Annotated in this window: 59 protein-coding genes and 4 tRNA genes (2 of these 63 only partly in view); 40 read left to right on the top strand and 23 right to left on the bottom strand. The window is 60.1% G+C overall.

All coding sequences use genetic code 11. The annotated features are described in order from the left end of the window. From mltG to CK486_RS04000, 9 genes are all read left to right on the top strand, one after another. Positions 1–572 carry the 3' portion of an endolytic transglycosylase MltG gene (mltG, locus tag CK486_RS03960; protein ID WP_095938964.1) on the top strand. The gene continues 478 nt to the left of window position 1, outside the view, so only the last 572 of its 1,050 coding nucleotides appear in the window; its start codon lies beyond the left edge, outside the window; the stop codon is at positions 570–572. Then, on the top strand, positions 569–1,201 hold the full coding sequence (gene tmk, locus CK486_RS03965; RefSeq protein WP_095938965.1) for a dTMP kinase: 633 nt from the start codon (positions 569–571) through the stop codon (positions 1,199–1,201). Before mltG ends, tmk begins: the two co-directional genes overlap by 4 nt. After that, positions 1,194–2,180 (top strand): DNA polymerase III subunit delta', encoded by a 987-nt coding sequence (locus CK486_RS03970; protein ID WP_095938966.1) that lies wholly within the window; start codon positions 1,194–1,196, stop codon positions 2,178–2,180. The genes tmk and CK486_RS03970 overlap by 8 nt, the downstream gene beginning before the upstream one ends. Positions 2,181–2,214: 34 nt before the next feature. After that, positions 2,215–2,571 (top strand): PilZ domain-containing protein, encoded by a 357-nt coding sequence (locus CK486_RS03975; protein ID WP_095938967.1) that lies wholly within the window; start codon positions 2,215–2,217, stop codon positions 2,569–2,571. 46 nt (positions 2,572–2,617) lie between these two features. Continuing rightward, complete coding sequence (locus CK486_RS03980) at positions 2,618–3,397, top strand: TatD family hydrolase (RefSeq protein ID WP_095938968.1); 780 nt, start codon at positions 2,618–2,620, stop codon at positions 3,395–3,397. A 380-nt stretch (positions 3,398–3,777) separates the two neighbouring features. After that, positions 3,778–4,416, top strand: coding sequence for a TetR/AcrR family transcriptional regulator (locus tag CK486_RS03985; RefSeq protein ID WP_095938969.1), 639 nt, complete (start codon positions 3,778–3,780; stop codon positions 4,414–4,416). A 144-nt stretch (positions 4,417–4,560) separates the two neighbouring features. After that, the gene (locus tag CK486_RS03990) at positions 4,561–5,457 is read left to right on the top strand and encodes a radical SAM protein (RefSeq protein ID WP_095938970.1); all 897 of its coding nucleotides are present in this window, start codon (positions 4,561–4,563) and stop codon (positions 5,455–5,457) included. A gap of 68 nt (positions 5,458–5,525) precedes the next feature. Then, positions 5,526–6,131: a DUF4823 domain-containing protein gene (locus CK486_RS03995; protein ID WP_095938971.1), complete on the top strand. Its 606-nt coding sequence runs from the start codon at positions 5,526–5,528 to the stop codon at positions 6,129–6,131. Between the two features lie 11 nt (positions 6,132–6,142). Continuing rightward, positions 6,143–6,712, top strand: coding sequence for a DUF1285 domain-containing protein (locus tag CK486_RS04000; protein ID WP_095938972.1), 570 nt, complete (start codon positions 6,143–6,145; stop codon positions 6,710–6,712). Between the two features lie 52 nt (positions 6,713–6,764). Here CK486_RS04000 and CK486_RS04005 read toward each other — a convergent pair whose 3' ends face one another. Further along, positions 6,765–8,420 carry an electron transfer flavoprotein-ubiquinone oxidoreductase gene (locus CK486_RS04005; protein ID WP_095938973.1) on the bottom strand — a complete coding sequence of 552 codons (1,656 nt, stop codon included), beginning with the start codon at positions 8,418–8,420 and terminating at the stop codon, positions 6,765–6,767. A 321-nt stretch (positions 8,421–8,741) separates the two neighbouring features. Between CK486_RS04005 and CK486_RS04010 the strand changes: the two genes are divergently transcribed. Together CK486_RS04010 and CK486_RS04015 are read left to right on the top strand one after the other, a co-directional pair. Further along, the gene (locus CK486_RS04010; protein WP_095938974.1) at positions 8,742–9,491 is read left to right on the top strand and encodes an electron transfer flavoprotein subunit beta/FixA family protein; all 750 of its coding nucleotides are present in this window, start codon (positions 8,742–8,744) and stop codon (positions 9,489–9,491) included. After that, positions 9,491–10,420 carry an electron transfer flavoprotein subunit alpha/FixB family protein gene (locus tag CK486_RS04015; protein ID WP_095938975.1) on the top strand — a complete coding sequence of 310 codons (930 nt, stop codon included), beginning with the start codon at positions 9,491–9,493 and terminating at the stop codon, positions 10,418–10,420. Before CK486_RS04010 ends, CK486_RS04015 begins: the two co-directional genes overlap by 1 nt. 59 nt (positions 10,421–10,479) lie before the next feature. On the opposite strand, the gene CK486_RS04020 is transcribed toward CK486_RS04015, so the two are convergent. Next, positions 10,480–11,247 (bottom strand): class III extradiol ring-cleavage dioxygenase, encoded by a 768-nt coding sequence (locus CK486_RS04020; protein WP_095938976.1) that lies wholly within the window; start codon positions 11,245–11,247, stop codon positions 10,480–10,482. A 128-nt stretch (positions 11,248–11,375) separates the two neighbouring features. Here CK486_RS04020 and CK486_RS04025 point away from each other — a divergent pair, with 128 nt between their 5' ends. Continuing rightward, positions 11,376–12,032, top strand: coding sequence for a thiopurine S-methyltransferase (locus tag CK486_RS04025; RefSeq protein WP_095938977.1), 657 nt, complete (start codon positions 11,376–11,378; stop codon positions 12,030–12,032). 46 nt (positions 12,033–12,078) lie between these two features. Here the strand turns inward: CK486_RS04025 and htpX are convergent, their stop codons facing one another. The 4 genes from htpX to CK486_RS04045 form a co-directional block, all read right to left on the bottom strand. Next, on the bottom strand, positions 12,079–12,951 hold the full coding sequence (htpX, locus tag CK486_RS04030) for a protease HtpX (protein WP_095938978.1): 873 nt from the start codon (positions 12,949–12,951) through the stop codon (positions 12,079–12,081). Between the two features lie 90 nt (positions 12,952–13,041). Continuing rightward, the gene (locus tag CK486_RS04035) at positions 13,042–13,488 is read right to left on the bottom strand and encodes a hypothetical protein (protein WP_095938979.1); all 447 of its coding nucleotides are present in this window, start codon (positions 13,486–13,488) and stop codon (positions 13,042–13,044) included. A gap of 11 nt (positions 13,489–13,499) precedes the next feature. Beyond that, a complete protein-coding gene (locus CK486_RS04040) occupies positions 13,500–14,243 on the bottom strand; it encodes an SDR family NAD(P)-dependent oxidoreductase (protein WP_095938980.1) in 744 nt (247 codons plus the stop codon). A 12-nt stretch (positions 14,244–14,255) separates the two neighbouring features. Further along, positions 14,256–15,467, bottom strand: a complete 1,212-nt coding sequence (locus tag CK486_RS04045) for a pyridoxal phosphate-dependent aminotransferase (protein WP_095938981.1) — start codon at positions 15,465–15,467, stop codon at positions 14,256–14,258. Between the two features lie 179 nt (positions 15,468–15,646). Between CK486_RS04045 and msrB the strand changes: the two genes are divergently transcribed. The 3 genes from msrB (at position 15,647) to CK486_RS04060 (ending at position 17,100) form a co-directional block, all read left to right on the top strand. Next, positions 15,647–16,042: a peptide-methionine (R)-S-oxide reductase MsrB gene (gene msrB / locus CK486_RS04050; protein WP_095938982.1), complete on the top strand. Its 396-nt coding sequence runs from the start codon at positions 15,647–15,649 to the stop codon at positions 16,040–16,042. 102 nt (positions 16,043–16,144) lie between these two features. Next, positions 16,145–16,630 (top strand): glutathione peroxidase, encoded by a 486-nt coding sequence (locus CK486_RS04055; protein WP_095938983.1) that lies wholly within the window; start codon positions 16,145–16,147, stop codon positions 16,628–16,630. Then, complete coding sequence (locus tag CK486_RS04060; protein WP_095938984.1) at positions 16,627–17,100, top strand: MarR family winged helix-turn-helix transcriptional regulator; 474 nt, start codon at positions 16,627–16,629, stop codon at positions 17,098–17,100. The genes CK486_RS04055 and CK486_RS04060 overlap by 4 nt, the downstream gene beginning before the upstream one ends. Here CK486_RS04060 and CK486_RS04065 read toward each other — a convergent pair. Beyond that, positions 17,081–19,399, bottom strand: coding sequence for a response regulator (locus CK486_RS04065; protein WP_095938985.1), 2,319 nt, complete (start codon positions 19,397–19,399; stop codon positions 17,081–17,083). The two genes, CK486_RS04060 and CK486_RS04065, sit on opposite strands and share 20 nt — an antisense overlap. Before the next feature lie 95 nt (positions 19,400–19,494). On the opposite strand from CK486_RS04065, the gene CK486_RS04070 reads away from it, so the two are divergent. Further along, positions 19,495–20,379, top strand: coding sequence for an ATP-binding protein (locus CK486_RS04070; protein ID WP_095938986.1), 885 nt, complete (start codon positions 19,495–19,497; stop codon positions 20,377–20,379). A gap of 36 nt (positions 20,380–20,415) precedes the next feature. Here the strand turns inward: CK486_RS04070 and CK486_RS04075 are convergent, their stop codons facing one another. Together CK486_RS04075 and CK486_RS04080 are read right to left on the bottom strand one after the other, a co-directional pair. Further along, positions 20,416–21,078, bottom strand: a complete 663-nt coding sequence (locus CK486_RS04075; protein WP_095938987.1) for a glutathione S-transferase family protein — start codon at positions 21,076–21,078, stop codon at positions 20,416–20,418. A gap of 20 nt (positions 21,079–21,098) precedes the next feature. Further along, a complete protein-coding gene (locus CK486_RS04080) occupies positions 21,099–21,869 on the bottom strand; it encodes a hypothetical protein (protein WP_095938988.1) in 771 nt (256 codons plus the stop codon). 222 nt (positions 21,870–22,091) lie between these two features. Here CK486_RS04080 and CK486_RS04085 point away from each other — a divergent pair. Then, a tRNA-Glu gene (locus tag CK486_RS04085) sits at positions 22,092–22,167 on the top strand. 4 nt (positions 22,168–22,171) lie between these two features. Continuing rightward, a tRNA-Gly gene (locus CK486_RS04090) sits at positions 22,172–22,247 on the top strand. 102 nt (positions 22,248–22,349) lie between these two features. On the opposite strand, the gene CK486_RS04095 is transcribed toward CK486_RS04090, so the two are convergent. Then, a complete protein-coding gene (locus tag CK486_RS04095; protein WP_095938989.1) occupies positions 22,350–22,760 on the bottom strand; it encodes a PA2817 family protein in 411 nt (136 codons plus the stop codon). 110 nt (positions 22,761–22,870) lie between these two features. Between CK486_RS04095 and CK486_RS04100 the strand changes: the two genes are divergently transcribed. The 3 genes from CK486_RS04100 (at position 22,871) to CK486_RS04110 (ending at position 25,306) form a co-directional block, all read left to right on the top strand. Continuing rightward, a complete protein-coding gene (locus CK486_RS04100) occupies positions 22,871–23,527 on the top strand; it encodes a transglutaminase family protein (protein ID WP_095938990.1) in 657 nt (218 codons plus the stop codon). 70 nt (positions 23,528–23,597) lie between these two features. Continuing rightward, positions 23,598–24,530 carry an ABC transporter ATP-binding protein gene (locus CK486_RS04105; protein ID WP_095938991.1) on the top strand — a complete coding sequence of 311 codons (933 nt, stop codon included), beginning with the start codon at positions 23,598–23,600 and terminating at the stop codon, positions 24,528–24,530. Continuing rightward, positions 24,527–25,306: an ABC transporter permease gene (locus CK486_RS04110; protein WP_095938992.1), complete on the top strand. Its 780-nt coding sequence runs from the start codon at positions 24,527–24,529 to the stop codon at positions 25,304–25,306. Before CK486_RS04105 ends, CK486_RS04110 begins: the two co-directional genes overlap by 4 nt. A 189-nt stretch (positions 25,307–25,495) precedes the next feature. On the opposite strand, the gene CK486_RS04115 is transcribed toward CK486_RS04110, so the two are convergent. The 3 genes from CK486_RS04115 to CK486_RS04125 all read right to left on the bottom strand — a co-directional run bounded on the left by CK486_RS04115 (position 25,496) and on the right by CK486_RS04125 (position 28,345). Further along, entirely contained in the window at positions 25,496–26,203 is a 708-nt protein-coding gene (locus tag CK486_RS04115; RefSeq protein ID WP_305885191.1) for a tRNA (adenine(22)-N(1))-methyltransferase TrmK, read from the bottom strand. A gap of 124 nt (positions 26,204–26,327) precedes the next feature. Further along, positions 26,328–27,668 (bottom strand): heavy metal sensor histidine kinase, encoded by a 1,341-nt coding sequence (locus CK486_RS04120; RefSeq protein ID WP_218192088.1) that lies wholly within the window; start codon positions 27,666–27,668, stop codon positions 26,328–26,330. Continuing rightward, positions 27,668–28,345 (bottom strand): heavy metal response regulator transcription factor, encoded by a 678-nt coding sequence (locus CK486_RS04125; RefSeq protein WP_095938994.1) that lies wholly within the window; start codon positions 28,343–28,345, stop codon positions 27,668–27,670. The genes CK486_RS04120 and CK486_RS04125 overlap by 1 nt, the downstream gene beginning before the upstream one ends. Positions 28,346–28,512: 167 nt before the next feature. Here CK486_RS04125 and CK486_RS04130 point away from each other — a divergent pair, with 167 nt between their 5' ends. The 4 genes from CK486_RS04130 (at position 28,513) to queF (ending at position 32,403) form a co-directional block, all read left to right on the top strand. Further along, complete coding sequence (locus CK486_RS04130) at positions 28,513–29,067, top strand: plastocyanin/azurin family copper-binding protein (protein ID WP_095938995.1); 555 nt, start codon at positions 28,513–28,515, stop codon at positions 29,065–29,067. Further along, on the top strand, positions 29,067–30,803 hold the full coding sequence (locus tag CK486_RS04135; protein ID WP_095938996.1) for a copper resistance system multicopper oxidase: 1,737 nt from the start codon (positions 29,067–29,069) through the stop codon (positions 30,801–30,803). Before CK486_RS04130 ends, CK486_RS04135 begins: the two co-directional genes overlap by 1 nt. Continuing rightward, positions 30,787–31,494: a copper resistance protein B gene (locus CK486_RS04140; RefSeq protein WP_095938997.1), complete on the top strand. Its 708-nt coding sequence runs from the start codon at positions 30,787–30,789 to the stop codon at positions 31,492–31,494. The genes CK486_RS04135 and CK486_RS04140 overlap by 17 nt, the downstream gene beginning before the upstream one ends. 78 nt (positions 31,495–31,572) lie before the next feature. After that, positions 31,573–32,403, top strand: coding sequence for an NADPH-dependent 7-cyano-7-deazaguanine reductase QueF (queF, locus tag CK486_RS04145; protein WP_095939057.1), 831 nt, complete (start codon positions 31,573–31,575; stop codon positions 32,401–32,403). A 46-nt stretch (positions 32,404–32,449) separates the two neighbouring features. Here the strand turns inward: queF and CK486_RS04150 are convergent, their stop codons facing one another. Both CK486_RS04150 and CK486_RS04155 read right to left on the bottom strand, forming a co-directional pair. Further along, on the bottom strand, positions 32,450–32,710 hold the full coding sequence (locus CK486_RS04150; RefSeq protein WP_095938998.1) for a DUF4404 family protein: 261 nt from the start codon (positions 32,708–32,710) through the stop codon (positions 32,450–32,452). 73 nt (positions 32,711–32,783) lie between these two features. Next, entirely contained in the window at positions 32,784–33,194 is a 411-nt protein-coding gene (locus tag CK486_RS04155; protein WP_095938999.1) for a thioesterase family protein, read from the bottom strand. 95 nt (positions 33,195–33,289) lie between these two features. Between CK486_RS04155 and CK486_RS04160 the strand changes: the two genes are divergently transcribed. After that, on the top strand, positions 33,290–33,988 hold the full coding sequence (locus CK486_RS04160) for a VacJ family lipoprotein (RefSeq protein WP_095939000.1): 699 nt from the start codon (positions 33,290–33,292) through the stop codon (positions 33,986–33,988). A 63-nt stretch (positions 33,989–34,051) separates the two neighbouring features. Here the strand turns inward: CK486_RS04160 and CK486_RS04165 are convergent, their stop codons facing one another. Beyond that, the gene (locus tag CK486_RS04165; RefSeq protein ID WP_095939001.1) at positions 34,052–34,351 is read right to left on the bottom strand and encodes a PilZ domain-containing protein; all 300 of its coding nucleotides are present in this window, start codon (positions 34,349–34,351) and stop codon (positions 34,052–34,054) included. A gap of 204 nt (positions 34,352–34,555) precedes the next feature. On the opposite strand from CK486_RS04165, the gene rssB reads away from it, so the two are divergent. Both rssB and rssC read left to right on the top strand, forming a co-directional pair. Continuing rightward, on the top strand, positions 34,556–35,740 hold the full coding sequence (gene rssB / locus CK486_RS04170; RefSeq protein ID WP_095939002.1) for a two-component system response regulator RssB: 1,185 nt from the start codon (positions 34,556–34,558) through the stop codon (positions 35,738–35,740). After that, positions 35,737–36,231, top strand: a complete 495-nt coding sequence (gene rssC / locus CK486_RS04175; RefSeq protein WP_095939003.1) for an anti-sigma factor antagonist RssC — start codon at positions 35,737–35,739, stop codon at positions 36,229–36,231. Before rssB ends, rssC begins: the two co-directional genes overlap by 4 nt. 71 nt (positions 36,232–36,302) lie before the next feature. Here the strand turns inward: rssC and tal are convergent, their stop codons facing one another. Together tal and dusA are read right to left on the bottom strand one after the other, a co-directional pair. Then, positions 36,303–37,226 carry a transaldolase gene (tal, locus tag CK486_RS04180; RefSeq protein ID WP_095939004.1) on the bottom strand — a complete coding sequence of 308 codons (924 nt, stop codon included), beginning with the start codon at positions 37,224–37,226 and terminating at the stop codon, positions 36,303–36,305. A gap of 54 nt (positions 37,227–37,280) precedes the next feature. Continuing rightward, positions 37,281–38,276, bottom strand: coding sequence for a tRNA dihydrouridine(20/20a) synthase DusA (gene dusA, locus CK486_RS04185; protein ID WP_095939005.1), 996 nt, complete (start codon positions 38,274–38,276; stop codon positions 37,281–37,283). Between the two features lie 637 nt (positions 38,277–38,913). Between dusA and CK486_RS04190 the strand changes: the two genes are divergently transcribed. Then, positions 38,914–39,453: a hypothetical protein gene (locus tag CK486_RS04190; RefSeq protein ID WP_095939006.1), complete on the top strand. Its 540-nt coding sequence runs from the start codon at positions 38,914–38,916 to the stop codon at positions 39,451–39,453. Here the strand turns inward: CK486_RS04190 and CK486_RS04195 are convergent. Both CK486_RS04195 and CK486_RS04200 read right to left on the bottom strand, forming a co-directional pair. Then, positions 39,411–39,662, bottom strand: a complete 252-nt coding sequence (locus tag CK486_RS04195; RefSeq protein ID WP_095939007.1) for a DUF3820 family protein — start codon at positions 39,660–39,662, stop codon at positions 39,411–39,413. The genes CK486_RS04190 and CK486_RS04195 overlap by 43 nt on opposite strands. A 98-nt stretch (positions 39,663–39,760) precedes the next feature. Beyond that, positions 39,761–41,044, bottom strand: coding sequence for an FAD-binding oxidoreductase (locus CK486_RS04200; protein ID WP_095939008.1), 1,284 nt, complete (start codon positions 41,042–41,044; stop codon positions 39,761–39,763). A gap of 184 nt (positions 41,045–41,228) precedes the next feature. Between CK486_RS04200 and CK486_RS04205 the strand changes: the two genes are divergently transcribed. From CK486_RS04205 to CK486_RS04250, 10 genes are all read left to right on the top strand, one after another. Beyond that, positions 41,229–41,305: transfer RNA gene (locus CK486_RS04205), tRNA-Val, on the top strand. 224 nt (positions 41,306–41,529) lie between these two features. Continuing rightward, complete coding sequence (gene thrS, locus CK486_RS04210) at positions 41,530–43,452, top strand: threonine--tRNA ligase (RefSeq protein WP_095939009.1); 1,923 nt, start codon at positions 41,530–41,532, stop codon at positions 43,450–43,452. 17 nt (positions 43,453–43,469) lie between these two features. Then, positions 43,470–44,003 (top strand): translation initiation factor IF-3, encoded by a 534-nt coding sequence (infC, locus tag CK486_RS04215; protein WP_095939010.1) that lies wholly within the window; start codon positions 43,470–43,472, stop codon positions 44,001–44,003. Positions 44,004–44,063: 60 nt separating this feature from the next. Beyond that, positions 44,064–44,258, top strand: a complete 195-nt coding sequence (rpmI, locus tag CK486_RS04220) for a 50S ribosomal protein L35 (protein WP_021701550.1) — start codon at positions 44,064–44,066, stop codon at positions 44,256–44,258. A gap of 28 nt (positions 44,259–44,286) precedes the next feature. Then, entirely contained in the window at positions 44,287–44,643 is a 357-nt protein-coding gene (gene rplT / locus CK486_RS04225; protein WP_095939011.1) for a 50S ribosomal protein L20, read from the top strand. A 94-nt stretch (positions 44,644–44,737) separates the two neighbouring features. Next, positions 44,738–45,754: a phenylalanine--tRNA ligase subunit alpha gene (gene pheS, locus CK486_RS04230; RefSeq protein ID WP_095939012.1), complete on the top strand. Its 1,017-nt coding sequence runs from the start codon at positions 44,738–44,740 to the stop codon at positions 45,752–45,754. A gap of 42 nt (positions 45,755–45,796) precedes the next feature. After that, entirely contained in the window at positions 45,797–48,175 is a 2,379-nt protein-coding gene (pheT, locus tag CK486_RS04235) for a phenylalanine--tRNA ligase subunit beta (protein WP_095939013.1), read from the top strand. Between the two features lie 3 nt (positions 48,176–48,178). Continuing rightward, the gene (ihfA, locus tag CK486_RS04240) at positions 48,179–48,481 is read left to right on the top strand and encodes an integration host factor subunit alpha (protein WP_045426292.1); all 303 of its coding nucleotides are present in this window, start codon (positions 48,179–48,181) and stop codon (positions 48,479–48,481) included. After that, complete coding sequence (locus CK486_RS04245; protein WP_095939014.1) at positions 48,462–48,818, top strand: MerR family transcriptional regulator; 357 nt, start codon at positions 48,462–48,464, stop codon at positions 48,816–48,818. The genes ihfA and CK486_RS04245 overlap by 20 nt, the downstream gene beginning before the upstream one ends. Before the next feature lie 72 nt (positions 48,819–48,890). Beyond that, a tRNA-Pro gene (locus CK486_RS04250) sits at positions 48,891–48,967 on the top strand. Positions 48,968–49,118: 151 nt separating this feature from the next. Here the strand turns inward: CK486_RS04250 and CK486_RS04255 are convergent. From CK486_RS04255 to cysC, 3 genes are all read right to left on the bottom strand, one after another. Next, entirely contained in the window at positions 49,119–51,398 is a 2,280-nt protein-coding gene (locus CK486_RS04255) for an ATP-dependent DNA helicase (RefSeq protein ID WP_095939015.1), read from the bottom strand. Further along, a complete protein-coding gene (locus CK486_RS04260; protein ID WP_095939016.1) occupies positions 51,395–53,035 on the bottom strand; it encodes a VRR-NUC domain-containing protein in 1,641 nt (546 codons plus the stop codon). The genes CK486_RS04255 and CK486_RS04260 overlap by 4 nt, the downstream gene beginning before the upstream one ends. Positions 53,036–53,231: 196 nt before the next feature. Continuing rightward, a complete protein-coding gene (gene cysC / locus CK486_RS04265) occupies positions 53,232–53,843 on the bottom strand; it encodes an adenylyl-sulfate kinase (RefSeq protein WP_218192089.1) in 612 nt (203 codons plus the stop codon). A gap of 207 nt (positions 53,844–54,050) precedes the next feature. On the opposite strand from cysC, the gene CK486_RS04270 reads away from it, so the two are divergent. Next, positions 54,051–54,348 carry the beginning of an efflux RND transporter periplasmic adaptor subunit gene (locus CK486_RS04270; RefSeq protein ID WP_095939017.1) on the top strand. It continues 479 nt past the right edge of the window, so the window shows 298 of its 777 coding nt (coding positions 1–298); its start codon is at positions 54,051–54,053; the stop codon falls past the right edge of the window.

A 54,348-nucleotide genomic window follows, 5' to 3' on the forward strand; every position in this document is an offset into this window, starting at 1 on the left:
TCTTTCCTGATACTTACCGCTATATCCGCGGGATGCGCGATATCGATCTCCTTCGCCAGGCGTCGCAGCGCCAGGAGCAGGTGCTGGCCGAAGAGTGGGCCAGGCGGGCGGATAATCTGCCGTATCGCGAGCCTTACCAGGCGTTGATCATGGCCTCTCTGGTGGAGAAGGAAACCGGTGTGCCCAGCGAGCGTCCGCAGATCGCCGGCGTGTTCGTAAGGCGCCTGCGTCTGGGCATGCTGCTGCAAACCGATCCGACGGTCATTTACGGACTGGGGGAGCGCTATCAGGGTAATCTGACCCGCGCCCACCTGCGTCAGCCAACGCCCTACAACACCTATGTGATCAAGGGACTGCCGCCAACCCCCATTGCTCTGGTCGGGCGTGAGGCAATCCATGCGGCGCTGCATCCGGCCGACGGCCAGAGCCTGTATTTCGTGGCGCGTGGCGATGGCAGCCATGTGTTTTCCGATTCACTGGCGGCGCACAACCGCGCCGTGCGTGAATACCAGTTGCAACGTCGGGCGGACTATCGCTCCAGCCCGGTTCCCGCACAGAAGGACACACCGTGAGCGGACTGTTCATTACCCTGGAAGGGCCTGAGGGCGCCGGCAAGAGCACCAATCGGGAATACCTTGCCGAGCTGTTGAAGCAGGCGGGCGTCGAAGTGGTCCTGACCCGCGAACCTGGTGGAACGCCACTTGCCGAGCGTATTCGCGAATTGTTGCTGGCTCCCGACACTGAGGTCATGGCGGTCGATACCGAGCTGCTGCTGATGTTCGCTGCCCGAGCTCAGCATCTGGCCGGGGTGATTCGACCGGCACTGGCGCGTGGCGCGGTGGTGCTCTGTGATCGTTTTACCGACGCCACCTATGCCTACCAGGGCGGCGGGCGCGGTCTGGCGCACGAGCGCATTGCCATTCTCGAGCAGTTTGTTCAGGGCGATTTGCGTCCGGATCTGACCTTGGTTTTCGACCTGCCGGTTGAAGTCGGGTTGGCCAGGGCGGCGGCGCGGGGCAAGCTTGATCGTTTTGAACAGGAACAGCAGTCGTTCTTTGAAGCCGTGCGACAGACCTATCTGGCGCGGGCGGTTCAGGCTCCAGAGCGATATCGCGTACTGGATGCGGCGCAGCCACTGAGTCAGGTGCAGGCTGATCTTGCAGGGTTGTTCCCCATGCTGCTGGAGCGAGTCCGTGGCTGATCTGCTGCCCTGGCAGGCGCACCTGTGGGCGCAGTTCTCCGAGCGCCGCCAGCATGCTCATGCCTACCTACTGCATGGTCCTGCCGGTATTGGCAAGCGTCAGCTGGCCGAGCTTTTGCGCGCCCGCCTGCTCTGCCAATCGCCGCAGGCCGGTTTTGCCTGTGGCCAGTGCAAGGGCTGCCTGCTGCTGGCAGCAGGTACTCATCCGGATACCTTTACCCTGGAGCCGGAAGAGGCCGACAAGGCCATCAAGGTGGATCAGGTTCGCGAACTGGTTGATTTCGTTGTGCAGACCGCCCAACTGGGTGGGCGCAAGGTGATTCTGCTGGAGCCGGCCGAGGCGATGAACATCAACGCGGCCAACGCTTTGCTCAAAAGCCTGGAAGAGCCCAGCGGCGACACCGTGCTGCTGCTCATCAGTCACCAGCCCAGCCGTTTGCTGCCGACCATCAAGAGCCGTTGCGTGCAGCAGGCTTGCCCATTCCCCAGTGAAGCGCAAAGTCTCGCCTGGCTGGCGCAGAGTCTGCCGGCCCTGAGTGGCGAGGAGCACCGCGAGCTGCTGGCGCTGGCGGCGGGTTCTCCGCTGGCGGCGCAGCGCCTGCAGGAGCTGGGTGTGCGCGAAGCCCGGGCCCTGGTCGTTGATGGGGTGAAAAAACTGCTCAAACAGCAGGCCTCGGCCTCGCAGCTGGCCGAAGGCTGGAATGCCATATCGCTGATTCTGCTGTTCGACTGGTTCAGCCAGTGGGCGCATCTGCTGCTGCGTTACCAGCTGAGCGGTGATGGGCAGGCGCTGGGTTTGCCGGATATGCAGAAGGTTTTGCAGTATCTTGGTGACAAGAGCAGTCAGGCCAAGGTGCTTGATCTGCAGCAGTGGTTGCTCGAACAGCGGCAGAAAGTCCTGAATAAAGCCAATCTGAACCGCGTATTGCTTCTCGAAGCCTTGCTGGTAAGGTGGGCAAGCCTGCCCGGGCCGGGCTAGAATCGGTCACTGGATATTTCGCTAGGAACGCTGCATGAGCTTGCCACCCAATCTGGGCCCGCGTAACGGCATCCTGTCCCTGACCATCAAGGACAAGTCGGTGCTTTACGCCGCCTACATGCCCTTCATCCGGAATGGCGGATTGTTCATTCCGACCAACAAGAGCTACAAGCTTGGCGATGAAGTGTTCATGCTGCTCAATCTGATGGATGAGCCGGAAAAGATTCCGGTGGCCGGCAAGGTGGTCTGGATTACCCCGAAGGGTGCTCAGGGCAACCGTGCAGCTGGCGTTGGCGTGCAGTTCAATGATGGCGATACCACCGCACGCAACAAGATCGAGACTTACCTGGCCGGTGCGCTGAAGTCTGATCGTCCTACCCACACCATGTAATTGATACGGCGTGCTGCCCGGCGCAGTGCGCCGTCGGGCTATAAGCATGCTGGTTGATTCCCACTGTCACCTCGATCGACTCGACCTGAGCGCCTGCGGCGGCTCGCTGCAGGTCGCTCTTGATGCGGCGCGCGCGCGCGGTGTCGGCCATTTCCTCTGTATTGGTGTCAGTGCTGCCAACGCCGCAGCGGTCAAGCAAGTCGCGGAGCAATATGCGGATGTGCATTGTTCGGTCGGTGTGCATCCGCTCGATCTTGAACCCGGCGCAGCGCCGGCGCTGGACTGGCTGCTGGATGAGCTGACGCACCCGCGGGTCGTGGCCATCGGCGAGACGGGTCTTGATTACCACTATGAACCGGAAGCGGCTTCCTTGCAGAAGGAGGCTTTCGCCTTGCATCTGGAGGCGGCAAGGATCACCGGCAAGCCCGTGATCGTGCATACCCGTGAGGCGCGAGCCGATACCCTGGCGCTGCTGCGTGAGGCAGCCTTGCCGCAGGCAGGTGTGCTGCATTGCTTTACCGAGGACTGGGAGATGGCGAGTGCCGCTCTGGATCTGGGTTTTTATATTTCCCTCTCCGGCATTGTCACTTTCCGCAATGCCGAGGCGCTGCGGGATGTGGCCAAGAAGATTCCAAGTGACCGTCTGCTGGTGGAAACCGACGCTCCGTATCTGGCGCCAGTGCCGCATCGCGGCAAACCGAATCTTCCGCAGTATGTACGCGAGGTTGCCGAGTACCTGGCGGTGCTGCGCGGGGTGAGTTATGAAACCCTGGTGGAGCAGACGGGGGACAATTTCTTCCGCCTGTTTCCGTTGGCGCGGGGCTAAAACGCGGATAAAAAAACCCGGGTTCTGGGGGATGAATCCGGGTCAAGACCATTAGGAGTAAAACAAGGTACGCGATCCACGGTACCTCGACCGGCGGGGCAGTTAGGGGGGGAGTTGCCGCGCACCGGTAGTTACGAGTATTGGTCAGACTTGCACGAAGTCCAGCGGAGCCCGCCGCTTTTTTTAAACACTTTTGGAATACCTGACAGAACGCTTGGCAGTGACTGATTGGTTCTGTGGCTTTTGGAGCGTTTCTGGACTGGCGGTGGTGTTCTCGACGAAAGTGCAGCTTGCAGTGGCGATGTTCCGTGCATTTTCAATGCGTATAGGCATAATACGCGCCTTCGTTTTTTGACCCGATTTGATCAGTCAGTCCATTTATGCAAAAAGAACCCAGAAAAGTCCGTGAATTTCGCCGTCGTGAGCAGGAGATCCTGGACACCGCGCTGAAGCTGTTTCTTGAGCAGGGTGAGGATAGCGTTACGGTCGAAATGATCGCGGATGCTGTCGGGATCGGCAAAGGCACCATCTACAAGCATTTCAAGTCCAAGGCAGAGATCTATCTGCGTCTGATGCTTGATTACGAGCGAGATCTGAATGCGCTGCTGCACTCCGAGGATGTGGCGCGCGACAAAGAGGCGCTGTCACGTGCCTACTTTGAGTTCCGCATGCGTGACCCGCAGCGCTACCGTCTGTTTGATCGTCTGGAAGAGAAGGTGGTCAAGGGCAATCAGGTCCCGGAGATGGTCGAGGAACTGCATACCATCCGCACCTCTAACTTCGAACACCTGACCCAGCTGATCAAGGCGCGCATTGCCGACGGCAAACTGGAAGATGTGCCGCCGTACTTCCATTACTGCGCTGCCTGGGCGCTGGTGCACGGCGCAGTCGCGCTGTATCACTCGCCGTTCTGGAGCAGTGTTCTGGAGGATCAGGATGGCTTCTTCCAGTTCCTGATGGATATCGGCGTGCGCATGGGCAACAAGCGCAAGCGCGACGGCGAGCAGCCGGCTGCCTGACCGGCACACCGGGGCAGCGTGCCTTAGCCACTGCCCCGGAGAAAAATCCAACCGTGCGCCCGCAGGCAGGCTGTCGCCAAGGCGGTCAGCGAGGCAGCGTTAATGTGCGGGCGCGTTTGCGGGTTCCTTCGTGGGGGTTTCAACATGTCGCATGCCGCTTTCCCCATTCAGTACATAGAGCCGGTGTTTCGTCCTCCCAGTGAGGCGCACTCGCTGATTCTGCCGGTCACCAACGGTTGCTCCTGGAACAGCTGTACCTTCTGCGAGATGTACACAGCCCCGCAGAAGAAGTTTCGCGCCCGTGATGAGGCGCAGGTGCTGGACGAGATCCGCCGCGCCGGCGAACAGCTGATCGTGCAGCGCATCTTCCTGGCCGATGGCGATGCCCTGGTGCTGCCGACCCGGCGGCTGCTCAATATCCTCACTGCCATCCGCGAATACATGCCCGATGTGCAGCGGGTTTCCAGTTACTGCCTGCCGCGCAATCTGCGCAAGAAGTCGGTGGAGGAGCTCAAGGAGCTGGCTGATGCCGGGTTGCGCATGGCCTATGTCGGTGCCGAGTCCGGAGATGATCAGGTGCTGGAGCTGATCAGCAAGGGCGAGACCTACGAGTCGACCCTGAGTGCTCTGGACAAGCTGGGGCAGGCCGGTATTACCCGCTCGGTGATGATTCTCAACGGTCTGGGCGGACAGCGCTACAGCGAGCAGCATGCGCTGAACTCGGCGCGTCTGATGAACGATGCTCAGCCGGAATACCTGTCGACGCTGGTGGTGAGTTTTCCAATGGGTGAGGAGCGGGTGCGTTCGCGTTTCCCTGACTTCACACCCCTGACCCAGCAGCAGCTGTTTCTGGAGGTTGAGCGTTTGCTGCAAACCCTCGAGTTGCGCGATACGGTTTTCCGTAGTGATCATGCCTCCAACTATCTGGTGCTCAAGGGTAATCTCGGTGCGGATAAGGCACGCATGCTGGCGCAGGTCCGCATGGCCATCGAGCAGCCGCAGCAGGTGCGTCTGCGCCAGGAGTGGCAGCGCGGCCTGTAGCCTGGTCTGGCGCAAAATCTGCAGTAGACCCGCAATGCGGCATTGCCTTGCCGCGAGGGAGAGATGCGATGCCTAATCTGTTGCTTGCACTGCTGCTTGTCATGCTGAGTGGTTGCATGAAGGTCAGTGACATGGCCGCCGGTACCGAGTATCAGTTGCGTGATGCCGGTGTGCTGGATCACAGCGACATCCGGCGTGCCTATCACTGGCGCCTGCAGCCGGATTCCTTCATCTACATCGCTCAGGGACCGTTTGCGCCAAAGGGCGATGGTTCAGTCCGGCCGAATGTGGTTGCGGATGAAGCCTTCAAGGGCTTTGTCGAGTACTTCCCTCTGGTGCGGCGTGCCGGTGGCCCGCTCGGGCTGGAGAAGGCCATGGCGGAAACCCGCATGGCCGGAGCGCACTACCTGCTGTACTGTCGTTTCGCCAGTGTGGATGATCGTATCGGCACCTATGACGAGTGGGTCGACCAGGAAGCAGTCGATCGCCTCGGCACCGATCGTGGGGTGATTCAGCTTATGCTGATCGAGGCCAATACCCGTCAGTTGGTTGATACGGCGCGGATTCGGAATCGTGGTGGCCTGTTCTCCTGGTACGACAGTAATCCGCAGGATTTCATCGGGCCGCCGTTGCAGGAATATGCCCGGCGCCTGCTGGGGCTTAACGAGTACTAACGGAGTCAGACATGGTTGATGTGGGCAAGGCGGGTGATCTGCTGAGTCAGGTGACTGCCGCCGCCGGCAAGGGCTTGCCGCCGGTGCATCTGTGGAATCCGCCGTTCTGCGGCGACATCGACATGCGCATCGCCCGTGACGGCACCTGGTTCTATCAGGGCACGCCAATCGGGCGTAAACCAATGGTCAGGTTGTTCTCGACCATCATCCGCCGCGATGGCGACGACTATGTGCTGGTCACGCCGGTGGAGAAGGTCGGCATCCGTGTCGACGATGCGCCTTTTGTGGCAGTGGAGCTGCGCGTGGAGGGCGAGGGCGAGCAGCAGCGCCTGCGCTTTATCACCAATGTCGAAGACGAGGTGGTGGCCGATGCAGATCATCCGCTTCGCGTGGAGCTGGATGAGCAGTCAGGGGAGCCGTCACCCTACCTGCTGGTACGCAGCAATCTGGAGGCGCTGATCCATCGGAATGTGTTCTACCAGTTGGTGGAGATGGCGGTAGAGCGTGAGATAGATGGGCAGCAATGGCTGGGTGTGTGGAGCTTGGGGGAGTTTTTCCCGATAGGGCTGTTGCCGGCCTAGAGGGCAGGCGTAGAAATAAAAAAGGCTCCCGAGGGAGCCTTTTTTATGGGTCTTACATGTTGGGATAGTTCGGGCCGCCGGTGCCCTCTGGCGCTACCCAGGTGATGTTCTGCGACGGGTCTTTGATGTCACAGGTCTTGCAGTGCACGCAGTTCTGGGCATTGATCTGGAAGCGCTTCTCGCCGTCTTCCTGAGTGACCACTTCGTACACGCCGGCCGGGCAGTAGCGCTGCGCGGGCTCGTCGTACAGCGGCAGGTTCTTGGAGAGCGGGATGCTCGGGTCGGTCAGCTTCAGGTGGCAGGGCTGCTCTTCCTCGTGGTTGGTGTTGGAGAGGAACACCGAGGAGAGTTTGTCGAAGCTGATCTTGCCGTCCGGCTTCGGATAGACAATCTTCTGGCACTCTGCGGCCGGCTTCAGGCAGGCGTAGTCCGGCTTGTTGTCGCGCAGGGTAACCGGAATCTTGCCGCCGAAGATGTTCTGGTCGATGAAGTTGAACGCGCCGCCGACGATGGCGCCGAACTTGTGGATCGCCGCGCCGAAGTTACGGCTGCAGAACAGCTCCTCGTACAGCCAGCTGGACTTGAAGTTGTCGACGTAGTTGGTCAGCTCATCGCCGCCTTCCTTGCCGCCCAGCAGTGCCTCGGCCACGGATTCGGCGGCCAGCATGCCGGACTTCATGGCAGTGTGGCTGCCCTTGATCTTGGCGAAGTTCAGGGTGCCCAGGTCACAGCCGATCAGTGCACCGCCCGGGAAGACCATCTTAGGCAGCGAGTTCAGACCGCCTTTGCAGATGGCGCGGGCGCCGTAGGCTACGCGCTTGCCGCCTTCCAGGTACTGCTTGATCACCGGATGGTGCTTGTAGCGCTGGAATTCGTCGAACGGCGACAGGTGCGGGTTGGCGTAGGACAGGTCAACGATCAGGCCAACCACGACCTGGTTGTTTTCCAGGTGATAGAGGAAGGAGCCGCCCGGGTTCTCGTCGGACAGCGGCCAGCCGGCGGTGTGCACCACCAGGCCCTGCTCGTGCTTGGCCGGGTCGATGTCCCAGATTTCCTTGATGCCGATGCCGTAGTGCTGGGCGTCGGCTTCGCTGTCGAGGTTGTACTTCTTGATCAGCTGCTTGCCAATGTGGCCACGGCAGCCTTCGGCGAACAGGGTGTATTTGGCACGCAGTTCCATGCCCGGGGTGTAGTAGCCTTCCTTCGGGTGACCTTCACGGTCGACACCCAGGTCGCCGGTGATGATGCCGCGCACCACACCGTTCTCGTCGATCAGCGCTTCCTGGGCGGCGAAGCCCGGGTAGATCTCGACGCCCAGGCCTTCGGCCTGCTGGGCTAGCCAGCGGCACAGATTGCCCAGGGAGATGATGTAGTTGCCTTCGTTGTGCATGGTTTTCGGCACAAAGAAGTTCGGTACCTTGGCGGCTTTCTCTTCGCTCTTGAGCAGGTAGATGTCGTCGCGCTTGACCTCGGTGTTCAGCGGGGCGCCCAGTTCCTTCCAGTTGGGGAACAGTTCGTTCAGAGCGCGCGGCTCGAATACAGCGCCAGAGAGAATGTGGGCGCCGACTTCGGAACCTTTCTCGACCACGCAAACGCTGATCTCTTGACCGGCTTCGGCGGCCTTCTGCTTCAGTCGGCAGGCGGCGGACAAACCGGAGGGGCCGGCGCCGACGATGACGACGTCGAATTCCATGTATTCGCGTTCCACAGTCAATCTCCTACTCAAGGCTAATCTGTGCTTTTCTTTGGGGGAGCCCCGGCATTCTCTGGCCCGAGCGCGAGCATTATATCTATAGGTCAGTGTAGGTCCAATACAAACGTTTGTTTGAATTTTTTCCAAGGCTGGTAATATGCCGCGTAGACGCTTGCCTGCGGGCGTCTTCGTATTGACCGTAATCCCTGTTACGGTCAAGATACGGGCGGTTTTGCGCTCCCTATTTTTGAGTTCGTCGGTCCCGGCCGACATGCATCACCGGCCAGGTTCGCCTAGGCGACACCCTTATATTCACCGGAGAGTAACGAGGAATCCATGAAGGTTCTTGTAGCTGTCAAACGAGTGGTCGACTACAACGTCAAGGTTCGCGTCAAGGCGGACAACTCCGGCGTCGACCTCGCCAACGTCAAGATGTCGATGAACCCCTTCTGCGAAATCGCCGTGGAAGAAGCAGTTCGTCTGAAGGAAAAGGGTGTTGCGACTGAGATCGTCGTGGTTTCCATTGGCCCGAACACTGCTCAGGAGCAGCTGCGTACTGCCCTGGCTCTGGGTGCCGACCGCGCCATTCTGGTTGAGTCCAACGATGAGCTGAACTCCCTGGCCGTGGCCAAGGTGCTGAAAGCCGTTGTTGAGAAAGAGCAGCCTCAGCTCGTCATCATGGGCAAACAGTCCATCGACAGCGACAACAACCAGACTGGCCAGATGCTCGGTGCTCTGACTGGCATGCCGCAAGGTACTTTCGCCTCCAAGGTGGAAGTGACTGGCGACAAGGTCAACGTAACCCGTGAAATCGACGGCGGTCTGCAGACTGTTGCCCTGAACCTGCCGGCAATCGTCACCACCGACCTGCGTTTGAACGAGCCGCGTTACGCGTCTCTGCCGAACATCATGAAAGCCAAGAAGAAGCCGCTGGACGTGGTTACCCCGGACGCTCTGGGTGTTTCCACCGCTTCTTCCGTCAAGACCCTGAAAGTGGAAGCTCCGGCTGCCCGCAGCGCCGGCATCAAGGTCAAGTCCGTGGCTGAACTGGTCGAGAAACTGAAGAACGAGGCGAAGGTAATCTGATGGCTATCCTGGTTGTTGCTGAACACAATAACGCTACCCTGGGCGCTGCCACCCTCAACACCGTGACCGCTGCCCAGAAAATCGGTGGCGACATCCACGTTCTGGTGGCTGGTGCTGGTTGCGGCGCAGTTGCCGAAGCTGCTGCCAAGGTAGCTGGCGTATCCAAGGTGCTGGTTGCTGACAATGCTGCCTACGCCAATCAACTGCCGGAGAACGTTGCTCCGCTGATCGCCGAACTGGGCAAGGGCTACAGCCACGTGCTGGCTGCTGCTACCACCAATGGCAAAAACTTCCTGCCGCGCGTTGCTGCGCTGCTGGATGTTGATCAGATCTCTGAAATCATTGCCGTAGAAAGCGCTGACACCTTCAAGCGTCCGATCTATGCCGGTAACGCTATCGCTACCGTGCAGTCCTCGGCTGCGGTCAAGGTCATCACCGTTCGTGGCACCGGCTTTGACGCCGCTGCTGCCGAAGGTGGTTCGGCTGCCGTTGAGCAGGTTTCCGGTGCTGGCGATGCTGGCAAGTCGGCTTTCGTCGGCGAAGAGCTGGCCAAGTCCGACCGTCCGGAACTGACTGCTGCCAAGATCGTCGTTTCCGGCGGCCGTGGCATGCAGAATGGCGACAACTTCAAGCTGCTGTACAGCCTGGCCGACAAACTCGGTGCCGCTGTTGGTGCTTCCCGTGCCGCCGTCGACGCCGGTTTCGTACCGAACGACATGCAGGTTGGTCAGACCGGTAAGATCGTTGCTCCGCAGCTCTACGTTGCTGTGGGCATCTCCGGTGCCATCCAGCACCTGGCCGGTATGAAAGACTCCAAGGTCATCGTTGCTATCAACAAGGACGAAGAAGCCCCGATCTTCCAGGTGGCTGACTACGGCCTGGTGGCTGACCTGTTCGAAGCTGTACCGGAGCTGGAAAACCTGGTCTGATCCAGCGTTTCCGTTCCAGCAAAAAGCCCGCTCTCTGAGCGGGCTTTTTGTTTGTGGTCTTAATCGAAGCGCAGGATGTCCATGGCCAGAGCGCCATAGCTGAAGCCCTGATGCACGGAATGCATGTTTTCGCCGGCACCGTAGGCAAAGAACAGCGGCAGGAGGTGTTCATCGGTGGGGTGGTTGCGCACGGCGTGCGGTGCCAGGCGGCGATAGTCTTGCAGTGCCGCGCTGTCGTTGCTCTCAAGCCGGGCAAGCAACCACTGGCAGAAGCTGGCTGCCCAGTCGGCCACATGATCCTTTCCGGCCTGCCAGTCCAGTTCCGCCAGATTGTGGGTCAGGCTGCCGGAGCCAATCAGTAATACGCCCTTGGCGCGCAGGTCTTTGAGTGCCAGCCCGAGCCCGATCAGCCACTCTGGTGTGGCGCAATAGGGGAGTGACAGTTGCAGGACCGGAATATCCGCCTGTGGGTACATCAGCAGCATGGGTACCCAGGCACCGTGATCGCGCGGCTGCTGCGCATTGAGCTGAGTAGGGTAGCCCGCACTACTCAGGTATTCGGCAATTTTGCTGGCCTGCTCCGGAGCTCCTGGCGCCGGGTAGCGCAGTTGGTAAAGGGCCTGGGGGAAGCCATAAAAGTCATGCCAGGTATCGGGTTGCGCGCCGCTGCTGATTTGCAATGTCTGGCTCTGCCAGTGGGCCGATACGATCAGAATCAGTTCAGGCCGTGGCAGACTGTCTGCCAGCTGGCGCAATGCCTTGCCGGTCGCTTCGGGTTCAAGTGCAAGCAGCGGCGCGCCGTGGGAAATGAACAGGCTGGGTAGCATGATGGCCTCCTTCGCGGTGAGGCTATTGTCGTGCCGTCGGTATCGTTTTAATAACGGCATTTTTGCGCCGGATTAATCGCTTTATTCGATGTTTTCAGACTGGTGGGTGGTTCAAGAGGAGGTGTGTGTTGCACGAGGACTTCTGGCAGGCGCGCTGGGCGCGCGATGAAATCGGCTTTCATCTCAGTGAGGTGAATCCCTACCTGCTGCGGTACTGGTCGCAGTTGTCTGCTCAGTCGGGTGAGACGGTGCTGGTGCCGTTGTGTGGCAAGACGCTGGATCTGTGCTGGTTGGCAGAACAGAAACTGCAGGTATTAGGGATCGAGTTGTCGCGCAAGGCGGTCGAGGACTTCTTTGCTGAACAGGGGCTGCAGCCGCAGATTGAAGAACAGGGGGCTTTTGTGCGATTCCGTGCGCGAGGCATTGAGCTCTGGTGCGGTGACTTTTTTGCTCTGACGGCTGCCGACGTGCAGCAGTGCCACCTCTTTTACGATCGGGCTGCACTGATCGCGCTGCCGCAGGACATGCGTGAGCGCTACGTTGCGCATTTGCAGGCCATTCTGCCGGCGGCCTGTCGCGGCCTGCTGGTGACACTGGATTATCCGCAGGAGCAGATGAGCGGGCCGCCCTTTGCGGTGCCTTCCGCGCAGGTGCAGGCGTTTTACGCAGGCGATTGGGTTGTCCGCCAACTGGCGTGTGAGGATGTGCTGGGCGAGAACTGGAGATTTCTCCAGCGTGGTCTGACGCGGCTGGATGAGTCGGTTTTCAGCCTTTCCCGCTGCTAAAAGAAAAGCCGCCTTTCAAGGCGGCTTTTGCTTGTTGCCGGTTGGCTTATGCCAGGCGGCGCAGTGCTTCGATGCGGTCTTCCAGTGGCGGGTGGGTCATCAGCAGGCCGGCCAGGCCGTTCTTCAGGCCGCCATTGATGCCGAAGGCAGTCATGCTGCTGGGCATATTCACCGGTACACCTTGCTCAGCGCGCAGGCGTTGCAGGGCGCCAATCATGGAGGCGGTGCTGGCCAGGCGGGCACCTGCTTCGTCGGCCTTGAATTCGCGCTTACGCGAGAACCACATGACGATGATGCTGGCCAGGATACCCAGTACCAGCTCAGCGAAGATAGTGGCGACGAAATAGCCGATGCCCGGGCCTTCCTCGTTCTTCAGGATGACCTTGTCGACGAAGTTACCGAAGATGCGTGCGAAGAACATGACGAAGGTGTTCACCACGCCCTGAATCAGCGCCAGCGTGACCATGTCGCCATTGGCCACGTGGCCGATCTCGTGGGCCAGTACGGCTTTCACTTCGTCGGGCGAGAAGCGCTCCAACAGGCCCTGGCTGACGGCAACCAGGGCGTCGTTCTTGTTCCAGCCAGTGGCGAAGGCATTGGCCTCATAAGCCGGGAAGATGCCCACTTCGGGCATTTTGATACCGGCGTCGCGGGACAGCTCCTCGACGGTCTGCAGCAGCCACTGTTCGTGACGGGTGCGTGGCTGGCTGATGATCTCCGTGCCGGTGCTCATCTTCGCCATCCACTTGGAGATGAACAGCGAAATCAGCGAGCCGGCAAAACCGAACACGGCGCAGTAGACCAGCAGGCTGCCGTAGTTCTGACCGGTGAACCGATCAACGCCAAGTAGCTTGAGCGTGATGCTGGCGATCAGCAAAACCGCCAGGTTGGTGCCGATGAACAGGGCGATGCGCATCATGGTTGGGTCAAACTCCTAACTGCAGAAAACGGAATAGTCATGGGCGTGTATATAAGGGCGGTAGCGCCAGGGCTTCAAGCGCAGACTATTTCAAGCTATGTCGCTGGCTGGGGCGCGCTGATCCAGTACCAGGCGGGTCAGGCGCGCGACCTGTTCGCTGTCGCGGTTGTGCAAGGCCTGGCGCAGTTGGTGGGCAAGGGTGCCTTGCTGCCGGCGAATGCTGGGGGTGAGGCTGGCATCGCTGACCAGCGTGGGGATGTAGCGGGTCAGGCGGACGAAGCCTTTTTCAGTCAGGGTGGCCTGATCCAGCGCTTCGTAATGAATGGTGCTCTCGTAGCGCAGATAACCTTCGTCGGCCAGCCACAGCAGGGCGCCCAGACAGCTCTGATGGCGCTTGCTGGGCAGACCGAATTCATCGGGCTCCTCGCGGCCGATCAGGTCTTCAATGTACAGGGCTACCTTGCGCGGGAATGCCAGGTACAGGTTGAGCAGCCCGGCCGCGCAATCGTGGTAGAAGTCATCAATCTGCAGATCCATCGCGGCAGTACTCAAAAGCGGGCCAGCCAGGCGCTGGGCAGATAAGGCAGCAGGCGCCCGAGCAGAGCCCAGGGCCAGCCGGGGACATAGGCGCTGCGGCTGTGACGGTCGATATGCCCGGCGATCAGGCGTGCACCGCGCTCGGCGCTGATCAGGAAGGGGCGCTTGGCCATATCCTGGTTCAGTGGCGTGTCGATAAAGCCCGGCAGCAGCAGGGTGGTATCGATCGGCTTGCCATGAAATTCGGCGGCCAGTGACTCCATGTAGGCGATCAGTCCGGCCTTGCTCGCCGAATAGCCCAGGCTGCGTGGCAGTCCGCGCTTGCCTGCTACCGAAGCGATGGCGACCAAGTGGCCGTGACCCTGCTGGCGGAACAGTACGGCGGCGGCCTCCAGGCAGGCGATGGCTCCCAGCAGATTGGTTTCCAGCGTCTGGCGAATGCGCTCGAAGTGTCCGCCGCCGGCCTTGCCGGCGAGGGCGATGCCGGCATTGGCAATAATGCCGTCTAGGCCGCCGAGGGCATTGGCAGCCAGGCCGACAATGTCGGCGCAGGCCGCGTAGTCGGTGACATCCAGCGCCAGCACCACGACCTTGCAGCCGTGGCGGGACTGCAGTTCGCTGGCCAGTGCCTGCAGGCTGTCGGTGCGCCGCGCCGCCAGGGCCAGGTCATAGCCCCTGCCGGCCAGCTCATGAGCCAGCTGTGCGCCGATGCCGGAGCTGGCACCGGTCAGCAGGTAACGCTTGGCCCTGTCCATGGCGATGGCCTCTTACTGGCGGTAGGACTTGAGGAAATGGCCGATGCGGCCGATCGCCTGCTCGAGGTCATCCACGCGGGGCAGGGTGACGACGCGGAAGTGATCCGGCCATGGCCAGTTGAAGGCTGTCCCCTGGACGATCAGCAGCTTCTCGGAGAGCAGCAGGTCGAGAACGAATTTCTCGTCGTTGTGGATCGGGCAGACCTTGGGGTCGATCTTCGGGAAGGCGTACAGCGCGCCCATGGGCTTGACGCAACTGACTCCGGGAATGTCGTTGAGCAGCTCCCAGGCGCGGTTGCGCTGTTCCAGCAGGCGGCCGTTGGGCAGCACCAGGTCGTTGATGCTCTGGTAGCCGCCGAGGGCGGTCTGGATGGCATGCTGGCTTGGCACGTTGGCGCACAGGCGCATGTTGGCGAGCATATCGATGCCTTCGATATAGCTCTGTGCTTTGTGCTTGGGGCCGGAAATGGCCACCCAGCCGGAGCGGAAACCGGCGACCCGGTAGGACTTGGACAGACCGTTGAAGGTCAGGCACAGCACGTCCGGAGCCAGCGAAGCGGTGCAGATGTGCACGGCGTCGTCATAGAGAATCTTGTCGTAGATCTCGTCGGAGAACAGCACCAGATTGTGTTGGCGGGCCAGTTCGACGATGTCCAGCAGGACTTCCTTGGAGTACACCGCGCCGGTGGGGTTGTTCGGATTGATCAGCACCAGTGCCTTGGTGTTCGGCGTGATCTTGGCGCGCATGTCGGCGATATCGGGGAACCAGCCGGCCTGCTCATCGCACAGATAATGCACCGGCTTGCCGCCGGCCAGTGCCACGGAGGCTGTCCACAGCGGGTAGTCGGGGGCCGGGATCAGCACCTCGTCACCGTTGTTGAGCAGCGCCTGCATGGCCATCACGATCAGCTCGGATACGCCGTTGCCGAGGTAGATGTCCTCGATGCCGACGCCTTCGACCTGTTTCTGCTGGTAGTACTGCATCACCGCCTTGCGCGCGCTGAACAGGCCTTTGGAGTCACTGTAGCCCTGAGCGGTAGGCAGATTGCGGATCACGTCCTGGAGGATTTCCTCCGGGGCTTCGAAACCGAACGGCGCCGGGTTGCCGATATTCAGCTTGAGGATGCGTTGGCCTTCCTCTTCCAGGCGTTTGGCGTGCTTGAGCACCGGCCCGCGAATGTCATAGCAGACGTTGGCGAGCTTGTTCGATTTGCTGACCTGCATGATCCTGTTATATCCCAAGGTGAGTCGCCGCTAATTTCGGCGAACTGCATGAATCCATGCACCCTGGCTGCCCCGTTTGCAGCAACCAGACGGGCGGTGAAAAAGAGCCCGCATGATACGTGTGGGGGCAGGCAGGGAAAAGGTACGCGGCGGCATTTTTCGGCAGTGGAGGTGTGATTGTGGAAAAACTGGATAAACCGCTTGAAAGCTGGCGCGAGGAACTCTCTCCCGCTCAGTTTCAGGTCTGTCGGCTCAAGGGCACCGAGCATCCGTTCAGTGGTGAGTATTACGCCACCAAGACGCCGGGGACCTATCACTGTTCCTGCTGCGGGGCGGCCTTGTTTGATTCGGAAGCCAAGTACGATTCAGGCAGTGGCTGGCCAAGCTATTTCCAGCCGGTCAGTGCCACCGCGATCAGTGAGAAAGAAGACAACAGCCATGGCATGCAGCGCATCGAGGTGCTTTGCGCCCGCTGCGATGCTCACCTCGGCCACGTCTTTCCCGATGGTCCGCGGCCTACTGGTTTACGTTACTGCATCAACTCGGTAGCGCTGAAGCTAAAACCGCGCGCATAGGTGTTTTCAGGGTGGTAACGATATTTTGTGCAATTAAGTTGTGCGCAATCTAATTGCACATTAAAGTCGCGCCATCCCATTCTGCACACAGAGGGCTCCGCCGTGACCGATAAATTGCTCGATATTCCTTGCACCACCATCAAGGGTGAACAGAAGACGCTGGCCGACTTTGGTGGCAAGGCCATGCTGGTGGTCAATACCGCCAGCAAGTGCGGCTTTACCCCGCAGTACAAGGGGCTTGAATCCCTGTGGCAGAACTACAAGGACAAGGGGCTGGTGGTGCTGGGCTTTCCCTGCAACCAGTTTGGCAAGCAGGAACCGGGTAACGAAGGGGCGATCTCCGAGTTCTGTGAGCTGAACTTCGGCGTCAGCTTCCCGCTGTTCAAGAAGATCGACGTCAATGGCAGTGACGCCCATCCGCTGTTTGTGCAGCTCAAACAGCGCGCGCCGGGCCTGCTGGGTAGTCAGGGTATCAAGTGGAACTTCACCAAGTTCCTGATCGGCGCCGATGGCAAGGTGGTCAAGCGTTTTGCTCCGACCACCAAGCCGGAAGAGCTGACTGCCGAGATCGAAGCGCTGCTCAAATGAGTCAGGTGCTGGATCCGCAGCTGCAGCTGGACCACCAGCTGTGCTTCAAGCTGTATGCAGCTTCCCGGGCCATCATTCGCGGCTACCGACCGATGCTGGATGCGCTGGGGCTGACCTATCCGCAGTACCTCGCGATGCTGGTGCTGTGGGAGTGGCATCAGCAGCCACCGGCACAGGCGACCGTCAAGGCACTGGGCGAGCGCCTGATGCTGGACTCCGGGACTCTGACGCCCCTGCTCAAGCGGCTGCAGCAGCAGGGGCTGCTGTTGCGTCAGCGTTCGCAGGCCGATGAGCGCGAAGTATCTCTGCAGCTCACACCGACGGGCGTGCAGCTGCGCGAGCAGGTATTGCCGCTGCGTCAGCAGTTGATCGAGAGTGCCGGGCTGGATGGGGAGGAGCCTTCTGCCCTGCGCGAGCAGCTCGATCAGTTGCTTGGGCAGTTTCTCCAGCTCAGGGCGGGGTGTCGCTAGTCGGCGGCAGCCAGCGCTGCAGGGTGCTGATCAGGTCTTCGCGGCGAAACGGCTTGGCCAGGTAATCGTTCATGCCGAGCTTAAGGCAGCGTTCGCGCTCATCGGCAAGGGCGTTCGCTGTGAGTGCGATGATCGGCAGATCAGTCCAGCGGCCATCCTGGCGAATGCGCTGGGTGGCCTCATAGCCATCCATGACCGGCATGTTGCAGTCCATGAGAATCAGGTCGGGCCTGTGCTGCTCCAGTTGCTGCAGGGCCTCTTCACCGTTCTCTGCTAGGCAGACGCGGCAACCGAGTTTGAGCAGCATGCCTTTGGCCACCATCTGGTTCACCGGGTTGTCTTCAACCAGCAGAATTTCGGCGTGTGGCAGCGGCGCCTGTGTCTCATTGACCGCCTGTAGCTTGGGCTGATGCAGCACGTGCTCGCGCAGCTGGCTAAGCAGTGTCTGCCGGCTCAGTGGCTGGGCTATTTGCTGGAACGGGGCCAAGGCACTGCTGGCTGCCTGGCTTAGGAAATGTCCGTAACTGCTGACCAGAATCAAGGGTGCGCTGGTTTTCTCACGCAGCGCGGCAAGTGACTCGGGGTTGTTGCAAATCAGCAGATCGCACTCCGGCAGCGTTTCGGGGAGTGTTGCGCTGTGCTGGTAGCGCAGACCAAGGGTAGGCAGCCACAGGCTCAGCTGGCGTTGCAGGCCGCTGTCGGTCGGGCACAGGGCGAACACATTGCCCTGCAGTTGCGGCAATCCGGTAGCAGGTGTGTGTGCTGGGAGGGGTAGGCGGGCGCAGAAACAGCTGCCCTCGTGCAGGGTCGACTGTACTAGCAGTTCGCCGCGCATTGCTTCGCACAGGCGCCGGGTCAGTGCCAGGCCGAGGCCGGTGCCGCCGTACTGGCGTGTAATGCCGGGGGCCGCCTGGACGAAGGGCTGGAAGATGCGTTGCATCGCGTCTTCTGCAATACCAATGCCGGTGTCACGCAGCTCGATTTCGACCTGCTGGCCATTTGTCCGTATCTCCAGGCTAACTTGGCCTTGACGCGTGAATTTGAGTGCGTTGGACAGCAGGTTGTTAATAATCTGCCGGACTCGTGTCGGATCACCCAGCAATTGCGCTGGCAGCTGTGGGCTGATGAGGCAACTTAGCTCGACACCATCGGCTGCATTCTGCGAGAGCAAGGTGGCGCACTCTTCACCCAAGGTGGCCAGGTCAAAGGGGATGCTTTCCAGCTGCAGTTCACCGGCCTCGAATTTCGAAAGGTCGAGAATGTCATTGAGCAGGTCCATCAGGACTTTACCTGACTCACGAGCCACGCCTAGCTGCTCGCGCTGCTCATCGTTGAGCGGGCCGTCACTGGCTAGGGCGACCATGCCCAGCAGGCCGTTGAGCGGGGTGCGGATCTCGTGGCTCATGTTCGCCAGAAAGGCCGAACGCAGCTGTGCGGTATGCAGGGCCTGCTCGCGGGCCTGGTCAAGGTCGGCGTTGGATTGCAGCAGGCGGTTATTGGCTGCCTTGAGTTCTGCGGTGCGCGCCGAAACGATGTTTTCTAGCTCGCCAAGGTATTCGGTGAGGCGGTTCTCGGCTTCGCGGCGCTGATCGACCTCTCTGCTGATGCTTTCCAATTGTTGGTTGGTGACCTTCACCAATACGCCGATCTCGTCTTTTTCGTGGCCACTGGGGCAGGCAACCGGCGTGCGTTTACTGCTTTTCTCATCTCGCTCGCTCAGTGCGTGAATCAGGCTGACTAGAGGTTTGGTCAGGGTGAAGTAGAACAGCACCAGAAGCAGGATCGACAGCAGCAGGCTGCGCACGAATCCGGAAACCATGGTCAGTGCCGCACGGCTCAGGAATGTCGCGCCGTAGGGGTAGGTGTCTACTTCCAAGCGGAGTATGCCCAGCGGCTCATCCGGGGCATGGCTTACAAAAAGCGGATCTTCGAAGATTCGGCTATCGCGAAACAAAAAGTCGCTGAATACACGGTAGCGGCTTTCTACACGAGGCCGGCTGACCGATGCGAGGGTTCCCCCCGAACTGTCGATGATCTCGGCGCGGATTACCGAGGGAGATTGCAACAAACCCAGCAGGAGTTCCTGTGCAAGTTCGCTGTCAATGTTGTAGGCAATACGTGCTGCCGGGTTGTGGCTGATTTGCTGCAGAGCGCGGATTTCGCGATTGATCGAGGCATCTTCGTTGGCATAATCGATGCTGACCTGCACCAGGCTCAGCAGCGTGCCGAGGATGAAAGCCACCACAACGGTCAGGCGTGCCTGCTTGTAGGACAGACGATTACTTAAAAGAATGACCATCGGCACGGTGCCTTGAGAGAATGCTGGTAAAGCATAGCCGATCGTTGCTGCTGAACGGCAGCGAGTCTGTCACGCCATTCGAGTGAGAGAGTGAAATGGACGAATCATTGGGGCCGCTGCTGACACGTGCTGAAAGTTTGCTGGCGCGCCTTGAAAACTGGCTGCCGCCAGCGCCTACGAGTATCGACTGGCAGCAGTGCTTGGCGGCACGCTGGCAGCGAGACGGGCGACACGGCCACCTGCAGGCGCTGCAGGTGAATCTGCAGCTGCGTCTTGATGATCTGTGCGGGGTCGAGCGTCAGGTGGCGCAGTTGGCAGGCAATACCCGGCAGTTTCTGCGGGGGGGGCCAGCCAACCATGCCTTGCTTTGGGGTGCGCGTGGCACGGGCAAGTCGTCGCTGGTCAGGGCGCTGCTGGCTGAGTACGCCGGGCAGGGGCTGCGCCTGATCGAGATCGAGCGTGATCATCTGGCCGATCTGCCGCGGATAGTGGAGGGGCTGGCCGGCCTGCCGCAGCGTTTTGTGCTGTTCTGCGATGATCTGTCGTTTGAAGCGGGCGAGGGTGACTACCGGCAGCTCAAGAGTGTGCTGGATGGCTCGCTGGAGCAGGCGCCGGACAACGTTCTGCTGTATGCCACCTCAAACCGCCGGCACCTTCTGCCGGAGAGGCAGAGCGACAATCAGCACTGGCAGACCGTGGAGGGTGAGGTGCACCCCAGCGAGGCGGTAGAGGATAAGGTGGCTCTGTCGGACCGCTTCGGCCTGTGGCTGTCCTTCTACCCCTTTACCCAGGATCAGTACCTGACGGTGGTGCGCCATTGGTTGCAGCATTACGCGTCGGCTGCCGGTCTGACCTGGGAGTGGGGACGTGCGCTGGAGCTGGAAGCCATCCGCTGGGCTGGCGGGCGCGGTAACCGTAATGGGCGTTGCGCCAGCCAGTTCGCCAGAAGCTGGGTAGGGCGGGCGTTGCTGGAGCAGTAATAACGTGGGTTGGTGGGGACTTTTGTCCCCGTCGATTCACGCCTTGCCGCTGAGCTTGGCCACGGTGCGCTGCTCGCCCGGCAGCACGCTTTGCAGGCTCGCGCGAGCTTTCATGCGTGCGTAATGCGCGGCCAGCATGGGCCAGCGATTGGCATCGAGCTGCTCGCCGCCATGTTCCATGTTGACCAGTTGGCAGGCCAGGGCCAGGTCGGCCATGCTCAGTTGCCCGCCGACAAAGTACTCCTTGTTACCCAATTGCTGCTCCAGGTAATCGAAGTGGGGTGGTAGCTTGTCGTTGAGCGCCGTTGCAATATTGGCTTCGTCACTGCTCTTGCCCATGGTGGGCTTGAGTACGCGGTTGCGAAAGACCGTGAAGGTGCACAGCGGCGCCAGCTCGTAGTCCGCATATTTTTCCAGCCAGCGAATCTGTGCCCGGTGCGCTGGCTCGCGGCCATACAGAGTCGTCTGTTCCGGGTGCTTTTCCTCAAGGTACTGGCAGATCACGCTGGAGTCAGCCAGGGTCAGATCGCCGTCTCGCAGCGCCGGGATGCGCCCCAGTGGATTGATTTCGCGGTACCAGTCGGGTTGGCCGAAGGGTGTGACGATTTCCAACTGGTAGGGCAAATCCTTTTCCAGCAGGCACAGACGGACCTTGCGTACAAACGGCGAGAGCGGGGCTCCGTAGACGATCAGGCTCATGCAGGTTTCCTTGGTGACAATCAGTCGTAAATGTTTTTCTTTTTCCAGGTGTCTTCTTCGTCCAGCGTCTTGAGGCCTTCACCCAGTTCGCTAGGCTCGTCGATAACGGGCTGAGCCGTTTCCAAGACCATCGCATTTGCGCGTGCCAGCTGTGTTTCCAGCTGTTTGAGTTGCTGCTCGTAGCGTTTGATATCCGGTTGCTTGCGCAGATATTGCACGCCGCGTTCAAAGGCCAGCCGAGCTTGGCGTGCCTGGCCTTGCTGCAGGTTCTGCTGACCCTGATTGTTGAAGAACTCACAGTGCAGCATGACCAGCATGTGGCGGATCTCTCCAACCCACTGTTTGGCTTCTTGCGGCGGGAGCAGTGCTTCTTGCTGCGCATGACTGAGAATGGCGTGTAGTGCCTCGAGCTGAAAGCGCACTTCCTTAGCCTGTGCTTCGTTCAGTACCGGTTGAGCTGTATTCCGAATCGGTACTGCTTCGCCCATGGCGATCTGAGTTCGCAGATCCTGAATACGCCCATTGAGCTGAGGGTTGCTGCTATCGACCTTGTTTAGGTTGATAGAAAGTTGCATTTCCAGGCGGTTGAGCAGTTGCTTGAGCGCGGGAGTCATGAACTGCCCGGGCATGCCTTCGGACAAGTTACTGCAGCGACGGATGCGATCTGTCAGCTCGGCCTTCTGCCGGGCCCGCTCCAGTTTTCCGGCTTCCAGGCTGTGATTGATGAAGGCAATCAAACCGAGGACAACAATACCGGCAACAATGAGTACGGTTATCAGAAGAGGTGACACCAGGCTTGCTCCCGCGCTTTTGTGTTTCTCCGGAGTGTAGTGTGTTGTCTTTCAGGCTCATAGGCCCGGCCGCGATAAACGATGGAAGTCGTTGATTTAAAAAAATTTTGGATTAGGGGTTGACGACCTTTTGAGGCATCCATAGAATGCGCGCCACTCCCGCAGCGAACTTCACGAAGCCAGCTGAGGGAGCCGGAAAAGCTGTTGTAAGTTCCGGGCCGCGTCCCCTTCGTCTAGTGGCCTAGGACACCGCCCTTTCACGGCGGTAACAGGGGTTCGAGTCCCCTAGGGGACGCCAGTTTGCGGGAATAGCTCAGTTGGTAGAGCACGACCTTGCCAAGGTCGGGGTCGCGAGTTCGAGTCTCGTTTCCCGCTCCAAATTCACAAAAACGCCGCTCATTGAGCGGCGTTTTTGTTTGTCCGTGAAAAACTCAAGGCCTAAAAAAGCCCGCAGGGTGCGGGCTCTTGGGAAGCGACTGATCAGTGCTTGGGGCTTTGCTCCGGCATGGCCAGCAATTGCTTCTCCTGCGCCCAGTCGAAGGGCTCGCCGGCTTCGGCGGCGGCATAGCGGCGCTCATCCAGCTGCTGGTACAGCTCGATTTCTTCGTCCGGCATGAAGTGCAGGCAGTCTCCACCGAAGAACCACAACAGATCACGCGGCACCAGGTGGGCGATCTGCGGGTAGCGGTGGAAAATCTGGCGAATCAGGTCCTGGCCGAGGTAAAGGCTGTTTTCCATGTCGCGCGGCAGTTCGCTGAGCAGCTCGTCATAGCGCTCGAGAAACAGGGCATGGGTGTCGTCGGCGACCTGTTCGGCTTCGCCCAGGGCTTGCAGGATGCCACGCAGGTGGGCGAGCAGGGCCAGGTGGTAATTGAGGTGGGCGTTGGCCATGACGGGGCTCCGGGCTGAAAACGGTGGCGGAGTATACCTGCCATCTGGCCGGTATGCCTGCTGGTCTGGCTATCGCTCCGGCATAGACTGGTCGCACGGAGGACGCCTGCATGCATGACTATCTGCAACCCGCGAGTTTTATCGACAGTGATCACCCGGCAGTTATCGCTTTTGCCGAGCGTTGGCGTGGCGGCGGTGGCCCTCGCGAGCAGGCCGTTGCCCTGTACCTCGCGGTGCGTGATCAGATTCGCTACAACCCCTACAGCTTCAGTGCCGAGCGCGAAACCCTGAAGGCCAGCCACGCGCTGCAGGCGGGAGAGAGTTATTGCGTGCCCAAGGCGCTGCTGCTGGCGGCTTGTGCGCGTCATTGCGGCATCCCGGCGCGCATTGGCCTGGCCGATGTGCGTAATCACCTGTCGTCACCGCGCCTGCTGGAACTGCTGCGCAGTGAAGTGTTTGCCATGCATGGCTACACCGAACTCTATCTGGACGGACGCTGGGTCAAGGCCACGCCAGCGTTCAACGCGGCGCTGTGCAAGGCTTTCAAGGTGGCGCCGCTGGAGTTCGATGGCCGCCAGGACAGCGTCTTTCATCCTTACAATGCCAGCGGTGAGCGCTACATGGAGTACCTGTGTGATCACGGCCAGTTCGCCGATTTGCCGGTAGATCTGTTCTTCGCCCATCTGGCCAGGGTCTATCCGCATCTGTTCTGCGAGGGCGCTGCCTTCCTGACTGGTGATCTGCAGGCCGAGGCGGCGCTTGGCTGAGGGTCGGCCTTGCAATTGCCGGGGACTGGCCTTATCTAGGCCTATCTCCCAGCCAGCCAAGTAGTCCTGTATGAGCGCCGCCCTCAGTATTCGTCAGCTGACCAAAACCTACGCCAATGGCTTCAAGGCCCTTGATGGCATTGATCTCGAAGTGGCCGAGGGCGACTTTTTCGCGCTGCTCGGCCCCAATGGGGCGGGCAAGTCCACCACCATCGGGATCATTTCCACACTGGTGAATAAAAGCAGTGGTTCGGTCAGCGTGTTCGGCCATGATCTCGACCGCGATCCCTATGCCCTCAAGCGCTGCCTCGGGGTGGTGCCGCAGGAGTTCAACTTCAGCCAGTTCGAGAAGGTCTTCGACATCGTCGTGACCCAGGCCGGCTACTACGGCATTCCGCTCAAGCTGGCGCGCCAGCGCGCCGAACACTACCTGCAGCAACTGGGGTTGTGGGACAAGCGCGATGTGCCGGCGCGGATGCTCTCCGGCGGCATGAAGCGCCGCCTGATGATTGCCCGCGCGCTGATCCACGAGCCGCGTCTGCTGATTCTCGACGAACCCACCGCCGGCGTGGACATCGAGCTGCGTCGCTCCATGTGGAGTTTTCTCAGTGAGCTCAACGACAAGGGCATCACCATCATCCTCACCACCCATTATCTAGAGGAGGCCGAGCAGCTCTGCCGCAACATCGGCATCATCGATCACGGTCGCATCGTCGAGAACACCAGCATGAAGGCGCTGCTCAAGACCCTGCATGTGGAGACCTTCCTGCTCGACCTCAAGGAAGCGCAACTGGTGGCGCCCCAGCTCAAGGGCTACCCGAGCCAGCTGATCGATGCGCAGACCCTGGAAGTGCAGGTCGAGAAGGATCTGGGTATTACCGAGCTGTTCCGCCAGTTGGCGGCGCAGAAGATCGAGGTGCTGAGCCTGCGCAACAAGAGCAACCGCCTGGAGGAACTGTTCGTTTCCCTGGTCGAGAAAAATCTGGCCAAGGTGGCGAAATGAGTCCCGAGCTGCGTTCCAACCTGATTGCCCTGCAAACCATCGTGATCCGCGAGGTGCGCCGCTTCACCCGCATCTGGCCGCAGACGCTGCTGCCCCCGGCGATCACCATGGCGCTGTACTTTGTCATCTTCGGCCGGCTGATCGGCAGCCAGGTCGGTGGTGTCGGGCCATTCACCTACATGGAGTTCATTGTGCCGGGGCTGATCATGATGTCGGTGATCACCAACTCCTACGGCAATGTGGTGTCCAGCTTCTACAGCAGCAAGTTCCAGCGCAATGTCGAGGAGCTGCTGGTCTCGCCGGTGTCGCCGCATACCATTCTGGTGGGCTATGTGATCGGTGGCGTACTGCGGGGGCTGGCGGTGGCGCTGATCGTGACCTTGCTCTCGCTGTTCTTCACCGAACTGCAGGTGCACCATCTGGGCGTGACCGTGCTGGTGATGCTGCTCACGGCGACCATCTTTTCCATGGGCGGCTTCATCAATGCCGTGTTCGCCAGGAGCTTCGACGATATCTCGATCATCCCGACCTTCGTGCTGACGCCGCTGACCTACCTGGGCGGGGTGTTCTACTCGATCACGCTGCTACCGGAGTTTTGGCAGAAGGTGTCCATGGCCAACCCCATCCTGCACATGGTCAATGCCTTCCGTTACGGCATTCTCGGGTTTTCCGACATCAACATCGGCTGGGCAATGGCGTCCATGCTGGTGGCCGCGGCGGTTCTCTATGGTGTGTGCATCAGCCTGCTGAAAAGCGGGCGGGGCATGCGCCAGTAGTTTTCGGTTGAGTCGCCACTGATCGTTTGCGGCCGTCATCATTGATGGCGGTCCGTCAGCCTTGTAGAGCGGGTCACTGACCCGCGCTGATCGGTGCTAACACAATCGATAGTGCCCGCTGGCTCGGCGCCAAAATGACTTTTGCGGGGATGCTATTCTTCGGCGGGTCACGTCTTTGGCTCATTCGCCCTACGAGCTTGCTTGCGCAAGTAATCCGGTTATCCAGCTTATCTGCTGTTTAAGCGCGTGCAGCTTCTCCTCGGGCACGGCCTGCCGGGCCTGAGTGAGGTGGCTCAGGGTGCGCTGCTTGAGGCGCAAGCGGCGCTGCCACTTGGTGAGGAATGCTTCGCTGCGCTCTTGCAACAGCAGGGGGCCGAAGTACAGCTCCTGATCGGTATAGGGCACCGGCCCGCTGCGTTCGGCAATGATGATTTCGTAGTCGAAGCGGTTTTCCCGCAGTACCTCTTCGGCGAGGATGCGGTAGTCATGCTCCATCAGCCATTGGCGTAGTGGTTGCTCGCCGCCGTTGGGCTGCAGGATCAGGCGTTCGCTGCCGCTGAGGTGTGCCTTGTCGCTATCGAGGATGTCGCGGATCGTCTCGCCACCCATGCCGCAGAGGCTGATCGCGGTGATGGCGTCTGCAGGCTCTATTGCCGCCAGCCCATTGGCCAGGCGCACGCTGATTCGCTCGCTCAGGCCATTCTCGCGCACGCTGCGTTGCGCGGCTTGAAAGGGCGTCACAGCCACTTCGCCGGCCACCCCAGCCGAGATCAGGCCGCGGTTCATCAGGGCGACGAGCAGGTAGCCGTGATCCGAGCCGATATCGGCCAGCCGCGCACCGGCAGGCACATGGGCTGCCACGCGCTCCAGACGCTCGGACAATCGCTGTTCGTTCAATGGCTGCCCCTTATCCGCATGGCCATACGGCTCCCGGTGCCGAATTGGCGCGCGATTGTGTCGTGCAGCGGCGTGCATGGCAAATCCCGTTAACCCGTACGATGGGCAGGTTTTCGCCTATGGCTCAGGCGGGAAGCTCCAGAGTGAAGCGTGTCCAGCCATCGGCAGACTCACAGCGGATCTCGCCGCCATGGGCGCAGGCGATGGAGCGGGTGATGGCCAAGCCGAGGCCGGCATGCTCGGCATTGCCTTCGCGACGGGCCGGGTCGGCGCGGTAGAAACGATCGAACAGGCGCTGGCACTGCTCGGCGGCAATAGTCGCTCCCTGATTGGCCACTTCCAGGCGGCACAGTCCCTCCCGGGTCGATGCCGTCAGACGCAGCTCACCACCGGGCGGGGTGAAGCGCAGTGCATTGTCGATCAGGTTGCTCAGGGCCCGCCGCAGCAGGCCCCGGTCGGCACTGGCGGTGGCCTCCCCATAAACGCTCAGGTGAACCTGACGATCCTCGGCCAGCGGCGTGTAGTACTCGGCCAGCAGATTCAGCTCCTGGCTCAGTTGCAGAGGCTCGCAGCGTGTCGGCAGCAGACCGTGCTCGGCCTTGGCCAGAAACAGCATGTCGTTGACCATCTGGCTGAGCTGCTGCAGCTCTTCCAGATTGTCGTGCAGCGCCTCGAAATACACCTCGATGCTGCGCGGCTGACTGAGGGTGACCTGGGTCTGGGTGATCAGGTTGGACAGTGGTGTGCGCAGCTCGTGGGCAATGTCGGCGGAAAAGCCCGAGAGTCTGGCAAAGGCATCTTCCAGGCGCGCCAGCATGGCATTGAAGGCTTCCAGCATCGGGCGCATCTCGCTGGGAACACTGGCACTGTCCAGGCGCTGGTCGAGCGACCCGGCGGAAATCCGCTGGCTGAGCTGGGTCAGCTGTTGCAGGGGCTGCAGGCCCTGACGGGCCAGCCAGGCACCGAGCAGGGCGGTGGCCAGCGCGGCCAGGCCCATGGTCAGCCAGATCAGTCGTTGCATCTGCTGCAGAAAATGCTGGTGATGACGGATATCCAGGCTCAGGCGCAGTTGCGGTCCGCTTGGCTGCTCTGGGGCAAGCGGGGCCTGCAGGGAGCGCAGTTGCGGCGGCTCATGCTCATGCCCGGCAGGCTGCGCCTGGCTGCTGAACCATGGCTGGCCCTGAGCGCTGAGGATCTGCAGCTGCAGCTCCGGGTGGCGGCGAAGCTCTTCTTGCAGAGCCGGCAGGCGGCTGCTGAGGTTTTCTGCGTTGAGTTCAGGGCCGAGCAACTGGCGATGCACCTCCAGCTTGCTGGCCAGCAGTTGTTCATCCAGTTCGCGGAAGTGCCGCTCACTGGCCTGGTTGAACAGCAGACCGGCGATCAGCGAAACCAGCGCGGTGCTGGCAGCGAACAGCAGTGCCAGGCGCCGAGTGAGCGAGATCCGCTCCAGCGACAGGCCCGGCATCAGCGGCGCAGCTCCAGAACGTAGCCCATACCGCGCACGGTATGGATCAGCGGTACGGCGAAGGCATCATCGACCTTGCTGCGCAGGCGGCGGATGGCCACTTCGATGACATTGGTGTCGCTGTCGAAGTTCATGTCCCACACCTGCGAGGCAATCAGCGACTTGGGCAGCACCTCGCCCTGGCGGCGCAGCAGCAGCTCGAGCAGGGCGAACTCCTTGGCCGTCAGCTCGATGCGCTGGCCGCCGCGTTCGGCACGCCGGCGCAGCAGGTCCAGGCGCAGGTCGGCCAGGCTCAGTTCGGTGTCCTGCGCGGGGCTTTGTCCACGGCGCAGCAGGGTACGGATGCGCGCCAGCAGCTCGGCAAAGGCAAAGGGCTTGATCAGGTAATCGTCGGCGCCCAGCTCAAGGCCATGCACGCGGTCTTCCACGCTGTCTCGGGCGGTGAGAAAGAGCACCGGCATGCGCAGGCCGGCCTGACGCAAATGGGCCAGTAGCTGCCAGCCGTTCTGCCCGGGCAGCATCACGTCGAGCACCAGCAGGTCGTAGTCGTTGTGCAGCGCCAGCTGTTCGCCGCTCAGGCCGTCACTGGCCAGATCGACGATAAAACCGGCTTCGCTGAGACCCTGTTGCAGGTACTGGCCGGTTTTGGGCTCGTCTTCGACGATCAGCAGTTTCATTGCAGCTCCGTAGCGTCAGCAGATCCAAGTCCGCGTCGTTATACCAGTTGCGCCGGTGGGCGCCGCCAAGCTGACAACTTTGTAATCTTTCTGACAGCTTGCCGCCAGAGCTGAGGTCGCATCATCAGTCCATCAATCGTGATGCCAATCCTGATGGAGAACCAATCATGCGCCGTCATCTCTTTGCCCTGTCCCTGCTGTGCAGTCTGCCATTTGCCGCCCAGGCGGCCAGTCCTTCCTACGATTTCGGCAAGCCGGGTGAGGCCACCAAGGCCAGCCGCACCGTGGAAATCAAGCTGGGCGATATGTTCTTCGAACCGGAGTCGCTGGAGGTCAAGGCCGGCGAGACGGTGCGCTTTGTGGTGAAGAACGAGGGCAGCCTGCTGCACGAGTTCAACCTGGGCCGCGCCGCGATGCACGCGCAGCACCAGAAGCACATGCAGCAGATGATGGACAGCGGTGCGATGAGCAGCACCGGCATGAACCACAGTATGCAGGGCATGGACCACAGCAAGATGGGGCATGCCGGCATGGACCCTGCTGTTATGAATCAGGGCGACATGATGAAGATGCATCATGATGGCAACAGCGTGCTGGTCGAACCGGGCAAGACGGCCGAGCTGACCTGGACTTTCGGCACTGCCACCGAACTGGAGTTCGCCTGCAATATGCCGGGGCACTATCAGTCCGGCATGGTCGGCAAGATGAAGGTGGCGCCCTGATGCGGAGCCTCTTAACCACACTGTTGCTGGGCCTGAGCCTGACGGCCCATGCCGGTCGCTACGAGCTGGTGATCGACGAGGGGCGGGTGAATTTCAGTGACGGCTCACGGGAGGCCCTGACCATCAATGGTCAGAGCCCGGCGCCTGAGCTGCGCTTCAAGGAAGGTGAAACCGTCGAGATTGCCGTGACCAACAAGCTGGACCGCATGACGGCGCTGCACTGGCACGGCATCATCCTGCCCTACACGCAGGATGGTGTGCCGGGCGTCAGCTTTCCCGGCATCAAGCCGGGCGAAACCTTCACCTACCGTTTCACCCTGAACCAGTCCGGCACCTACTGGTACCACGCCCATGCCGACTTTCAGGAGCAGGAAGGGCTCTATGGTTCGCTGATCATCGAGCCCAAGAACCGCGAACCTTATCGCTATGACCGCGAGTACACCGTGCTGCTGTTCGACTGGCAGGACGAGAAGCCCGAGCGGACCCTGGCCAACCTGAAAAAGCAGGCCGACTACTACAACGACCAGAAGCAGACCCTTGGCGATTTCTTCGCCGAAGTCGGTCGCAATGGCCTGGCGGCGACCGTCAAGGACCGCTGGGACTGGGGCAGCATGCGCATGATGAAAACGGATATCGCCGACGTCAGCGGCTTCCGTTTTCTGGTCAACGGCCGCGACACTGAGCAGAACTGGACAGCATTGTTCAAGCCGGGGGAGCGGGTGCGCCTGCGCATCATCAATGGCTCGGGCATGAGCTATTTCGATCTGCGTATTCCGGGGCTGCCGATGACGGTGGTGCAGGCCGACGGCAACGATGTTCAACCGGTTGTGGTCGACCAGTTGCGTATCGCCGTGGCTGAAACCTACGACGTGATCGTCCAGCCTAAGGAGGACAAGGCCTACACCCTGTTCGCCGAGTCCATGGACCGCCGCGGCTACGCCAGGGCCACCCTGGCGCCACGCAACGGCATGCAGGCCGAGGTGCCGGCACTGCGCGCGCCGCGACTGTTGACCATGGCCGATATGGGCATGGCCCACGCCGGGCATGATATGGCAGGGATGGACCAATCGAGCATGGCGGGTATGGATCACTCCCAGATGGCCGGGATGGATCACTCGGCCATGAGCGGCATGGATCATTCACAGATGGCTGGTATGGATCATGGCGCGATGAATCACGCGGCCATGAGTCCTAAGGACAATCCGGACTATGCGCCGGGCAGCGGCATCGCCCCTGAGCCGGTAGAAGGCGGGCGGGTGCTGGTCTATGGCGATCTCAAGGCCATGCGCCCGGCCGCCGGTTACCGGGAGCCCGACCGCACCATCGAGCTGAAGCTGACCGGCAACATGGAGCGCTACTTCTGGTCCTTCGACGGAGTGAAATACTCCGAGGCCGAGCCGATCCGCCTGAAGTACGGCGAGCGGGTGCGATTTCGCTTCGTCAACCAGACCATGATGAACCACCCCATGCACCTGCATGGCATGTGGATGCAGCTGGACAAGGGTAATGGCCGCTTCAACCCGCTGAAACACGTGGTCAACGTGGCGCCGGGCCAGACCCTGGAGGTGGATGTGCCGGTCGATGCCCGCGGTGAGTGGGTGTTCCACTGCCACCTGATCTACCACATGGCCAGCGGCATGTTCCGCAAGATCGTGATCGAGGACGAGGCAGGTAATACCCAGCCCTTCTACAGCGAAGAAAAGGCCCAGGAGAGCGAACATGCGCAGCATCACTAAACTGGCGCTCGGCCTGGCTGTGGTCATGCCGGTGCAGGCGATGGAGCAGCACATGGACGCCATGCCGGTGGCCAACCTGGCCGTCGATCATCTGGAGCAGCACTTCGACGGTGACGATCAGGCGCTGAGCTGGGAGCTGGAGGGCACCTACGGCAACGACCTGCACAAGGCGGTGCTGAAAAGCAGTGGTGAGCGCGCCGACGGCGGGCCCACCGAGTCCAGTGAAACCCAGTTGCTGTACCGGCGCATGGCCAGCGAGTTCTTCGACTGGCAGGCGGGCGTTCGTCACGACGACCAGCCGGGGCCGTCGCGCAGCTATGCGGTGCTCGGCCTCAAGGGGCTGGCGCCGCAGTGGATCGAACTCGACACCAACCTGTTCGTCAGCGAGCGCGGTGATGCCTCGCTGCGCGTGGAGGCTGAATATGAGCTGTTGCTGACCCGGCGCTGGGTGCTGGAGCCCAAGCTGGAGTACGACCTGGCGCTGGACGATGACCGTGACCTGGGTATCGGTGCCGGTGGCAGTACCCTGGAAGCCGGGCTGCGCCTTAACTACCGGGGCAGTCCGCAGTTCTCACCCTATGTCGGCTACGTCTGGGAGAAAACCTACGGCCGTTCGGCTGACTGGTTGCGTGCCGAGGGTGAGCATGACGAGGAGGGCGCCTGGGTGCTGGGGCTGCGCTTCTGGTTGTAGTCGCTTCATCCGCTGCAAGGAGATGGCGCGGGCATGGAGTACAATGCCCGCCGTTTCTCGATTCTCAGGCCCGTTGCCATGCATCATCCCGCTGAACATTCGCCGCTGGGCAAGTCCAGCCAGTACGTCAGTCAGTACGCGCCCGAGCTGCTGTTCCCCATTCCCCGTGCCGCCAAGTGGGCGGAGCTTGGGCTTGTGGCCGGTCAGCTGCCTTATCAGGGCGTGGATATCTGGACCTGCTTTGAACTCTCCTGGCTGCTGCCCTCGGGCAAGCCTGTGGTCGCCATTGGCGAGTTCCGTATTCCTGCCGACTCGCCGAACATCATCGAGTCGAAGTCGTTCAAGCTGTATCTGAATTCGCTGAACCAGACGGTGTTTGCCGACCGTGCGGCACTGCAGGCGGTGCTGGTCAGGGATCTGTCAGCCTGTGCCGGCGCGCCGGTGGCCGTGCAGGTGTACAGCCTGGCCGAGATGACCGAGCAAGGGCTGGCGCCGGCGCCCGGAAGCTGCATCGATGAGCTGGAAATCAGCGTTACCAGCTATGACCACCCCCAGCCCGAGCTGCTGCGCTGCGACCCGGCGAAGGTGGTCAGCGAGACGCTGCACAGTCATCTGCTCAAGTCCAACTGCCCGGTTACTCATCAGCCGGACTGGGGCACGGTGGTGGTCGAGTATCAGGGCGCCAGGCTGGATCACGCTAGCTTCCTGGCCTACCTGGTGAGTTTCCGCCAGCACGCGGATTTTCATGAGCAGTGTGTCGAACGCATCTTCCTCGACCTCCAGCGTCTGCTGCAGCCGCAGTCGCTGACGGTGTATGCGCGTTATGTCCGGCGTGGCGGTCTGGACATCAATCCGTATCGCAGCACTGGGGATCAGCTCCCCGATAGCCGGCGCCTGGTACGCCAGTAAGCAAAAAGCCCGCAACTGCGGGCTTTTTGCTTACTGGCGCGGGGGTTCAGATGCCCATATTGGCCAGGCTCTGCATCACGCTGCGCAGGGTGCCGGCGAGGGTAGGGTGGCTTACCTCGAAGCGCTCGACAGCCAGGTTGAGCTCGTCGACCAGGCTGTCCTGATTGATGGCCTGATCGAGCAGTTGCTGTTCGATCTCCTGCAGCAGGGCAAACAGCTCGGCGCGCTCTTCGGCGTCCACCGGTGGGGCGTTGTTCAGTTCGTCACGCAGGGCCTGCAATTGTTGGTGCAAGGCGGAATTGGGCATGGTCGGCTCCCTTAACAGGCAAATGGCTTGCTAAACAGATTACTGCAGCTGCGCGTGATGCGCCTGATTTGTATCAAGCCGCGCCCATGTGTGCGCGCAGTGCATCCGGAACGGGAACCGAGCGATCCGTGGCGTGATCGATCCACACCAGCTTGCAGTAGCCTTCGCCACAGCAGACCTGCGGTTGCTCTTCCGTGCTCAGACGGTGTTCGATCACCAGACTGCTGCGCCCGACCGGGCCGGCGTAGAGATCGATGATCAGGGTGGCCGGGTACACCACCGGCTTGAGGTAGGTGTGCAGGGTCTGCAGTACCACCGGGCCTTCGGGTACATGGTCCATGGCGATGCCTAGGCTGGCGAACCAGGCCACGCGCGCCTCCTGGATGTATTCCAGGTAGGTGGTGTTGTTCACGTGGCTATAGCTGTCCATGTCGCCCCAGCGCACGGCCAGGCGGTGGCGAAACAGCAAAATCTTGTCGTTCATCTGCTCTCCCTGGCAGCTGTCAAAGCGGCGAGCGGGCTTTATACTGCCGCGCAGTGCTCGCGGCTAGTGCCCGCTGATCGAAGAGGAGTGTTGCAATGCCCATGGAGCAAACCTGGAAGGTTCTGCCGTCTCGTCTGCTGGCCTGCGCCGTGCTGGCGGCTCTGCCGATGCTGGCCCATGCTGCCGAGGAAGATCCCTGGGAGGGCGTCAACCGCAGCATCTTCACCTTCAACGATACCCTGGATACCTATGCGCTGAAGCCAGCTGCACAGGGCTATCAGTACGTCACGCCGCAGTTTCTTGAAGACGGCATCCACAATGTGTTCAACAACATTGGCGATGTCGGCAACCTAACCAACAACCTGCTGCAGGCCAAGTTCGAGGATGCCGGCGTCGACACCAGCCGACTGATCTTCAACACCAGCTTTGGTTTGCTCGGTTTCTTCGACGTGGCCACGCGCATGGGCCTGCAGCGCAATGACGAGGACTTCGGTCAGACCCTCGGCGCCTGGGGCGTCAACAGCGGGCCTTATGTGGTGCTGCCGCTGCTTGGCCCAAGCACCGTACGTGACACCGCCGCGATTCTGCCGCAGAGCTACCTGCAACCCTATGGCTACATCGACCACGTGCCGACGCGTAACGTCACTCGTGCCGTTGATGTGGTTGATACCCGGGCCAGTCTGCTGTCTGCCGAGAAGCTGATCAGCGGTGACAAGTACAGCTTCATCCGCAACGCCTACCTGCAGAACCGTGAGTTCAAGGTCAAGGATGGTCAGGTCGAAGACGACTTCTGATCGTTGCTGAATATGAAAAAGGCGGCCTAGGGCCGCCTTTTTCATATCTATCTGGTGTGCGAGCTAGCGCATCGACAGGATGGCCAGACCAAGCATCTGCCGGCCATCGTCCATAGCAGTGACCCGTACTACTTCTGCCTCGGCATCCAGGCCGCGCAGCTCATTGTGATCGGATGGGATATGCACGGTCACCCGGGCACCATGCGCCAGTTGCGCCTTGATTTGTACCTGCATGCCGGTACTGGAAAGGTCCAGGCAGGTAGCGGGTGTTTGCAGGCCATCATGGTGCACCACCACCGGCGTTTCCACGCGCATGCGGATGAAATCACGTTTCTCGCTGTAGGCTCGATCGCTCAGGCTCATAGACGAATTCTCTCTTGTAGTGATGGAGGCTCCCCTCGTTCTTATACCCCTGCTGGTTTTGGGGTGTAAAGCGGGCCGGCGACGACCGGTTGCTCGCTTGAATCGAGCCGCGGATGGGAGTACCGTCTGCGCCGTGTCGACACCTGAAACCGCGCCCCGGAAGGCTCGGGGCTCAGCCAGCATGGACCCTTGCGCGGACTGCCAATGCAATCAAACAGCGCCACTTTGCTGATCATCGATGACGACGATGTCGTCAGGGCCAGTATTGCAGCCTATCTGGAAGACAGTGGTTTCAAGGTTCTGCAGGCCAACAATGGCGTGCAGGGACTGGAGTTGTTCGACCGCGAGCAGCCTGATCTGCTCGTCTGCGATTTGCGCATGCCGCAGATCGATGGCCTTGAGCTGATCCGCCGGATCACTGGCAAGGCCAGCGAAATCCCTGTGATTGTTCTCTCCGGTGCTGGCGTCATGAGTGATGCCGTGGAGGCCTTGCGTCTGGGCGCCGCGGATTACCTGATCAAACCCCTGGAGGATCTGGCCGTACTGGAACACTCGGTACGTCGTGCTCTGGATCGCGCCAACCTGCGCTTCGAGAACCGTCGTTACCGCGAGAAGCTGGAAACCGCCAACCGCGAGCTCAAGGCATCGCTCAGCCTGCTGCAGGAAGATCAGAACGCCGGGCGTCAGGTGCAGATGAACATGCTGCCCGATACGCCTTGGGAAGAGGGTGAGTTTTCCTTCGCGCACCTGATCATTCCGTCGCTTTTTCTCTCCGGCGACTTTGTCGATTACTTCCGTGTCGATGAGCGGCGCATTGCCTTTTACCTGGCCGATGTCTCCGGGCATGGCGCTTCATCGGCATTCGTCACCGTGCTGCTCAAATTCATGACCACGCGGCTGCTGTTCGAGGCCAAGCGCAACGATGCCTTGCCCGAGTTCAAACCCTCGGACGTGCTTGCGCATATCAACCGCGGGCTGATCAACTGCAAGCTGGGCAAGCATGTGACCATGCTCGGTGGCGTGATCGACGAGCAGACCAGTGAACTGACCTACTGTGTCGGCGGCCATCTGCCGCTGCCGGTGCTATACAGCGAAGGTCAGGCGCAGTATCTGGGCGGGCGCGGCCTGCCTGTCGGACTGTTTGCCGAAGCCACCTACACCGATCATCAGCTGAAACTGCCTCAGCGCTTCAGTCTTTCGCTGTTTTCGGACGGCATTCTTGAGGTGCTGCCCGGCGACAGTCTCAAGCAGCGCGAAGCTGTTCTGCCTCAACTGATCGAACAGGCCAACGGGAATCTGAGCGAGTTGCGGCAGATTCTCGGGCTGGCCAAGAAGGGCGATATGCCGGATGATATTGCAATGCTGGTGTTAAGCAGGAACCTTGCATGAATCCTGGGAATAGTCCCGGTAAGATCCAGTTCGCCGAGCAGTCGGGCACTTTCGTTCTCAAGTTTGTTGGCGAAGTGCGCCTGACGCTGTGTTCGGCGCTGGATGCCACCATCGAGAAAATTTTTGCCGCGCTGAACTTTACGGCGATCATCATTGATCTGACCGAAGCGCAGAGCGTCGACAGCACCACCTTGGGCCTGATGGCCAAGCTGTCCATTCTGTCGCGGCAGAAGGTTGGTCTGTTGCCCACTGTGGTCACCACCAACCCCGATATCACCCGTGTGCTGCAGTCCATGGGCTTCGATCAGGTATTCAATATCGTCGACACCCCGCTGCCGTGCCCTGACTGTCTGGCTGATCTGCCGTCGCAGGATCAGTCCGAGGAAGTGGTCAAGGCCAAGGTGCTGGAGGCGCATCGCATTCTTATGGGGTTGAACGACTCCAACCGTGATGCGTTTCACGATCTGGTCAGCGCCCTGGAGCGTAGCTAGGCTGCTTTTTCCCGGATTAACCGTTTACGGTTTTTCACTGCTGCGGCGCCCATTGGGCGCCGCTGTTGTTTTCAGTTCAGGCTGGCGAGCAGGCGTTCGAGCTTTTCCTGATCGCGGGCAAACAGGCGGATGCCTTCGGCCAGCTTCTCGGTGGCCATGGCATCCTCATTATGCTTCCAGCGGAACTGTGCTTCGCTGAGTGTTTCGCGCGCATCCTCGCAGCCGCTGGCGCTGAGTCGGCCTGTCAGGCTTCCCTGATCCTGGCCCAGTTGATCCAGCAGGTCCGGGCTGATGGTCAGGCGGTCGCAGCCGGCCAGCGCCTCAATCTGACCGACATTGCGGAAGCTGGCGCCCATCACCACGGTCTTGAAGGCATGGCTCTTGTAGTAGCGGTAGATGCGTGCGACCGACTGGACGCCTGGATCGTCGTTACCGGTGAAGTCGCGACCCTCGGCTTTTTTGTACCAGTCATAGATACGGCCAACGAACGGCGAAATCAGGAACACCCCGGCATCGGCACAGGCCTGGGCCTGGGCGAAGGAAAACAGCAGGGTCAGGTTGGTCTGAATGCCTTGTTGCTCCAGCTCACGTGCGGCGCTGATGCCTTCCCAGGTCGCGGCAATCTTGATCAGCACGCGCTCACGACTGACGCCGGCTTCTTCGTACAGGCTGATCAGGCGCTGAGCGCGCTGCAGGGTGGCGTTGCGTTCAAAGGACAGGCGTGCATCCACTTCGGTGGAGATGCGCCCGGGGATTACGCCGAGGATTTCCTTGCCGACGCTTACGGCAAACCGGTCGCAGGCCAGGTTGAGATCAGTTGCGCCGCTTACCGCCTGGCGCAGCAGGTCCTGGTAACGGGGCAGGGCGGCGGCCTTGAGCAGTAGCGACGGGTTGGTGGTGGCATCCACCGGCTGCAGTCGGGCAATTGCGTCCAGATCGCCGGTATCGGCCACCACGGTGGTCAGTGCTTTGAGTTGGTCCAGCTTGGAAGTCATGACGAAACCCTGTCTATTCAATGACTTCGAACATACCCGAGGCGCTGGCGCGGCTCAATGGCCAACAAGCATGGCGATGGCCTGGTCGAGCAAGGCCAGTGGGTCTTTGGTCTTGTGCACATCTACCGAGAGCAACTGGCGAAAACGGCGGGCTCCGGGGAAGCCCTGAGCCAGCCCGAGAACGTGGCGGGTCACGTGATGCATCACGCCGCCTTCGGCCAGGTGCTGCTCGATGTAGGGGCGCATGCGTGTCAGGGCTTCGGCGCGGCTGATAACCGGGCTGGTGCTGCCAAACAGACGCTGATCGACATCGGCCAGCAGATAAGGGTTGTGGTAGGCCTCGCGTCCAAGCATCACACCGTCGAAGGTCTGCAGATGCTGCTGGCACTCTTCGAGCGTCTTGATGCCGCCATTGAGGATGAACTCGAGGTGCGGGAAGTCCTGCTTGAGCTGCGCAGCGACCTCATAACGCAGCGGGGGAATCTCGCGGTTCTCCTTGGGCGAGAGGCCTTCGAGAATGGCGATACGCGCATGCACAGTGAAACTCTTGCAACCAGCGTCGGCGACAGTGCCGATGAAATCGCACAGTTCTGCGTAGCTGTTGCGGCCATTGATGCCGATGCGGTGCTTGACCGTTACGGGCAGGCTAACCGCGTCCTGCATGGCCTTGACGCAGTCAGCCACCAATTGCGGGTGGCCCATCAGGCAGGCGCCGATCATGTTGTTCTGCACCCGGTCGCTGGGGCAGCCGACGTTGAGGTTCACCTCGTCGTAACCGGCTTCCTCGGCCATCCGGGCGCAGGCGGCCAGTTCTGCTGGATTGCTGCCGCCCAGCTGCAGGGCCAGCGGATGCTCGCAGTCGCTGTAACGCAGAAAACGCTGACGATCACCGTGCAGCAGCGCACCAGTGGTGACCATTTCGGTATAGAGCAGGGCGTGCTGGGAAAGCTGGCGCAGGAAAAAACGGCAGTGCCGGTCGGTCCAGTCCATCATCGGTGCAACGGAAAATCGGCGGCAGACAGCTTTTTGATTCGGATGGATAGTGTTCAATTTAACGACCGGGATTTGCTGTGATCAGCTGCAATGGTGCAGATGAAGTGCATCTGGCGCGCAGGCCAGGTACTCAGGTGGGTGCATTATACCGTGGCATCGGCCGGCCTACCGATTATGCCTTCGCTCAGTTTAGGGTCGGTGCAGTGAATGGCATCACGGATTCAGGCGGGGCTGGAGGGGAGTCGTATATCCGTTACCCAAAGAGGGTTGCGCAGTTATGCTGTATGTATATACAGTTATCTCGGTTACTTCGTCTTGCTGAGAGTTTTTGTCGACATGGTGGTGAGTTGTCGGCTTGCTTCAAGGTGGTAGTAGGCGGAGCGACTCGCCACGGAACTCGGGTGGTGTCATTCAGAATTCTTAGGAGGCTCTCCCATGCTTCAACTGACATCGGTGAATGAGTATCTGCTTTTGATTGGTCTGGTGGTCATGATGCTGGGGCTGGCACGCCTCGCTTATGGGGATCAGCCCTGCTGATCGCCATAAGCGCTGAGGGCTAGGTGCTGCCGGATGGGCGCTGTTGCTGGCCTGCTGCGCTTGCAGTTACACCATTGTCGTCAATGCTTGAAAGGCTGGTCAATTGAGTGGCGGGCGTTATGCTTACCACCCTTTTTCGCCAAGCCCAGGTGCCGCTATGCAAGACCAACTCGTTGAACTGCTCAGCCTGATCAGCTCCGGCTGCATGACTGACGAGGATATCCGGCGCGTCGCTGCCGAGGCGGCCGAGGCTTATGCCGATCCTCAGGCTTTCCTTGAGGCCAATCCCGATATCAATTATGACGATACCTTCCCGATTCCACTGGGGGAGTGGGTTGTGGTCGGCAGTCTGCCTGATACGGTGCTGTTTCAGGCTGATACCTATCAGGAGCTGTTTCAGCAGATCGTCGATTCCTTCGGTCCCTCTGTCAGCTTCGTGCTCAAGCCTAAACAGCTGGCCAAGACCGAGCCTCTGACTGCGCTCAAACGAATCCAGACGCAGCTCTCTGCGTTGTATCCGGAGAAGAAAGGCTATGTGCTGGTTGAGTTCAGCGAGCCGCTCGACGATGAGTTGCAGGCGGTGCTGGTCTACAGCTGCGATGTGCCGCGAGTGATGGCGCTGGCGGTGGAAGTTGGTATCTATGCCGCGCCGGCTTACGAGAGTCTGCTGGCAGCCAGCGAGGCCGGTGACGACTGAGGGCGGCGTAGGGGATCAAGCAGCGGCTTGAGGCCGTTGTGATCGATTTCCTGCATCAGCATCAGCAGACGTCCAATTTCTCCCTTGGGAAAACCTGTGCGGGCAAACCAGTTGAGGTAGTGGCCCGGCAGGTCGGCAATCAGGCGGCCTTCGTATTTGCCAAAGGGCATGCGCCGGGTTACCAGCAGGAGAAGATCTTCAGGATTCATCAGCAGGAAAACTGTCCGGGCGGTGGGCTGCCAGTCTGGCACGCCCGGACAGTTTTTTGAATGCAGCCTGCGCGAGCGGCAGGCTGGCGATTTCAGGCTCAGATGCCCAGTTTGTCACACAGGCTGTAGTACCAGGCGCCCATGGCGGTGAAGGGCACGCGGAACAGACGGCCGCCCGGGAAGGGGTAGTGCGGCAGGCTGCCGAAGGCATCAAAACGCTCGGCCTGACCACGCAGCGCTTCGGCAAGGATCTTGCCGGCCAGGTGGGTGTAGGTGACCCCGTGGCCGCTGCAGCCCTGGGAGTAGTAGATGTTGTCGCCGATGCGGCCGACCTGAGGCAGGCGCGACAGCGTCAGCAGGAAGTTGCCGGTCCAGGCAAAATCAATCTTCACATCTTTGAGCTGCGGGAAGGTTTTGAGCATCATCGGGCGGATCATGGCCTCGATGTTGGCCGGATCCTTGGCGCCGTAGACCACGCCACCACCGTAGATCAGGCGACGGTCGCCGGTCAGGCGGAAGTAGTCCAGCAGGTAGTTGCAGTCTTCAACGCAGTAGTCATTGGGCAGCAGGCTCTTGGCGACTTCTTCGTTCAGGGGCTCGGTGGCCACTACCTGGCTGCCGCAAGGCATGGTCTTGGCAGCCAGTTCCGGCACCAGATTGCCTAGGTAGGCGTTACCGGCGACCACGATGAACTTGGCCTTCACGCGACCCTGCGGGGTGTGCACAACCGGGTTAGCGCCGCGGTCGATGCGTACCGCCGGGCTCTGTTCGTAAATGATGCCGCCCAGACTCTCCACGGCCGCAGCTTCGCCCAGGGCCAGGTTCAGGGGGTGGATGTGACCACCGCTCATGTCGAGCATGCCGCCGATGTAGTTTTCGGTCTTGACCACTTCACGGATGCGCTTGGCGTCCATGATTTCCAGTTGGGTGTGGCCGAAACGCTCCCAGAGCTTCTTCTGCGCTTCCAGATGCTTCATCTGCTTGGCGGTGAAGGCAGCGAACACACCACCGTCTTTCAGGTCGCACTTGATGTCGTACTTGGCAATGCGCTCGCGAATGATGCGGCCGCCTTCGAAGGCCATTTGACCCATCAGCTGGGCTTGTTTCGGGCCAACGGTGCGCTCAATGACATCGATGTCGCGGCTGTAGCTGTTGACGATCTGGCCGCCGTTGCGGCCAGAGGCGCCGAAGCCGACCTTGGCTGCTTCGACGATGGAAACCTTGAAGCCGTTCTCCAACAGGAACAGTGCGGTGGAGAGACCGGTATAACCGGCGCCGATCACGCAGACATCGGTTTCGACTTCACCGACAAGCTCCGGGCGCGCCGGCACCGGGTTGGCGGAGAAAGCGTAGTAAGAGCTGGGATAAGGAGTGTGCGCCATTTTGCAACCTCTGTTTGTTATTCTGAACGAATGTTGCCATGCTACTTGACGGTAAGGCGGCCGGCTAGCCCCTGTGCAAAATTATTAACGGTTGGCTGTGCGGCAAAATGTCCTGTTATTCAGAAACTTATGGAAAATAGGTGTTGACACTGCGGTTCTGATCCGTAGAATGCGCCTTCATTGCAGGCACGTAGCTCAGTTGGTTAGAGCACCACCTTGACATGGTGGGGGTCGTTGGTTCGAGTCCAATCGTGCCTACCAAATATGGTAGAAAAGGGTCGCTGATGCGGCCCTTTTTTATTGGGGCGCTTGTTTGGTTCTTACCTTTCTGAAAGCATCCCCGCTTATTTCCAGTGATCCTGGTCCGTGTCGGTTGGCCTTGTGCTCCTGCCATTGTTAGGCAGGTATAGCCTGCGGATCGTGCTCCTGGCTCATCCCAACCCATGTGGCCTTTGGTAGGGGCCACCACTAGGAGAGGAGGCGCCATGCCCATCATTACTCTTCCTGACGGCAGTCAGCGTTCGTTCGATCATCCCGTTACCGTGCTTGAAGTGGCTCAGTCCATTGGTGCCGGTCTGGCCAAAGCCACCCTGGCTGGCAAGGTCAATGGCAAGCAGGTGGATGCCTGTGATGTGATCGACAGCGACGTTGCCCTGCAGATCATCACGCCGAAAGACGAAGAGGGGCTGGAGATCATCCGTCACTCCTGTGCGCACCTAGTGGGGCATGCCGTCAAGCAGCTGTACCCGGATGCCAAGATGGTCATCGGGCCGGTCATTGAAGAAGGCTTTTATTACGATATCGCCATCGGCCGGCCTTTCACGCCGGAAGATATGGCTGCTATCGAAAAGCGCATGGCTGAGCTGATCGACAAGGATTATGACGTCATCAAGAAGATGACGCCGCGTGCCGAAGTCATCGAGCTGTTCAGGGCGCGCGGTGAGGAATACAAGCTGCGCCTGATCGATGATATGCCGGACGAGAAGGCCATGGGTCTGTACTTCCATGAGGAGTACGTGGACATGTGCCGCGGCCCGCATGTGCCGAACACCCGTTTCCTTAAGTCTTTCAAGCTGACCAAAATCTCCGGTGCCTACTGGCGCGGCGACTCCAAGAACGAGCAGTTGCAGCGTGTGTACGGCACTGCCTGGGCCGACAAGAAGCAGCTGGCGGCCTATATTCAGCGCATTGAGGAGGCCGAGAAGCGCGATCACCGCCGCATCGGTAAGCAGCTGGATCTGTTCCATCTTCAGGAAGAAGCGCCTGGCATGGTGTTCTGGCACCCGAATGGCTGGACTGTTTACCAGGTGCTGGAACAGTACATGCGTCAGGTTCAGCGTGAGCATGGTTATGTCGAGGTGCGTACCCCGCAGGTTGTAGACCGGATTCTCTGGGAGCGTTCGGGTCACTGGTCGAACTATGCCGAAAACATGTTTACGACCAATTCGGAAAACCGCGATTACGCGGTAAAGCCGATGAACTGCCCGTGCCATGTGCAGATTTTCAATCAGGGGCTGAAGTCCTACCGCGATCTGCCGCTGCGTCTGGCCGAGTTCGGCGCCTGTCACCGCAATGAGCCGTCCGGTGCGCTGCATGGCATCATGCGTGTGCGTGGCTTTACTCAGGATGATGCGCACATTTTCTGCACCGAAGATCAGGTGAAGAAAGAAGCGGCTGATTTCATCAAGCTGACCCTGCAGGTCTACTCGGACTTTGGTTTCTCCGATATTTCGATGAAACTCTCGACCCGTCCAGCCAAGCGTGTGGGTTCCGAGGAGCTTTGGGATCGCGCCGAGACGGCGCTGGCCGAGGCGCTGAATGAGTCCGGGCTTGAGTGGGAATATCAGCCGGGCGAGGGGGCTTTCTATGGGCCGAAGATCGAGTTCACCCTGAAGGATTGTCTGGGGCGTAACTGGCAGTGCGGTACTCTGCAGTATGATCCGAACCTGCCTGAGCGTCTGGATGCCAGCTATATCGCCGAAGATAACAACCGCAAGCGTCCGGTGATGCTGCATCGCGCGATTCTCGGCTCCTTCGAGCGCTTCATCGGTATGTTGATTGAGCACTATGCCGGTGTCTTCCCGGCCTGGCTCTCGCCGACTCAGGCTGTGGTGATGAATATCACCGACAAGCAGGCCGATTTTGCCCTTGAGGTGGAGAAAACCCTTAACCAAAGCGGTTTTCGTGCCAAGTCTGACTTGAGAAACGAGAAGATCGGCTTTAAAATCCGCGAGCATACTTTGCTCAAGGTTCCCTATCTTCTGGTTATTGGGGATCGTGAGGTAGAAACACAGACCGTTGCGGTCCGTACTCGAGAGGGTGTTGATCTTGGCTCTATGCCGGTCGCCCAGTTTGCCGAGTGCCTGACCCAGGCGGTATCCCGGCGTGGTCGCCAAGATTCGGAGTAAAGATTATTAAGCGTGAAATGAGACAGGATAAGCGGGCTGTTCCGAAGCCACCTATCAACGAGAATATCAGCGCTCGCGAGGTCCGATTGATCGGTGCCGATGGTGAGCAGATCGGTATCGTTTCGATTGATGAAGCGCTGCGTGTGGCCGATGAGGCCAAGCTGGATCTGGTAGAGATCTCAGCAGACGCAGTGCCGCCTGTTTGCCGAATCATGGATTACGGCAAGCACCTGTTTGAGAAGAAGAAGCAAGCTGCGATTGCCAAGAAGAATCAGCACCAGCAGCAGATTAAAGAAATCAAGTTTCGTCCAGGGACGGAAGAAGGGGATTACCAGGTAAAACTACGCAACCTGGTACGTTTCCTACAAGATGGGGACAAGGCCAAGGTATCCTTGCGATTCCGCGGTCGTGAGATGGCCCACCAGGAGCTGGGGATGGAACTATTGAAGCGGGTCGAAGCCGACCTTGCCGAATACGGTGCCGTCGAACAGCATCCTAAGCTGGAAGGACGCCAGCTGATGATGGTCATCGCTCCCAAGAAGCGTAAATAACCTCCCGGGCACTGGCAGGCCTGATGGTTATCAGTTGTTAATGAATGCGGAGTACTAAACATGCCAAAAATGAAAACCAAAAGCGGTGCAGCCAAGCGTTTTCTGAAAACTGCTGCTGGCTACAAGCACAAGCACGCTTTCAAGAGCCACATCCTGACCAAGATGTCTACCAAGCGTAAGCGTCAACTGCGCGGAAGCGAGCTGATGCATCCGTCGGACAAGGCAAAAGTCGAGCGCATGCTGCGCGTTCGTTAATCGGTCAAGATTTTAGAGGAAGTTACTCATGGCTCGTGTTAAGCGTGGCGTTATCGCCCGTGCTCGTCACAAAAAAATTCTGAAACTCGCTAAAGGCTACTACGGCGCTCGTTCGCGCGTGTTCCGTGTTGCCAAGCAGGCGGTGATCAAGGCCGGCCAATACGCCTACCGTGACCGTCGTCAGCGCAAGCGTCAGTTCCGCGCTCTGTGGATCGCCCGTATCAACGCCGGTGCTCGTATCAACGGTCTGTCCTACAGCCGTCTGATCGCTGGTCTGAAGAAAGCGACCATCGAGATCGATCGCAAGGTTCTGGCCGATCTGGCAGTGAACGAAAAAGCGGCGTTTGCTGCGATTGTCGAAAAGGCTAAAGCCGCTCTGGCTTGATCCCCCGACAATCACCGGGCTAGCCCGGTGCAAAACGTCACCGATAGGGGAAGAGCCTTGTGCTCTTCCCCTATTTCGTATCTGGAGTCCGTAGATGGAAAACCTGGATGCGCTGGTCTCGCAAGCGCTTGAGGCCGTGCAAAATACCGCAGACATAAATGCCCTTGAGCAGCTTCGGGTTCACTACCTGGGCAAGAAGGGCGAACTGACCGTTCTCATGCAGACGCTGGGCAAACTGTCGGCTGAGGAACGGCCAAAGGCGGGTGCCCTGATCAATGCTGCCAAGAACCAGGTTCAGGACGCATTGAATACCCGTAAGGATTCCCTCGAGCAGGCCGCGCTGAGCGCCAAACTGGCCGCCGAGAAGATCGACGTTACCCTGTCGGGGCGCGGTCAGGCCTCTGGTGGTCTGCATCCTGTGACTCGTACCCTGGAGCGCGTCGAGCAGTTCTTTACCCATATCGGCTACAGCGTGGCCGAGGGGCCGGAAGTCGAAGACGACTACCATAATTTCGAGGCGCTCAACATTCCCGGCCACCACCCGGCGCGGGCAATGCATGACACCTTCTATTTCAATGCGAACATGCTGCTGCGTACCCATACCTCGCCGGTTCAGGTGCGCACCATGGAGTCGCAGCAGCCGCCGATCCGCATCGTCTGCCCGGGCCGCGTATACCGCTGCGACTCTGATATCACCCACTCGCCGATGTTCCATCAGGTTGAAGGCCTGCTGGTCGACGAGGGCATCAGCTTTGCCGACCTCAAGGGCACTATCGAGGAGTTCCTTCGGGTGTTCTTCGAAAAGCCGCTGGGTGTGCGTTTCCGTCCGTCCTTCTTCCCGTTCACCGAGCCGTCGGCCGAAGTCGATATGCAGTGCGTGATGTGCTCCGGTAATGGCTGCCGTGTATGCAAGCAGACCGGCTGGCTGGAGGTAATGGGTTGCGGGATGGTCCATCCGAACGTGCTGCGCATGTCTGGCATCGACCCGGAGAAGTACCAGGGCTTTGCCTTTGGTATGGGGGTAGAGCGCCTTGCCATGCTGCGTTATGGCGTGAATGACCTGCGCCTGTTCTTCGACAACGACCTGCGGTTCCTGGCGCAATTTCGCTAGTGCCGCCCGCTCGTTACCGAACAGTTCAGGAGAACAGACCAAATGAAATTCAGTGAACAATGGCTGCGTAGCTGGGTAAATCCGCCTGTCTCCAGCGACGATCTGGTGGCCCGCCTGTCCATGGCCGGCCTCGAGGTTGACAGTGTGACGCCGGCCGCCGGCCAGTTCAGCGGTGTGGTGGTCGGTGAGATTCTCTCTGCCGAGCAGCATCCGGATGCCGACAAGCTGCGTGTGTGCCAGGTCAGCAATGGCAGCGAGAGCTTTCAGGTTGTCTGTGGCGCGCCCAATGCACGCCCGGGAATCAAGATTCCTTTCGCCATGATCGGCGCCGAGCTGCCGGGTGACTTCAAGATCAAGAAGGCCAAGCTGCGGGGTGTCGAGTCAAACGGCATGCTTTGCTCGGCCTCGGAGCTGCAGATCAGTGATGACAACAGTGGTCTGATGGAGCTGGCTGCCGATGCGCCGGTTGGTCAGAGCATTCGTGATTATCTGAACCTGGATGACGTGAGCATCGAGGTCGATCTGACGCCGAACCGCGGCGACTGCCTGTCCCTGGCCGGACTGGCCCGCGAAGTGGGCGCCCTGTATGCCGCGCCGGTGCAGCGCCCGCAGGTGCCTGCCGTGGCTGCCGCGCATGAAGAAGTGCGCCCTGTTGAAGTGCTGGCGCCCAAGGCCTGTCCGCGCTATCTGGGGCGTGTTATCCGTGGCGTCGACCTGAGTCGTGCGACCCCGCTGTGGATGGTCGAACGCCTGCGCCGTGCCGATGTTCGCAGCATTGATGCCGCGGTCGACATCACCAACTATGTGATGCTCGAACTGGGCCAGCCGATGCATGCCTTCGATCTCGCCGAGATCAATGGCGGCATCCGGGTGCGCATGGCCGATGAGGGCGAGAAGCTGGTCCTGCTGGATGGCCAGGAAGTTACCCTGCGAGCCGATACGCTGGTGATTGCCGATCATGCGCGACCATTGGCTATTGCCGGTGTGATGGGCGGGGAGCACAGCGGCGTCAGCGCCAAGACCCGTGATCTGTTCCTGGAAAGTGCCTTCTTCGACACCATCGCCCTGGCCGGTAAGGCTCGCTCCTATGGTCTGCACACGGACTCCTCGCACCGCTTTGAGCGCGGCGTGGATTCGCAGCTGGCTCGTGAAGCGATGGAGCGCGCTACTGCGCTGCTGCTGGAAATCGTCGGCGGCGATGCCGGGCCGATCATCGAGGTGGCCAGCGCTGCCGATCTGCCGAATGTGGCGCCTATCACCCTGCGTGCTGAGCGTGTCAGCCAGATGCTGGGCATGGACATGGACAGTGCCGAGATCGAGCGCCTGCTCACCGCGCTGGGTCTGACTGTCACGGCAGAGGGCGAAGGCGTCTGGCAGGTTGGTGTGCCGAGCCATCGCTTCGATATCAGTCTGGAAGTGGATCTGATCGAAGAGCTGGGTCGCTTGTATGGCTATAACCGTCTGCCGGTTCGCTACCCGCAGGCGCGTTTGGCGCCACAGGCCCGCGCCGAGGCTCGCTCCGAGCTGCCTGAGCTGCGTCGTCTGCTGGTGGCGCGTGGTTATCAGGAAGCCATTACCTACAGCTTCATTGATCCGAAAATGTTCGAGCTGTTCAGCCCGGGCGTGCAGCCGCTGCAGCTGGCTAATCCGATCTCCGCCGATATGGCTGCCATGCGTGTTTCGCTGTGGCCGGGCCTGATCAAGGTGGTGCAGCACAACCTCAACCGCCAGCAGAATCGTGTCCGCCTGTTTGAAAGCGGTTTGCGTTTTGTCGGTCAGCTTGAGGGCCTCAAGCAAGAGGCGATGCTGGCTGGGGTCATCACCGGAAGCCGTCTGCCGGAAGGCTGGGCTCATGGCAAGGAGTCGGTGGATTTCTACGACGCCAAGGCTGATGTCGAGGCGCTGCTGGCCAGTGCCGGTGCTGCCGATGCCTTCCGCTTCGTGCCGGGTGAGCACACTGCGCTGCATCCAGGCCAGACCGCACGCATTGAGCGTGACGGTTGCCTGGTGGGTTACCTGGGGGCGTTGCATCCTGAGTTGGCCAAGGCGCTGGATATCACTCAGCCAACCTTCCTCTTTGAGCTGGTATTGAGCGAAGTGGCTGCCGGTCGCATGCCCAGGTTTAGCGAGCTGTCGCGCTTCCCTGAGGTGCGCCGCGATCTCGCGCTCTTGGTAGACAAGGACACGCCGGCAGAGAGCGTATTGGGCTGTATCCGTGAAGCATCAGGCGAATACCTGACAGACCTCAGACTGTTTGACGTCTATCACGGTAAAGGCATTGATCCGCTTAAGAAAAGTCTGGCAGTCGGCTTGACCTGGCAGCATCCATCGCGCACTCTTAATGACGATGAGGTGAACACCACAACGCAGAATATCGTCACCTCGCTGGAGCAAAGGTTCAACGCCACGTTAAGGAAGTAGCGTATGGGGGCTCTGACGAAAGCTGAGATGGCCGAGCGACTCTTTGAGGAGCTGGGTTTGAATAAACGGGAAGCCAAGGAACTGGTAGAGCTGTTTTTCGAGGAAATTCGTCAGGCGCTTGAGCACAATGAGCAGGTGAAGTTGTCGGGCTTCGGCAACTTCGATCTGCGTGACAAGCGTCAGCGTCCGGGGCGTAACCCGAAGACCGGCGAGGAAATCCCGATTACAGCCCGACGCGTTGTCACCTTTCGTCCAGGGCAGAAACTGAAAGCCAGGGTTGAGGCTTATGCTGGAACCAAGTCATAACGACGAGCTGCCCCCCATTCCGGGCAAACGCTATTTCACCATCGGTGAAGTCAGCGAGCTGTGCGCAGTAAAACCGCACGTGCTTCGGTACTGGGAGCAGGAGTTTCCGCAACTCAATCCGGTCAAGCGACGCGGCAATCGCCGTTATTATCAGCGCCAGGATGTGCTGATGATCCGGCAGATCCGCTCGCTGCTCTACGATCAGGGTTTCACCATCGGCGGCGCACGTCAGCGTATGTCGGGTGATGAAGCCAAAGAAGATACTACCCAGTATCGTCAGTTGATTCGCCAGATGATTGCCGAGCTGGAAGAAGTTCTGCTTGTACTACGCAAATGAATCTGGAAAACCTTCCATAATTCAGATGCTTAGTATATAGTTCGAGCCGCTTCGGGAAACCGGGGCACGTGTCGGGGCGTAGCGCAGCCCGGTAGCGCACTTGCATGGGGTGCAAGGGGTCGAGTGTTCGAATCACTCCGTCCCGACCAAAAAACCCTAGAAAATCCAGTCACTTAGCGGTGACTGGATTTTTTTATGGGCGATATTTTTCTCCTTCTCCTCACAAGCCCGTTTCTGGTGACCGTTTGGTGACCGTTTGTACTGCACTTGGATTCGTAGGTGTGGCCGCTTCGTGGCCGGCTAGTGCTTCGGTGTGAGTGACTGCAGCCGCCACCAGGTTGGCAGCAGCTCGCGCACCTTGGCCTTGCCGTAGCGGTCATCGAGCAGATAGACCACGCCCTGATCCTCGGTAGTGCGGATGACTCGCCCTGCGGCCTGCACCACCTTTTGCAGGCCTGGGTAGAGATAGGCGTAGTCGTAACCGTTTTCCTCGCCGAACATCTGCTGCAGACGCGCCTTGATCTCCTCGTTGACCAGGTTGACCTGAGGCAGGCCGAGGGTGGCGATGAAGGCACCGATCAGGCGTCGGCCAGGGAGGTCGATGCCTTCGCCGAAGGCGCCGCCGAGCACGGCGAAGCCTATGCCCTCCGAGTGTGGGGTAAAGCCCTCGAGGAAGGCCGTGCGTTCGCCCTCGTTCATGCTGCGGGTCTGCGCGCTGGTGGCGATGGCCGGATACAGTGCGTTGAAGTGTTCGAGCACCTGCTGCAGGTAGGCGTAGCTGCTGAAGAAGGCCAGGTAGTTGCCCGGGGCGCGCCGGTACTGCTCGGCCATCAGCCGGCAGATGGGCTCCAGACTGGTATCGCGGTGCTGGTAGCGGGTCGACAGGTTGCGTACCACCCGCACGTTCAGTTGCTCGGCGGAGAAGGGCGACTCCACGTCAATCCACTGGGTTTCCTCGGGTAACCCCAGCAGATCCTGGTAATAGTTGGCCGGGCGTAGGGTGGCGGAGAACAGGGTCGTGGTGTGAGCGTTGCTGAACCGCTCGGCTAGAAACGGTGCAGGCACGATGTTGCGCAGGCACAGGATGGTGTGGTCACCGATGTCCTGGCTGTCCTGGCGGGTCACGTCGAACAGCGAGTGCGGCCCATACGCCTCGCTAAGCCGGCAGAACAGCATGGCGTTCAGGTAGAACTGCAACAGCAGACGATCCTGGCCGTTGGGGTGGTCGGTTAGATGATCGGTGATGGCGCTCACTGTCCGTTGCAGCGCCGCCACCAGCAGGTCAGGCACCAGCGGATGAATCTGGTAGTCGCCCTGCTGTACTTGGTTGAGCTGTTCCCAGTGCCGGCTGACCCGCTGTAGGGTGCTGCGCAGGCTGGCGGGGGCGATGCGGCACAGCTCGTGAAATTCCAGCTGATCGAGTTCGGCGCTGTACATGCCGCGGGCCCGCTCGACCAGGTTGTGCGCCTCGTCCACCAGCACGGCCACGCGCCATTCGTTGATCTGCGCCAGACCATAGAGCAGGGCGCCGAGATCGAAGTAGTAGTTGTAGTCACAGACCACCACATCAGCCCAGCGGCACAGTTCCTGGCTCAGGTAGTAAGGGCAGACCTGGTGGGCCAGGGCGATGGCGCGTACCCGCTCCTGGGTCAGCCAGCTGTCCTGCAGGGCTGCTTTTCGGGCTTCGGGAAGACGATTGTAGAAGCCCTTGGCCAGGGGGCAGGATTCACCATGACAGCTCTTTTCCGGGTTCTCGCAGGCCTTGTCGCGTGCAACATGCTCCAGCACGCGCAGCGGCGTTGCGCTCTGCTCATCACGCAGACGCTGCAGGGCATCCAGGGCCAGGCGCCGGCCGGGCGTCTTGGCGGTCAGGAAGAACAGCCGGTCCAGTTGCTGGCCGGGCATGGCCTTGAGTTGGGGGAAGAGGGTGCCCAGCGTTTTGCCGATGCCGGTGGTGGCCTGCGCCATCAGGGTGTTGCCGTCGCGGGCGCAGCGGTACACCGCCTCGGCCAGTTGCCGTTGGCCGCGGCGAAAGTCGGGGTAGGGAAAACTCAGCGCCTGCAGATAGATATCGCGGCGTGCGCGGTGGGCTTCTTCCTGTTCGGCCCATTGCAGGAAACGCTGGCACTGCTCGGCAAAGAATTCGCCCAGAGCATCGGCGCTCAGCACTTCAACGAAGGCATTCTCGGTGTGGGTGAGCACGTTGAAGTAAACGACCGCCAGCTCGAGCTCATCCAGGCCGAGCTGCTGACAGAGCAGCCAGCCATAGACCTTCACCTGCGCCCAGTGCAGCGCGCGGTGGTTGGCCGGAATGCGGCTGATGTCACCCCGGTGGGTTTTGATTTCTTCCAGGCGATTGCGCTCAGGGTCATAGCCGTCGGCGCGGCCACTGACGAACAGTCCGGGGTAGCTGCCGGAAAGTGGTAGCTCGGCGAGGTAGTCAGCCCCGCGGCGGCCAACCACGGTTTGGTGACCAGCGATGCCTTCCTGAGCGGTGGGGGACGGCGTGAAGCGCAGATCGAGATCACCTTCCTTGGCGGTGAACTCGCACAGGGCGCGCACAGCCACGACGTAAGTCATGCCGCATCCCAGCTCACGTAACAGACCTCGACCGGAATACCCTGTTCGGCAGCAAAGGCCAGCCAGCGTTTCTGGTTGTCCTGAAGCCGGTCCCCAGGACCTTTCACCTCGATCATCCGGTAGCGGCGTTCGGCGGGGTAGAACTGGATCAGGTCGGGCATGCCGGAGCGGTTGGCTTTTATGTCCCGCAGCAGGCGGGTAAAGCAGGCCTGTAGGTGCTGCGCCGGAATGCAGTGCAGCGCCATTTCCAAGAGCGGCTCATCAAGCAGTGTCCAGAATACGAATGGCGACTGGATGCCAACTTTCTCCCGGTAGCGCTGCACAATCAGCTGCGCATAGTCGGGCTGCTGCAGACGAGCCAGGCACGCGTCGAAGAGCTGCTGACGACGGGAGTAAAAGTCCGCGCTGTAAAGATCAACCGGACCACTGTGAAACGGATGGAAGAATGCCCCAGGCAGTGGAGCAAAGATGGCGTCCCAGCACAGCAGGCCGAACAAGCTGCACAACAACGTGTTCTCCACGTAGTGCACCGGGGTCTGTTCGGTACTGATGTGATCACGCACGGCGACCTCGACACTGCCATGAGCAGGCATGGGCAAGGTCAACTCGATGCAAGCGGCTTCGACAGGCTTAGGCTGCCTCTCGGCAGGAAAACCCAGTTTGCGCTGCAGGCGGGGGAGTGCGCGCCCAATACGCTGACATTCTTCATCGCTTTTAGGCAGGGCGCTAAATGCCAGTGCCTGCTGGTAAGCGTCGGCATCACGGCCCAGTTGTTCCAGCACACGAACTTGCCGCCAGCGAGCTTCGGAGTATTCGCTGCGTTGATAGACCGCTAGCGCTTGCTCCAGCTCGCCGCACTTCTCCAGGTGCTGGGCAAGGTGGAACAGCTGCTTTGACTGGCGGCTGCGCAGATACGAATTAGCCGAGGAAAAAGCCAGGAGTGGCGGCAGAACACTTTCAACCGGCTCGCCAGCTTCGAAACGAACCCGCAGATCACGCAGGTGCAGGTAATCCTCCAGATCCTGTCGAGAGCGGAAGCCGCGAGACTCGGGAGTGATGTCCACCGACTCGTAGCGGTAGATGCCGAGGTCTGCCAGCACAAACTCGGACCAGTCCTGAGCCAGATTACCGAAGAACAACAGGCGCAGACGGTTGCACAGCTCATCGATCTGCAGGCTCAGCAGGCGATCATTCAGTGCTGGGCACCAATTGGAAAAGGGCTGGGCTGGTAAGTCCTGCGCCAGCAGCTGCTCCAGAAGTGCCGTCTTTTTCTGTGAGCTGCGCCGATCCGGAAGTGGCAGATGCGCCAGCAGTTCATCCTTGCGCAACAGCTCGGCGACCTCTACTGCTGTCAGCGGCATCTGCTCACTGACCCAGCCAAGTTCAAGCAACGGTCCTGCGGCAAATAGACAATCACCGATCTCGGGATAGTCGAGCTTGCTCAGGCGAAAGTGGCAACCCCGGCGCATGATCATACGCACCAAGAGTGCCTGTGCTCGCCACTCCACCACCTCGAAATTGCTGATGAAGGTCTGCTCCTCCGCAGTCAGCAAGTCGGCATAGCGCTCGCCCAGCCAGGCAAGCACTGTGCGGAAGTTGCTGAGATAGTAGAGCTCGGGAGGAAGCGAGGTGGGCATGCTGGTAATCACTGTATTCTTGTACAGGATTGTCTGCTTTGATGCTGGGAGGAGCAACTGCCAGAGGTCGTATACCTACCTCACTAATTGAACATGAAGTTGCTGCAGTCGAAGCAGTCTGGTTTTTGCAAAGGGTTGCAATCGGCCAAATGGAGGCGTTAGGCAGAGCCTAGGGAAGAAGGGGCGATTCAATACGTTATGTATGACCGCCTGCGAGATAAATGCTGATTTGTGCCACTGCGTCCTCAGGGCTGACGATAGTCGAGTTGATCACTAGGTCAGGTTGCGCTGGAGGCTCATAGGCGCTGCTGATCCCTGTCATGTTTGGCAGTTGTCCTTGTCGGGCTTTTTTATAGAGGCCTTTGGGGTCTCGCTGCTCGCACACCGCCAGCGGCGTATCAACAAATACTTCGATAAAGTTATTTTCCCCGATTAACTCCCGGGCCATCTGACGCTCTGCTCGGAAAGGACTGATAAAGGCTGCTATCACGATCAGTCCGGCATCAAGCATCAGTCTGGCCACTTCTGCCACTCGCCGAATATTTTCGACCCGGTCAGCATCGGTAAAGCCTAGGTCCTTGTTCAAACCTTGACGGACGTTATCACCATCGAGGACGTAGGTACGTTTGCCCAGTGCGTGGAGTTCTTTCTCCAACGTATTGGCGATGGTCGATTTTCCAGAGCCGGAAAGTCCGGTGAACCAGATTACCTTGCCTCTATGGCCATTCAGGCGTTCGCGGTCCTCACGGGTAATGCTAAGTGCTTGGCGATGTACGTTTTGAGCGCGGCGTGAGTTGTGGTTGATCATGCCGACGTCTCCCTGTTTCAGTAGCAGCTGGATTTAGATTACTGAACCAATCTAACGGCTTTGACTATCGATTGCTCTGCCTACCTCAACAACTGCCTTTTTGATCACGAGAAGAAGGGTTTTTGGCATTATATGGATGTGAGGCCTCCTTTGCTGGGTTCGGCTCTGTGCTTTACCCTCTGCGCCCCAAATAAACAAGGAAGTACCATGCGGTATCATGTTCTCGGTTCTGCTTTTTTAATCGCTGTATTGCACACTCCGGGGCTTTTTGCTCAGGACGATTTGCTTGATTCTCTCAGTGAACCGGAAAACTTTTCCGAGGCACGCCAGATCCGAGGGGTGCTTAAAGCCCGTGACCAGGCCGTGTTGTCCAGCGAACTAGCGGGGCGCATCGTCGAAATGCCCTTTGCTGAAGCGCAGCGCTTCTCTAGGGGTGATGTATTGGTTCGCTTCGATTGCAGCGCCTATCAGGCTCAACTCAACGCAGCGAACGCAGCCAGTCGTG

Source organism: Pseudomonas sp. HAR-UPW-AIA-41, from assembly GCF_002304225.1.
In the GTDB taxonomy this organism is placed as follows: domain Bacteria; phylum Pseudomonadota; class Gammaproteobacteria; order Pseudomonadales; family Pseudomonadaceae; genus Aquipseudomonas.

Excerpts from the sequence above, each read along its gene's own strand:
- CK486_RS03975 (WP_095938967.1), top strand. The coding sequence starts at position 2,215 with ATGAGCTTGCCACCCAATCTGGGCCCGCGTAACGGCATCCTGTCCCTG.
- CK486_RS03980 (WP_095938968.1), top strand. The coding sequence starts at position 2,618 with ATGCTGGTTGATTCCCACTGTCACCTCGATCGACTCGACCTGAGCGCC.
- CK486_RS03985 (WP_095938969.1), top strand. The coding sequence starts at position 3,778 with ATGCAAAAAGAACCCAGAAAAGTCCGTGAATTTCGCCGTCGTGAGCAG.
- CK486_RS03990 (WP_095938970.1), top strand. The coding sequence starts at position 4,561 with ATGTCGCATGCCGCTTTCCCCATTCAGTACATAGAGCCGGTGTTTCGT.
- CK486_RS03995 (WP_095938971.1), top strand. The coding sequence starts at position 5,526 with ATGCCTAATCTGTTGCTTGCACTGCTGCTTGTCATGCTGAGTGGTTGC.
- CK486_RS04000 (WP_095938972.1), top strand. The coding sequence starts at position 6,143 with ATGGTTGATGTGGGCAAGGCGGGTGATCTGCTGAGTCAGGTGACTGCC.
- CK486_RS04010 (WP_095938974.1), top strand. The coding sequence starts at position 8,742 with ATGAAGGTTCTTGTAGCTGTCAAACGAGTGGTCGACTACAACGTCAAG.
- CK486_RS04015 (WP_095938975.1), top strand. The coding sequence starts at position 9,491 with ATGGCTATCCTGGTTGTTGCTGAACACAATAACGCTACCCTGGGCGCT.
- CK486_RS04020 (WP_095938976.1), bottom strand. The coding sequence starts at position 11,247 with ATGCTACCCAGCCTGTTCATTTCCCACGGCGCGCCGCTGCTTGCACTT.
- htpX (WP_095938978.1), bottom strand. The coding sequence starts at position 12,951 with ATGATGCGCATCGCCCTGTTCATCGGCACCAACCTGGCGGTTTTGCTG.
- CK486_RS04035 (WP_095938979.1), bottom strand. The coding sequence starts at position 13,488 with ATGGATCTGCAGATTGATGACTTCTACCACGATTGCGCGGCCGGGCTG.
- CK486_RS04040 (WP_095938980.1), bottom strand. The coding sequence starts at position 14,243 with ATGGACAGGGCCAAGCGTTACCTGCTGACCGGTGCCAGCTCCGGCATC.
- CK486_RS04045 (WP_095938981.1), bottom strand. The coding sequence starts at position 15,467 with ATGCAGGTCAGCAAATCGAACAAGCTCGCCAACGTCTGCTATGACATT.
- CK486_RS04060 (WP_095938984.1), top strand. The coding sequence starts at position 16,627 with ATGAGTCAGGTGCTGGATCCGCAGCTGCAGCTGGACCACCAGCTGTGC.
- CK486_RS04065 (WP_095938985.1), bottom strand. The coding sequence starts at position 19,399 with ATGGTCATTCTTTTAAGTAATCGTCTGTCCTACAAGCAGGCACGCCTG.
- CK486_RS04070 (WP_095938986.1), top strand. The coding sequence starts at position 19,495 with ATGGACGAATCATTGGGGCCGCTGCTGACACGTGCTGAAAGTTTGCTG.
- CK486_RS04075 (WP_095938987.1), bottom strand. The coding sequence starts at position 21,078 with ATGAGCCTGATCGTCTACGGAGCCCCGCTCTCGCCGTTTGTACGCAAG.
- CK486_RS04095 (WP_095938989.1), bottom strand. The coding sequence starts at position 22,760 with ATGGCCAACGCCCACCTCAATTACCACCTGGCCCTGCTCGCCCACCTG.
- CK486_RS04100 (WP_095938990.1), top strand. The coding sequence starts at position 22,871 with ATGCATGACTATCTGCAACCCGCGAGTTTTATCGACAGTGATCACCCG.
- CK486_RS04105 (WP_095938991.1), top strand. The coding sequence starts at position 23,598 with ATGAGCGCCGCCCTCAGTATTCGTCAGCTGACCAAAACCTACGCCAAT.
- CK486_RS04110 (WP_095938992.1), top strand. The coding sequence starts at position 24,527 with ATGAGTCCCGAGCTGCGTTCCAACCTGATTGCCCTGCAAACCATCGTG.
- CK486_RS04120 (WP_218192088.1), bottom strand. The coding sequence starts at position 27,668 with ATGCCGGGCCTGTCGCTGGAGCGGATCTCGCTCACTCGGCGCCTGGCA.
- CK486_RS04125 (WP_095938994.1), bottom strand. The coding sequence starts at position 28,345 with ATGAAACTGCTGATCGTCGAAGACGAGCCCAAAACCGGCCAGTACCTG.
- CK486_RS04130 (WP_095938995.1), top strand. The coding sequence starts at position 28,513 with ATGCGCCGTCATCTCTTTGCCCTGTCCCTGCTGTGCAGTCTGCCATTT.
- CK486_RS04135 (WP_095938996.1), top strand. The coding sequence starts at position 29,067 with ATGCGGAGCCTCTTAACCACACTGTTGCTGGGCCTGAGCCTGACGGCC.
- CK486_RS04140 (WP_095938997.1), top strand. The coding sequence starts at position 30,787 with ATGCGCAGCATCACTAAACTGGCGCTCGGCCTGGCTGTGGTCATGCCG.
- queF (WP_095939057.1), top strand. The coding sequence starts at position 31,573 with ATGCATCATCCCGCTGAACATTCGCCGCTGGGCAAGTCCAGCCAGTAC.
- CK486_RS04150 (WP_095938998.1), bottom strand. The coding sequence starts at position 32,710 with ATGCCCAATTCCGCCTTGCACCAACAATTGCAGGCCCTGCGTGACGAA.
- CK486_RS04155 (WP_095938999.1), bottom strand. The coding sequence starts at position 33,194 with ATGAACGACAAGATTTTGCTGTTTCGCCACCGCCTGGCCGTGCGCTGG.
- CK486_RS04160 (WP_095939000.1), top strand. The coding sequence starts at position 33,290 with ATGCCCATGGAGCAAACCTGGAAGGTTCTGCCGTCTCGTCTGCTGGCC.
- CK486_RS04165 (WP_095939001.1), bottom strand. The coding sequence starts at position 34,351 with ATGAGCCTGAGCGATCGAGCCTACAGCGAGAAACGTGATTTCATCCGC.
- rssB (WP_095939002.1), top strand. The coding sequence starts at position 34,556 with ATGCAATCAAACAGCGCCACTTTGCTGATCATCGATGACGACGATGTC.
- rssC (WP_095939003.1), top strand. The coding sequence starts at position 35,737 with ATGAATCCTGGGAATAGTCCCGGTAAGATCCAGTTCGCCGAGCAGTCG.
- tal (WP_095939004.1), bottom strand. The coding sequence starts at position 37,226 with ATGACTTCCAAGCTGGACCAACTCAAAGCACTGACCACCGTGGTGGCC.
- CK486_RS04190 (WP_095939006.1), top strand. The coding sequence starts at position 38,914 with ATGCAAGACCAACTCGTTGAACTGCTCAGCCTGATCAGCTCCGGCTGC.
- CK486_RS04195 (WP_095939007.1), bottom strand. The coding sequence starts at position 39,662 with ATGAATCCTGAAGATCTTCTCCTGCTGGTAACCCGGCGCATGCCCTTT.
- CK486_RS04200 (WP_095939008.1), bottom strand. The coding sequence starts at position 41,044 with ATGGCGCACACTCCTTATCCCAGCTCTTACTACGCTTTCTCCGCCAAC.
- thrS (WP_095939009.1), top strand. The coding sequence starts at position 41,530 with ATGCCCATCATTACTCTTCCTGACGGCAGTCAGCGTTCGTTCGATCAT.
- infC (WP_095939010.1), top strand. The coding sequence starts at position 43,470 with ATGAGACAGGATAAGCGGGCTGTTCCGAAGCCACCTATCAACGAGAAT.
- rpmI (WP_021701550.1), top strand. The coding sequence starts at position 44,064 with ATGCCAAAAATGAAAACCAAAAGCGGTGCAGCCAAGCGTTTTCTGAAA.
- rplT (WP_095939011.1), top strand. The coding sequence starts at position 44,287 with ATGGCTCGTGTTAAGCGTGGCGTTATCGCCCGTGCTCGTCACAAAAAA.
- pheS (WP_095939012.1), top strand. The coding sequence starts at position 44,738 with ATGGAAAACCTGGATGCGCTGGTCTCGCAAGCGCTTGAGGCCGTGCAA.
- pheT (WP_095939013.1), top strand. The coding sequence starts at position 45,797 with ATGAAATTCAGTGAACAATGGCTGCGTAGCTGGGTAAATCCGCCTGTC.
- ihfA (WP_045426292.1), top strand. The coding sequence starts at position 48,179 with ATGGGGGCTCTGACGAAAGCTGAGATGGCCGAGCGACTCTTTGAGGAG.
- CK486_RS04245 (WP_095939014.1), top strand. The coding sequence starts at position 48,462 with ATGCTGGAACCAAGTCATAACGACGAGCTGCCCCCCATTCCGGGCAAA.
- CK486_RS04255 (WP_095939015.1), bottom strand. The coding sequence starts at position 51,398 with ATGACTTACGTCGTGGCTGTGCGCGCCCTGTGCGAGTTCACCGCCAAG.
- CK486_RS04260 (WP_095939016.1), bottom strand. The coding sequence starts at position 53,035 with ATGCCCACCTCGCTTCCTCCCGAGCTCTACTATCTCAGCAACTTCCGC.
- cysC (WP_218192089.1), bottom strand. The coding sequence starts at position 53,843 with ATGATCAACCACAACTCACGCCGCGCTCAAAACGTACATCGCCAAGCA.